The following is a 56,952-nucleotide window of genomic DNA, read 5'->3' as shown; positions in this document are numbered from 1 at the left end:
GTGCGGCGCTCACGCGGATGGTCGGCATTGAGTAGGATGCAGGCACCTGCACGTTCGTCGAAGGCGTAAAGGCCGGAAATCTTCGGATCGAGCTTGCGGATATAGACACGCGCGCCCAGCTGCAGTTCAAGCAGGCTCACTATATCATGGACCGGCGCCAGTCCTAAGCCCAGCCATAGCCGGAGTTCAGCTGCGTCCTGCTCAGCCTGAGATCCGACATTGCCCGGCAGCAGCGGACGCTCCGGCGGATCGAGTCGCGTGCGCTGGATGCCCAACACATCCTCTAACTCCACCTCGGCCTGAACGAGATGGTTGAGCAGATCGACCGCAGCTTGCAGCCTGTCGTTCTGCTCGCCGGTTTGACGGAAACGCGGCCGCAAATCGACGCGGACGCTATCCTGGCGGAGCAACTCATTGAGCGACAGGCCATAGAACACCGCGAGTTTTTGCAGCTCGTCGACCCTCGGCCGACGCTGCCCCTGTTCCATCGCGACCACAGTGGTGCGCGCGACATCAAGCAGGGCTGCCGCAGCAGCCTGAGTGATCCTCGCGTTCTCGCGAGCCTGACGGAGCAAGTCTCCCAAATTCTTCGGCGATAGGCTGTCCGGAATCAGTGCCATGGTGACACCATGGCCACTCGGGCGACGAACGAACGACTGCCTAGGCTGGCTAGGAAGCCAAGCCACTCCAATCGGTGTCGTGCAAGCAAGCTCTTTAGGGCTCGTTCGCCTTCGGACATCTCGATCCCAAGCGCATCGGCGGTTTCACGCGCGACCCGGCGGACAACTCGCTCATGCAGAGCAGAGCCGCTGAGCGCCGCGAGATGATCGAGATGCAGGATGCCGGCGAGCCCATATTCGCGAAAAGCGGGTGACATGCCGGAGAAACCTGCCACGATGCCGTCTTCCATCTCGGCCGCGCCGAGGTTTTCCCAGATATACCGCGAGTTTGGCTCGTCGATCCCAGCGCTGTGGATGCTCATACGTCGCAACATGCAAGCTGCACAGATACCGCACTGACGGCGCTCGCCTTCAAAGCTGACGCGACGAGAATCCTGCCAGCACGAACGCGTATCGTGCCAGGTTGGTGGGTTGGCAAGCGCGCTCGCCGCGGCGAGAGTTTCGCCCTTGGTGTGCCAGATACGAGGATATTCATAGGTTGGGGCCTTGTCGGTGAGGGCTAGGAACAGCCTCTCGATACGTCGGGTAAATGCGGGATGGACGCGATAGTCGGGATAGCCCTGTCCGGACGAGGCAAGGATGGGTCCAAGCGCACCCTGCCCGCTCTCTGTAACCACGATACGGCTGACGGGCGCCAGTTGCGCGGCGATGCCTGTGATGATCGCGAACTTGAAGCCACGTGAGCGAGCAGACGATTCGACGCGCTGCCGCTTGCCCAGCTTCACGTCGAACGGAACGATAGCGAAACGACGCTTTTTGCGCGGAACCTTCGCACTATCGACGCCCTTAGAGCCGAGGCGGACACGGACGAGGCCGCCTTTCTCCTGTTCCTCGACGATCGCGGCGACTGCCCGGGAATCGAGCCCGTCGCTATAAGGCATGATCACCTTGTCGGGGGTGTCGAGATCGAGGCGACGAGACTTGGTCTCCTCGACTGGATTGCGGCGTTTGGTAAAGCTCACACTCCACCGATCTCCGGTAAGAAAAGCGAGCGCTTCCTCGAGTGCGTTACGAACCGGCGGCGAGCCCCATTTCTCATCCTCATCCACCGCGACTAACAGGTCAAACGACCGTGCCCAGCCCCATGCCGGCCGCCGAACGCTAAGATCGCAATATTCGACGGCGGCTGCGATCACGAGCAGGTCGATCAGATCAGGACGCCAACTGGCAAAGAAGAAGTCCTTCAGCCCTTCGATCGACAAAGTTATGGTCTCACCAAGCGTAGCCACGCGCGCGCCGTCGCGTGCCAATTCTCCTGGCTCGATAGCATCAACACGGTGAGGCACCGCGTTTGCGACATGATATGTCTTGGCAGTCACAATGCAGGTCCATCATCGAGACCGGAATAGACAACGGTGCGGGTTCGCGCTGGCGCGTTAGGAGCACGCAACATCATCCGCGCGACGCCAGACACTTCTACACCGCCATGCGCCTCTTCGAGCCGCGAGCGAGTGGATCGAGCCCGGTAATCGGTAGCTTCGCGTTGCACATGTTCCTCAATTTGGCGACTGCCGGCAAGCAGGCGATCCGACACGCTGGCCTCGGCCGCCCACTGGAGTGCTGCCTGACCGCGCTCGCCGTTCTGCAGCGCCTCGATCGCGTTGCTCACGAACCCATGCTCCATGGTCGAAGCGCATTCGCGGTGTAGCGCATTTAGGTCGGTGATCCGTAAATCGAAGAAGAGCCCCGGCTCGTCCGGCCCGATAAGCAACGTTGTTACCTTGCGCAAGAGGCCGGTCGACAGCTCCGCACGACAGTCACGCTCCGCCGCCTGCTGAAGGGCTTCAGAGATTTCAGAAGGCGAGAACGATGACAGATAGGCTCGCTTAGCGGCCTGCTTCCACTTCGGCGACATCGGCAACGAACGGTACGGACCATCACTCATACGAAGCCCTCCTGTCAGCTTGAGTGAAGGAAAAGCCTGACAATGTCAACATCTTTATGGGTAGTACCTGACACGGCCCTGCCGATCGCTCTTGAGCAAACTCACAGCATTACGATTAAATTGTGGATTGACCCGAGCATCGCATCAACCAGCAGCGCCGTCTGGACGCACACAATCCATTCAACGTATAAACTTATCCGCCAACACGCCCGACATTCCCTCCTCCTAATGCGATCGTGGGGGTCATAGATTAAGCCGGTCAGCATGGGCACCGAACGCGAAGTTTTATGGCCTCGCGCTGTCAGGTTCGTAGGAAGAAAAATTATCTGATGCGTGACTTGGGTGAGAGAGGATGTACACAGACTTACGGACTAGTGCCCCAAAATTGAACAAAGGCAATTTCGGGCGATAAAATCCCTTAAAATACAACAGAACATTCTATATCCTCCCTCGATATGAGATTGGGGAGGCCAATGCTGATGATTGCGAAACGCACCAAAGCGCCAGCCGATTCTACATCCACGATTTCAATTCGCCTGCTGCGCAAGGATTATACTGTCGATGAAGCCGTCCGCGATAACAAGAAGCTAGCGGAACAGGCGGCAACCACCGGCAGGCTGTTCCACGAACAGACCGGCGGGTCTGCCCCTGGCTGGCTTGGTTTCGTCAACGCCTTCGTTGTAGGCGACCCGCTCAAACTCCAGAACCAGAGTTGTTCGGCGGTACTGTTTCTCGACGTCACCACGGGGAAGAAAAGTAAGCGGACTTTCGCGTTCGCCTTTGGCGCTGCCCACCTCTCACTCCAGGCGAATGCGTTCGAACGCAACTTCGGCCTCAAGGTCGCGCTCAATTCGGTGGCAAGGGCCAGCCTTAAAAACGTCGATGTTGCAACACTCGATGCAACGTCGTTCCAGAAGCGCATGCAGGCAAGTCGTAAGTCCGACCTGGGTGGGTTCGGGATCGATGTCGAACGAGACCTTTTCCGTCTAGCGGGCGGAGTGCCAACCGATACCGATTTCGCCAATTCTCTCGCCGGTCGCGACGCTCTGACGCTAAACACCCGTATCATTCCTACCACCATTGCCAACAAGTGCCGGAAAGCGCTCAAGCTGTTCGAGGCACAGGATTACAAGAAGGACTATGCCTTCATCGATCAGGTCACGCCTGTGCGGGAGGCCGATATTGCCGAAACCCTCGACGATCTCATCTACAACGAGGTTCAGCTCTTGCTGGCAGACCAGCCCTCCGACCTCCACCTCACGATCCCTGAGGTCATCGATCCGGAACAGTCCCACGAGATCGGTTTTTTCGGCGTTGGCTTCCGCAGCGGCAGTAAAAGGGCCTACGGCGAACTGACGATCGAGGATTACATTCAGGAATTGAAGAGCGGCAGGCCAGCGGAGCTCACCTGCATACAGGATATCAAGGCTAGCCATGAGGTCCGGGTCGTCATCGATGGCCAAGGTCAGCGACCAAACAGGCGCAAGGTCTACGACTGCATGGTGTTCGAGACCATGCACAAGGGCAGCACTTATGTTCTGTTTGCGGGAGACTGGTACTGCATCGACAACAATTTTTACCAAAGTGTCGAAGCCGATTTCCAGAAGTTTCTCAGCAAGAAGCCCTTGGTTGCGAAGACCAAGGCGCTCAACGAGCGAGAGTTGATAAACGAACTCAATGCCGATCCGGACTTACTGATGCTAGACCAGGTCAAGGTCTCGCCTGCCAGCGCCACCGGTGCTAATATCGAGCCATGCGATTTCTTGTCACGGGATAAGGCCTTTATTCATCTGAAGGATGGGCATGGATCGGATCCGATCAGCCACTTATGGAATCAAGGCGTAGTCTCGGCGGAATCGTTCGTGCGCGATGCCACCTTCCGCATTGAGATGCGCACCAAAGCGCTGAAGCGGCAAAAGGAAACTAAGAAGAAGGGGTTCGAGAGCATCCTGCCTGACGGTCGGCAGAAGAAGCCAACCACGTCCGAGTACCGAATTGTGTATGGCATCATGCGCCATGCTTACAAGCGCTCGAAGAATCTTGGCCTGCCCTTCTTCAGTAAAGTCAGCTTGAGATCGGCCGCGCAAAGGCTTGAACTCATGGGGTTCACGGTCGAGGTTCACCTCATTGAAAAGCAGCATGCATAAACGTTCGCCAAGCTTCCTGCTCCATCGCCCACGGAGTGTTGTCGGAACCACGCCGACAGAGTTGTTGTTGAGCACCTCGGATTAGTTCTAAGACAGTAGCCGGTCGTTCATACTGCAACCGCCAGGCTGACAACTAAATGGTGGGATCGTTGTCGATCAACAGGTAGCATAGCCAGCGGACATCTGTCGAAAGAAGCGGTAAATCGGCTTGCTATTCATCGAGACGACCATTTCAAAACGCTCGGGATAACTATCATGGACAAGCCAAGCCGATCCGAGAAAACCCAACCGGGCAACCCGCACGAATTGACGATCAGGCAGCATGTCTACCCGGCCAAGAGCATCGGGCGGTTCGTCGGAGCCGGCGGCGTCGATCTGCTCGATTGGAAAAACGGTAAACGTCGAAAGGCACGGCCGAACGATTCTATGTTCTGCGCCGATCGCGCGTGGAGTCATGGGGCTGAGCAGGGTTTCATGAAGCAGATCGAGGACTGTTTCCAGCAGCTCACGGATGATGTGCTGGCCGAAGGTCAATTCCGCACCAGTCCTGCCCGGCAGCATACCATCACCGAATTTTTTGCCCTGTGGGGCACACGTGCCCACCGCCGTCAGCTTGCCAGTCAGACGCTAGAGACGTCAGGAACGCCTCGTGTTGCTTATACGCGGGACGAACTCGAAAACCTGGAAAAGAATAACATAATCGGCTTTAGAGCGGACGGAAGCATCGCTGCGCGCGACATTGCCGCTCCCGTCATCAGGCTCAACATCGACCGAGTAGTGGCCGATATGGCGGGACATTCCTGGGGCCTTCTGACAGCCAGCGAGGGTGAGTTTTGCGTGCCCGACGCGCCGCACCGACCCATCGTCCCGATCACACCGACCCTGGCCTTCATGCTGAATGGGCTTAGCGGACCCGTTACAGGCAGATTCGTTTCCCTGCTCAACGCTGCCCAACGGCAATGGGCCAAAGATTACGTCTTTGCCCGCGACCTTAGTGCCTGCCCCGGCATCGACTTGGCTGTTCACGGCGATTAAGCAAAAGGGAGGGGGGGGCTTATCCTCCCCCGCTTTAGCTCACTTACGCATTGAAACGATAAGCAGCACCGCTACGATCAATAGATTAGAATCTATCATCAACTTTTCTCCCCGTTTTAGCAGGGAAGACCGACCCCACAAACGGGCAGCGCGTTGAAAGCGTTGCCTTCTATTTAGCAAAATGCGCCGCCCAAAACGGGCGGTTTTGGCCCTTAGGCAAAAATAAATTTCGCCGGGGAAGCAGAGCCGCTTTCCGGCGCGCCGAAGTGGGCTCGACAACCCTTCCGCGTGATCAATGCGCTGGTCAGAGCCTTTGCCGAACTGAGGTGCAATCATAGGTGACGGGAGCTTTTCCCGGCACCGTGGCCACGCCCTTGCCGGTGATCCGCGACAAGTGGAAATCCCACTGCCGCGTCAGCTTCCCAAAGCCAACGAACATGCCGGAAAAATCATAGCTGCTTTCGTCCATCCGAAAGCCCATGACCGGCCCCATATGGTTCATGTAGCCCTGCCATTGGTGCGTGATACCCACTAATGGAGCTGTCCCCGTACCTGCCGACATGCCAAAGCCGTTCGCGGGCGCGCAGGGCGTCATATCGACCGCAAACGGGGCCTTAATGCAGCCTAGGGCTGCACCAAACCCTGTTCGGATTCCCAGCGATATTGAGATGTCCGCCACGTCGGCGTGAGAGCATTGCACCAGCTCGCCTGCATGGGCGGAGGTGGCCAGACTGGCGCTGGCGATCATACCGATAGCGATGCGGCGTCCGCGCTTCAAAATGTCCAAGATTCTTCCCTTGCCGCATCGCTTACAGCGCGAATTGCGGCTGATTGAATGCTGCGACCTTCGAGGACAGCCCCATCTTCTTTTCAGCCTTCGCCTTCGCCACGTCTGACATATTGGCCAGCAGCGTTTCGAGGGCATGGCCATCTTTGACGTTGACGAACGTTTTGGCTTTGTTGACGAACACCACAGACGCTTTCTTGGCCTTCAGCAGCTCGATCACGTTGCTCAAGGTGCCGGTGCTTTTCGCGTCCCAGATCATCAGGCCGTAATTGGCTACCTCTGCCATCTTCACGTCTTTTGCCGTGAAATAGGCGCGTGTACCCGGCTCAGCATCCGGATAGACATGCTCGACCGTCCAGTCGCCGACATTGTTGCGCGGTCGATCGCCGCTGCAATAGACCGTCACATGCTCTGCTTTGATACTGGCCAAGTGTTGTTGAATCGAGGTGTCCGCGCCGTCGGCATCCCCGACCGCCACGGACAGCCCCGAACTTACCGCTTTCGAGATCCGATCCTTAACCCGCTGATCGAGCCGACTGATCGCGATCGAACCTGCAATGAAGACCGTTTCCATATCTGTCACCATGAGCAAGTTGCTACAAAAATTTGGCTGATCTTCGCATATCCGCGTAGAATCGCGCAAGCCGCTTCCAGCGTCGCGCCGGAATCATATAGATCATCGACCAGCAAAGCGCCCCATTTCCCGTCGTTCGTAATGATCGCGGGATTCAGCACGAAGCTGTGGGCCAGGGCGGCGGCCTTTTCCGCCTTGGTCGCCAGATCCTTGATCGCTGGCGTGCCGGGGGGCGGTGGCATTTTGGTCAGCAGCCCATTCGCGTAAAACAAACCGAGTTTCACGGCCAGCTTTTCAGCGATTTCGTCGACCGGCTGACGCGGGCGTGGCGTTGTCGCCGGCATCGGTATGACCATCGCGAAATCACTCAGAGCAGGCACGATATGTTCGCGCATCGCTTGTGCCAACGGCTCGGCCTGGTTGTAGTCACCGCGATATTTAAGACGAAATAGCGCCTCCCCCGGCTCCGAACGCTCGGTATCGAATTTTGGACGCCCATTATCGTAATGGCCAATGCAAACGCTTTTCAAAACTTGCTTGTGAAGGGCGAAGCCCTTGTCCCAATTGCCGTGCAATTCCCGCAGATTGACTTCCATAGCCACGCCCCCGTATGGGTATGGAAGATGGCGGCAGGCTTGCAGTATGGCAAGGGGGTAGCTCCTCCATGGCTTTTGAAGCTGACCTTCCAGAGACCACAGCATGCTGAAGGATAATCGTTCAATCTATCGGCATGAACGAAAGGCAGCTTGGCCCCATCTGCGTCCTGAAGGCGACATTCCGGTCAGTCCACAATCCCGGGCAATTCATCCCGCGACCAACCCCATAGTCACAACCCCAAATCGAGCTTCTTCTCCGGAACCCTGATCGGCTTACCCAACTCGCCGGGTGTTGGCGAAAGCGTCCGTTCGGAACGCAAGGAATCAAGGTCGATCGCAAACGGATCACGCGGTTTGGGCGAACCGGGCTTCGCCGCCCTATCGCCCAAAGCCATGCCCCCTTTCGCGACTTCCAACGCTGATGCCTTGTCACCCGGATTGACAGAAATGCTGCGCAACAATCCATCTCGATCATTTGTGTAGATGGTCAGGTCATCCCGAACTCGTGTCGCCATGACGTGTGTCAGCCGCTGGTTCGACAAATGCCGCTCAGCGGAATGCATCACGCCGATGCCGAGATCCGTGGTCATGCCCTGTGCCTGGTGCATATTGATCGCATAGGCGAGGCCAAGCCGCGACAACATCCGGTCGCCGGGTTCGAGAACCAGGCGCGCGCCTTCGGCGGTTTTGATTTCGATCCCCACATCGCTCATCGCCAATATCTCCGCTTCGGCCGAATTCAACAGCCCCCGCGCCTTGTCGTTGGCAGTCCAGCGAATGCGGTCGCCCTCGTGCAGACGAACCGACTCACGCTCAGACAGCATGAAGGGGTCGCGCGCATCGGTCGGATCAAGTTTGCCCGGCTTGAATCGATGCTCTTTTCCAGCCTCATCGCGCAAGGTCACCACGCCCTTGGAATTGACGCGAACAACGTCGTAGGCCCCGCGCGCCAGGCCGCCTGGTCGATCGCGAGAGGCAACCTCAAGCAATTGCCCGGGATGGTAATTGCGAGCGTAGCGCAATTCCTCCCGCGTCAGATTTACGGCCTCGACACGGGTGACATCAACCCCAAACCCGCGCAGCGTACCTTCGGCCAAAAGCCCTTGCTGAACATAGGCATTGAGAAACGCGCGGGTGTCGCGCCCCGAGGCATAGAGCGCGGTCCGCTCGCGGTCCTCGGCGGACAGTTCGAGCCACTTTTTTGCAGCCGCCTCGCGAAAATCGGCACCAGCGCTGACCACCCGGTCGCCCAGCACCCGAAATGCGCCTGCAAATTCACCCATGCGCGTGAGTGTGGCCACGGCCTTCATGTCGTCGGTGCGCTGGCGATGGCTGGTATCCATGCGGGCCATGGCCGGCCCATGCGACTGGACCAGCGCGAACGCCTTGCCCGCATCGATCGGCTGAAGCTGAGCCCGGTCACCGATCATGAGCAGACGATCAAGACCAAGCCGATTGGCGATGGTCACGAGGTCATTCATCGGCTTGTTCGCTACGAGCGATGCTTCGTCGAGCACCACAATCGTATCCTTCAACGCGTCGCGTGCGGCATCGAGCGCCTCGCCCTTTCCCGCCTGAGCAGCGCGAAGATGCGCATGGACGAACGATGACACCGTCTGCGCCTCGATACCGGCATCGTCCTTGAGCATGGCCACCATGGTGTTGGCCTGCGCGAGGCCCAGCACCTGCTTACCCTCTGCCTGCGCAACGTCGGCAATCGTCGCGATCAGGCTGGTCTTGCCGGCACCTGCAACACCCTGGATCACCACCACCCGGTCCGAGCTGGACAAAGCGAGGATACCTGCCCCCAATTGCTCCTCGCCCAAGGGCCGCTCGCCAGCCCGATCCTGCAAGGCAATGGCGGCACGATCGGCAGGCAGGATCACACTGCCCTGCCCCCGCCCGGCATCGATGCCATCCAGCAATCGCTTTTCCTCGGCGATGTGTTCCGGCGTTGTCACATGCGTAATGGTGCCATCCGGCCGGGTCGGCACGCCGAACACCAGTCGCCCCTTGTCCGCCAGCGCTCGGATGCGCGCTTCCACGCCATCGATGGTCACCCCCTTGATGCCCAGATCGAGCGCCGTGCGCGAAACCTCGTGGATCGCGAACGCCGCCTCGCGCTGGCCCAGAATGCGGATCGCCGACGCCACCGCCATCTCGGCACCGATTTCGGGCGCGGTCATGGAAAGCCGCGCTATCCCATTGGTCAGCAAGGGATCGCCCGGCCTCAGCCATTCGCGCATAGTCCCGGCCCAGTTGCCGAGGATTTCGCCAACCTGCCGCACGGCACCAAGCCCACCAACGATCCGGCCCACCTCGGCCGCGCGCGCCCTGGCCCCTGCGACCAGCGCCTGACCATCAAACCCCAACCCAGCCGCCCGCTCCCGCCACTCCGCGCGCAAACCATCGCGGTCGTCGAGATTGATCTTTGCATCGCGTGTCCTGACGACAACCGCGTCACGCCCTCGTGGGGTAGCAACACCGAGTGCTGCCGCCTTGGCCAGAACCTCTTCACGTCGCTGACTGAAGGCCGTCACCACATGCTCGGGCACACCATCGATTTCAAACTGCCCATGCTTGCCGGTCAGGCGGGTGTCGTAGCCCAATTCCTCGACCACTGCCCTGAGCGCCGCGTGATAGACGCTGCCGATGATCGAATTGTTCTTCCACAACGCGTCATTGTGCAGCGCCTGCCACTTGCCGGCAACCTTGGTCAGGTTGGCCACCACGACATGGAGATGGGCCTGTGGGTCCAGCTTGCGGCTCGTATCGTGCTGGAACATTGCATAAGTCAGATGCCCGGTGCGGATCGGGTCGCCCTTGCGATTGCTGTCGTAAGTACGGCCTTCGGCAAAGGACCGTTCCACCCAGCCCATGGTCTGGCGCACCGCCTGCAAGTGAGCGTCGAGCAGCCGCTCATCGCCCGCAACATAGGCAAGGACACTGGCCGATTTCGGCATGGAAAAGGTGAGGTCGATCCCGGCGCGCCGCCGCTCGGGATCGCCCACCTGTTCGCCGTCGGGCAGGCGACCGTTGAGCAGGTCCTCGAAAACCTGCTTTTCCACTTCGCCGTCAAGCCCGAGCTCGGCAGCCCCTCGCCCACCCCATGCACTGACTTCGCTGGCATGCTCGCCAGTGTAGTAGTCGTCCTTCGCAAAGTAGTCTGCTGCCCCGCCGGCGGAACCAACCGGGGCGATCGAGAGCATCGATCAAAGATCCAGGCTCATGCCGTCATCGTCACGGCCGTGATCGTCGCGATGGCTTTCAGGACCACGGCGCTCAGTGCCCTTCTTTTCGGAACTATCGCCGTAAGCCTGTCCGGTCAGTTCCTCGATGGATATCTGCTGAACCTGGCGAGATGCACCCGGTGTGCCACGTGGCGACGCCCTGTCCATCGGGTCGGTCGATGTCGGGCCCGAGCGGGCTCCGCCAAGATTCGGCCCTTCCCGCGCGATGTCGCCGCGGTGCGACCGAAAGCTGTCGAGCACGCGGCGCGCTTCCTTTGACGGCACGACGGCCCCCTCGACGATTGGCAACTTCGCATCGCCCTCACCCTTCGGCGGCACGCGGTTGGCAAACGATGGTGTGATGGGCACATTCATCGCCGCGAACAGATCGGGCGACGGCCCCGGCCTCACGGACCGTTCCGGCTGTGTCGGCGCTTCAACCGCGCGTTCGTTGTCGACGCGCATTTGCGGCCCGCTGTCCGCGCTTTCCGAATTGTCGTCTGTGGCGCGCGGCTGCAGCAGACCTGCAACCGGCATGGACTTGTTGCGCATAAACCGTGGGGCAATCACGGGATAGTCGACCCATTGGACCTTGATGTAACCAGCCGGAAACCCCTCAGGAAACTTCACGATACCGGTCAGCGATTGCAGATTGACCAGGTCGGCAGGCAGCATCAGCGGCTTGAGGCTGGTGCGCGGGGTGATGGTCGCCGCATCGCGCGATCGGGTGGCCCCGATCGAGTAGGCCTCATCGATCTCGCGCACTTCGTGTTCGCCAATGATGTCCGAAGAGAATGTGGCCGTGTGCTTGTCTCCGGTGGAGAGCAAAACCTTGGTGCGGGCAAGCGATGCGAGATTGTGCGCGCCCTTCTCGCCATAAGTCTCGGCCAGCTTGTCGAAGCTGTGCATCCCGAGAACAAAGGCACCTCCGAAACCGCGCGCGGTCTGCAAGCCGTGCTCGACCGCGTGCAGGCGATGGAGCGCATGGACTTCATCGAACAGGAACCACATCCGCAAGTCGCGGTGGTCGTTTTCCATGGTCATCAGCGAATTGACCGCGAGGTCCACCCACAAAGTCAGCAGCGTCCGGCTGAGCACGAGATCCCGAAAGATCGAGGTGATGAACAGGATCGATCCCGGTTCGGCATCGCCTTCGACCCATCTGCGGATCGAGAACGGTTTGCGGCCGCCCGGCACCGGATCGGGCAGAAACCGCATGGCGAGCGCGTTGGTGTTGAACACCGCGCGCACCGATTCCGCGAGGCGTGGTGCCTTGGGGTTGACCAGGGGCGCGGCGATCGACCCGAGGAGCGCTTCGCACAGCGCCTCGAGGTCGGACGTCATCAATTCCTGAACGATGGCCGCGTTGGTGGTGTGCCCTTTGGCCACCAGCTTCGCGCACATCTCCACGAACAGCGTGCGCGCCGCCGAAACCCAGAACGGATCTTCCGCAGACCCGTCGCCACCCGGGATCAGCGCGGCGGCGGCCGACATGAAGTCGGCGTAGTTGTCGCATTCATCGAACAGCGTCCAGGGCGGGCAGCGTTCATCCATCGTGTTGAGGATGATATCGGTCTCTTCGCGGTAGAACGTTTGGACAAATGTCCCGGTCAGATCGAAGATCACGCAGCGGTGGCCACGCTCGCGCGCCTGCGTCACCAGGCTCTTGAGGATCGTGGTCTTGCCGGTGCCGGTGGATCCCACCAGCATTGCGTGGGTCTGCTCGAACCGCCAGGGATAGGGGATGCCGGCAATGGTGTAGGGCACGTGCAGCCCGAGCCCGATGCGCTCCGCGATCGGCCGCGCAGCAACCTCTTTGGGGTCAAGGTCGGGATAGCGAACAGCCAATTCGGCGGCGAACTCGGCGGCATTGTGCGCCTCGATTTCGCTGGCGAGGACCTCCTTTTCGACCAGCGTGGAGCCGCGCTCGTGCCGATCCTCCATGGTATCGTCGCTGGTCTTCTGGGACAGCTTGACGAACCAGGCGGCGAGCGGGGCCGTCAGCGTCGCGCTACCCGCGAAGGCCACGATGATACAGCGAATGAACTTGGTAACCGCGCGCGCGACTTCGGGATAGTCCGGCACGTCGCCGATCTGCATGGGTTCGATCGTATCATCGGGCAGCGTCAGGTTGATCATGTGGCTGGGGTCTAGCCCGACCAGATGCCAGAAACCGGCAAAGAGCCGCATCTCGACAAGCTGGATCTCGTGCTCCTGCATCAGCAGGGTCAGCAGCAGAATCAGCAGCACCGCAAAGCTGCCGAGCGCAGCGATCAGTGGCCACTGGAAGCCATCGAACATCACCGTGTAGCGCATGCGCACGAGTTGCGAGCCACGGGTGAAGGCGCCGAAATTGCGGAACACGGTGCCGCGCGCCGACTTGTGATCGACTTTCACTGGCCGCCGGTCGAAGCGGATGTCATCCTTGCGGGGCATGGTACGTCCTCGCATTGGCAATGGCACGTTCGAGCAGCGGTTCGGCGTCCGCTGGCGACAGGCGATGCACCAAGGTGTCGAGCGCCAGACTGGCGTACTCGATCAGCGTGACCAGCCGGGCATGGTCGATCGCCTGCCCGCTTTCGGCAAAGGGCAAGGCAGCGTCGATCAGCTGGCGGACCACGGCTGCCTCACTGATCTGATGGCGCTCAGACAGCGCCTTGATGCGTTGATTTTGTTCGGGGCTGACGGACAGCCCCCGTTGGACACGGCGTTTCATAACAGCTCCCAAGACGGGAGCCTGATCCGGTTATCGCAACTTCATCTTACCCGGATCGGAGTCCACCAGCAAGCGGCGGAATCGCTACCGGATTGGAATTTGGCGGTTCCAAATCGTACCGAAATACAGGTCTAACAATCAGTATGTTAGGCAAAGCACACCCGTTTCGGTATGCGATTTTGGCCGAAGATGCGGGTGCATACCAATTCGGGTATGCAGCTCAAATGCCGTACTCAGATTGGAGCACAAAGACTAACATTCTGGAATAAAATGATTTTCTCACCAAAAATCTGGCGCAACTTCATCCGGCATGCCGCGTAGGGTGTGCCTTGAAATACAGGAACTCCGCAAGTTACCACCTCGCCACTGGGGTTTTAGAAAAATCGGAAGAAATCGCTGGTTTCCCGGTGGCTTGGTAGCGTTTACGGCAAGACGGAATTAGCCCTATTTGGACGGAATTGTCCAGCCCCACGCATGATTTGTTCCCCGATCGCGCCATTTTTCCAGCAAATAGCCACGGAATGGGTTCGATCTGCCCTAGCCAAATTTCCTATCGACAGACCTATGTGGCATTGGGCAAAGTCGCCGATCGCGGGGTATGCATAAACCTGAGCGCACCGTCCGTCGCATGTATGTAGATGATATCATTCCCCCTATTCCAGTGTCATGGTGCATAGCGCTCGCCAGAATGGCTAGGCCGTCAATCCTCGCATTTGCAAGCTGCCCAGCTGTCACCTGGGCGGTAATGGCCGGCTTTATTACGCTCCCCAACGTGAAGCCTTTCGCAGCCTTGGCGCTCTGATTCTCATCTGCTATCATTACGACGCGTTGCGCAAAGGGCAGCGCCGGGACTGGTAATCCTGTCGAGAAGTCAATTCCTGGGCAACCCCTGTTGTCCGGGGTGCCGCTGTGTATGTCCAAGTGCCTCGGCACTAAAGACGGCGGCGCATGTCTCGACGTGTTACCAGCCCCGGCTCCTCCCGCGCCCAGCGCGCGGGAGTTTGGGGCCGTGCCGCACCGGCCCTTACTTCCGACAACCCGCAATGATGCGGAACGGAGGTGCATTTGGTTGAGCTTGCCCCCACGACATCTCGCCGCGCGTTGCTCGGCGCTTTGGCCAAGGCGCCGGTAGCAGTTGTTCTGGTCCCACGCATCCCTTCACCATCGGAGCGGATGCTGTCCGCCCTGAGTGACGACTATGGCGATGATCCGGTCAAACTGGTGCGCTCCAAAGCAGGACGCAGCCTCAGCCGGGAGAGGTATCGGCGTGCCGAAGAATTCTTTCCACGTGAGGGGCCAATTGCTCCGGCTGGCTGGTCGGATTTCCTCTACACCGTAGGCATCAGCGTGCAGCTTGGCCTCTCTGCACACCTGCTTGACGTCGGTTTTCCCGACGCCTGGTGCGCTCGACACATCGGCCTGCGCATCGCCAAGTCGCTTGCCTACGCCAACGCCACCGGCTTTAATCACGAATGCCCGCACATGGCGCGCTTGGCTCTTGTGCTCACGCCCTATTGGAAATGGAACCGTCCGCGCCTGTTCGGTGAAGCCCAACCGGATGATGGTGGATTCGCGCCCGACGAGGTACGCGTGCTTTTGCGGGCACTGCTTGATCACGTGCAACGGGTGACAGGTCACAAGTCATCTCGTTCACCGAATCGTCGTCCGGTCAATTCAGGCCTCTCGGCATGAAAACTGACAATTTGCGCTTAGCGGATTGCTACGAAGCAGCCCTGCAGACGATATCGCCGCTGCCGCGCGTCGTATTCCTGCTCTGCCGTGTGGATGATTGCTCATACCGGGAAATTGCCACGCGCTTGGCGATCGAGCCTGCTGTCGTGGAAGATTGTATTGCCTTTGCACTGGTGACTTTCACCCTGCTATTGCGCGGTCAACTACCTGATCGTCCGACGCCCCTGAAGATCGCCGAAGCCGAGGCTGTCCTGTTCCAACAATATCGCCGCCACTGCGCGAGTCTGATTGTAGCAAAGAGACCCGTGGAACATTTTCCGTCAAGTGGCTGCCCGAGCGGCCAGCGAGACCGCGGCGGCACCCAACCAACCGGTCGATTGCTACAACACATCTGGGAATGGCCGGCGCGCAGCCTCTTGAAATTTCCGAAATTGCCCAAATTTTCCAAGGTATTGACCTTCGAGGAATGGCTAAGGGGACCCACGGCAAACATTGGTCGGGCTATGCGCCAGACTCCTTTTCGGCAACCGACCAATGAACGCGGATTTCGTAGTTGCAGTCGGCAAAACCTGCCACTGGCGAGGCATCTACGGCTACTCTTCGAGCGATTTCGGTGATCTGGGCATGTCCATATCACCGAGATTTTGACGTGACGTTAGGTTATGCTAACGGAGCTTCGACGGAGTAAAGCAGGACCAATGGGATTTACCAAACCTCGGCCACGGCCAGCCAAAGGCCAACCCGCAGCGGAGACATTGTCGGCCATCGAACGCGAGGCGCTTGCGAAGGATGCTCGTTATGTAGGTAGCCCTCACCACACAAACGTTCCAAAGTTTGGCATCAAGAAGGCAGCCCCGAGATCTGGTGCTATGGGCATCGAGCAAGCAGAGGCGGAAAAGATCAAGAACCCGGATTGCCTCATCTGCCCTAGCAAATGGATCCATCGGCACAAGGATGTTACAAAGTTGCTGCAGAATGCACTCACTGCCGGAACATATGTGACCGACGGACCGGGAATTATGCCGGTCCGTTTGTGGGTGCGAGATCCTGAAGAAGATATTGTCTACGAGGCGAAACTTTGTGAGCCCCCCAAGGGTTATAAAGCATATCCACTAACCTCATACCAGGTGGCTTATAATTTGCCTTTCGTATTGCCATGAACAACGAATTCCAACTGACCCGCGATGGTTGGCTAGATGCTGATGCCGGTGATGCAGAGGCGCGCACGGTTACGCGGCTAAGAATTTCAATCCTAAATAACTTGATCACGCGCAACATCAGTAAGCGCGGCGGTGGTGAAAGCGAGGCGATCAATACATCGCTGCTACCACTTGCCGAGTTTCTCGCAAATGGCTGGTGGCCGTTGCTTTATGAACCGGTACGACCCAATATCAGCGATGCTTTTCGCGTACGGCATCGCCTTGACTCCGGAATGCGAGGTTATGCATTTCCTGCGTTGGCTCTTTGGTCGGGCGGTGAAGAGTCAATTGTAGCGGACTGGGCCGTTTTCAGCAATCCTTTCGCGACTATCTCCTTTATGACGACCCGTCCCGATGATCCGGTCCAACTTGGTCGTAACGGGGTCGAGCTCTGCCTAATGGAATTCGTCGAGACTGTGATAGAACGCTCAGACGGCGCCTGCGGCGATCTGACAATCGCTTGGAATCGGATACGCGATTCAATAGCTAATACTGATGAGTTGTCATATTGCATTGCTGCAGGTCGCCTCGGACTGGATCCATATGATCCCGATGCGCCGGACTTATCGGCTTGGGCGGCGGGGGTATCCGAAACGCTTTTCAATGACGTATCGGAGATCGTCGAAGTTTCTGAACTTGCAAAGACTTCAGAATGGCTCCGAGACGTGGACGCTCGCCTCAAGGTTCTTCCCGAAACAGATTTAAGCGGTTTTGGGAATCCAGCCTTCGACGATCTTACTGAGCCAGCTTGGGTGGCTGGACAAGTTTCCGCAGACCTTCTGCGCAATAATACCGGTCTACCCGTCGAAAATCCGCGCGGCGCCGTAAGCGACCTTCTCGGGAGCGTCATTGCAGAGGGTGGAGAATTAGCCTGGTCGGGGCCTGAAGGAATCTCCGCAGTCACTCATCGTCTTGGCTCAAAAGCCCGGATCGGGACTGTAGCCCGCAGCGCTCGCCAACGACGATTTCGAGCGTGTGCAGCTGCTTACATGGCATGGACTTCAGAGCAAGGCCAAGAGCACGCCGCAACCGACGCATCGACGCGTAAGCAGCAGGCGAGCCGAGCATTCGCAGCTGAAATGCTTGCACCAAGGCAAGCACTGCTCGCGCGAGCGTCCAGTAGCGGGTTTGACGATGAAGACCTTCTCGAACTCGCTAGCGAATTTATATGCCCATACGAAACCGTCAAATGGCAATCGATTCGAGCAGGCATTCGGCTTCGTGGCATTGTACTTCCCCCGCCGCAGCGAGGATTCGTAGTTACACCTAACGTCTAAAGCCTTCGGTCAATGATATTAGTCAAACAAACGCATGTACAAGAATATCTGCGACACTGATGGTACTCAATTGCGAGCGGACGTGCTGGAGTTCGCGTGATCTCCGCGAATCCCGCCGGCTGCGCAGTTGCCGAATTCGTTACAAAGGTAACCCTACGCATTTCCGTCGCGCTAGACTACTGTGTCGAGCGAACCCACTTAAAACGTATAGAGAACTTATTTTCAACGCCGGCGAGATTCGTTATCTCCTGCCAATCGATTTATCGAAGCCCAAACTTGCATGGACAGTGCTGTTTGTGGGCTCAAGAAGTGATGTTTGCGAAGGCACCCCGTAAACCGAGTTCGTTTGACAGGTGAGTTAGCCATTCGATGATGGGCTAAGCGGGGGTAAAAAGGGTGGCTTCTTCGGCCCCCGGGCCGCATCGGTTGCAAATCTGACGCCGCCGCCACCGTCGTCGTCTGAGGCCTCTATCCGCCTCCAGGCCGAGGTTGTCCCTCTAATTGCACCAAATCTCGCCTCAAACTGCAGTCGTCCGGCAGGTGTCAATACGACACGCTGGCCCTCGGCCCACGTGGCATCTTCGTCGATTGACTGCGGCAGGCCGCTTCTCCACCAGATGGTCTCAGCCATGACTGAGTTGCTCGAATCCCGATAGAGGTGGCAGGATCTGCTATCCCTCGACCAGCCGAGTTCGATAGCCGCGCACGGGCAGAAGACGAGAACGCGAGGCGGCTCACCTTGGGCAAGATGAGGATCGAGACAGACGACGAATCCCGCGGTCACACTGCCCTCCAGACTGATGATTTGAGAGCCAAAAGGAAACGCGCCCGGCAATCCGCCGAGTACGTCCTTTAGCATCGGCAATTCATCGTACGGCCCCATCGCGCGCCAAAATTCGGCTATTTGAGTCACGCGGATTTTGCGATCGGTCAGTCGGCGCCATTCGGCCAACACGGTCATATCCACGGACGCGCTACGGCCATCGAGATCTTCAGCAACCGCGTCGAGCCAAGCTTGCCGCTCTCTAAGCCAAAGATCGCCCGGAATTACCGGAAGCCGGATAGCTTGCGGCATCGCCATCGGATTCGGCAGCTGCATTCGGTCAGGATAAGCGTGAGTCCGAATGAGCATCATGCGCCAATCGTCGGTATCGAGCCGTCCCGCAGCGGCAAGTTCGCCTATTATATGGCGAAAAGCACGCAACACGGCTTCGACTTGCGGCCGCCGGTAGTTCATTTTCATCTGCACCTGGTCTAGCCTGGATTCCAGTTTTTGCGAGGCGGGATGGCCGAACCGTGCGATGCCGCCCCAGGATTGGATAAGTTGCCCCACCCGCCAGCGTATCTGCAGAGGCTGGACGCCGGCATCTCTCGCGATACGCTCAACCAAACCGATCCAGGGCTCTGTCCAGCCGAGTGGATCTTCGAGCCGCATGCCGCACGTCTTTCGATCTGTCGCAATGGCCTCAGTGATTTGTGCGGGTTCGGGCAAATAAATGCGATAAAAGTTGGGTAAATCTGACCGAACTGCGATTAACGGCCTTGCCCACCGCTCCGACAGAAATGATGCCGCCGCAGCCACGCCTCCATCTGGATCAGCGGCTAACGCATCAATCCGATCAATCCAAGCTTCCCGCACAGCCTGTCGATTGACCGCCGTTGTTAACAGATCCATCCCGATCATGCGTTGCTCGCCACCCGCTGTGATCAGGCGATCGGCAACATGATCAAAAATCTTATTGGCGCCAAGGTCCAGTAGGTCGTCAGCCGCCCGCATAGCTTCGGCGTTGACGATCGGGATGCCAAGCGTCAGCGCTTGCAACATCAGCCATGCAATCAAGCCATGATCATCGTCCGATTCCGTGGGCTTGGGCAAGTCAGCGCCCAACCGATATTCGCGCATCATCAATATTTGTTGCCCGAGGACAGTCCAAAGGTCTGGCCACGGCACTGGATCGAAAAGTAACGGGAATATTTCCTCAATCTCCCAGAGTGCGGAAGCGACACCGTGCTGCGACTGATACAAATCAGTCACGAACTCACCTCGCGCCGCCTCACGCACGTCGGCTTCGCCAAGCAATTGCCGCGCTTTGTAGACACCGCGTCGCCCGCTACTGCTCGCCCAATTGTAACTTTCCACCTTAGGTTCAAGAAATGGTGAGAGAAGCATTCGGGCAGCGGCCTCGTCTTTCGCCTCTAACGCTCGCTTAGCTAACGCCATCCCGATGATTCGGTCTGCAACAAGTAATGGATGCGCTAACCCAAATGCGTGCGCCTCCTGCCAATCGGCCTTGCCGATCACACGTACTGCCGCCTCTCGCAAGCCATAAGTTGGGAGCCGGTCATAGTCGGAAAGTGGATGGCCGCCAGAATGGGATTCTCGCCAAACCTGCTCGCTTGCTATGGCATCCACAATGCCGCGGAAATCAACAATATGTCGATATGACCTGTTTTCTGGGTTTCCAGATGTACTAGCGGCTCCAGCGCCCAAACGGGCAGCAACTTTTCGAGTTGCATCACCGTGGCCTCGAGCTTGTGCAGCTTCTTCGAGTACCCCCAGAAGTGACGCGCGAATGCCAGGTCGCGCCTGAATTTCGATTGCGGCTGCTGCGCGGGCTTCCAGATCTCCAACCTCGCTCATGTCCGCAGAAGCGATCAAATCGGTCAGAAACTGTCCGGTGGGCGTCGTGCTTGCGTGTGGTTCATTGTACCATGGCAGAGCAATCCGCTGCCAGACTGCGAGTGCAACAGCGCTCATTGCCGGATTGCGTCTCAAGATGCCTCGCAGCACCGCATCGACAATGCCATCCCAGCCCATCATACCGTTTTCGAGGGCGATCTCAGCTGCGCGCCTCGCGGTCTCAGTATCTGCCGATGCCGCCTCGGCAAGAAACTGACGTCCGATGCGCCATCTCATGCCCGAGCCTTCTGTCTGTCGCAGGCCATCAAGGAGCCGCATCGTGACCATTGCTCGTGATGCACGACGCTCCGGATCCGCCCGATTTGCACCGGCCAGCACCTCCACCCAGAGACTGTAAATGGGGTCTTTCTTGGCCTGAAGATAGATGCCAAGCGAACGTTGCCGGAGCTCGGCCAAAACCTGTTCGGCCCGCGTCGTCATCCCAATAGTTGCGAAGGACTTGGCCCAAGCGCATTGCTCTTCAACTTCTGCACGCGGATCACTCTCCTCAAGATCCGCCAGCCCTTGTTCAGCGCGTCTTTCTGCTGCTGTGACATCCTGATCGAGCGAAAATCCTCTGGTCACAACTAACCGTCGAAATCCGGGCCAGAAGCGGAAAAGTGCCTGATTGCCTGCTATCAACTGGTCGATAAGGGCAAGCGTAGGCGCAACCTGCTGACGCGAGTAATGAATCAAATCGAAGACGGCTCCCGCAACAACCTCGGCTGCCTGAGGCACAAAATAGCCAGATGACCAGTCTTCATCCGAAGTGGCACTCGCTGCTGCCACAAACTTGATCGCGCTGGCGGCAAGTCGATCGACCTCACCTTGACTGGCAATATCGCCGCCGATGACGCTCCCGGTCAAACTACCAAGCGCCAACAAATGATGCTGTAGACCACGAATCAGCCGTTCTTCCGGTAGGTCTAAAGCAGGCAATTTCTCGCCGGCTGCGACGTATAGGACAGTTCCCCTAAGAAGTGCTTTACATGCATCGGTGAGGGCCGCTGTCTGATCGAACTTCGCCACGCGATTGAGGCTCAGGACTGGCACATGGACCAGGAAGGCTCGCGCAAGATCAGCATCCCCACACCGTATCGCGAGCCGGGCGCCTAGTTGCGCCCAAGAGGGGCCAAGTTCAGGGAATCCGGACTCTACCAGAGCATCGCTGAGCAATTGACTGGTGAGCGCCGCGTCGCCTCCGCCAAAAGCTCTATCGGCGGCTTCAAGCAGTAACAACGGTCTTGCATCCGTTGGTACGGACCAGTGTTGCGCCAACAGATCGATATCCGTCTCACCCCCGCGAGACATTGCTCTTGCGACCTGGAACTTTAGGGCTTCGGACAGAGAGTCGAGATCGTCGTGAGTTACGCCCTCTATATCGCCGTCGCTATAGGCGCGCGTCAGGATCCGATTGATCTGCTCGCGATCAAGAAACAGAACGGCACGTTCCGCCCATGGCAATGCAGCTGTTGTATTACGCCAAGAATAAGGCCTCGCAGAATCTGCTAGCAGACGAAACGGATTTTCCTCCTCAAAAAGTTGCCGCGCTTGTTCGGGTTCACCGGCTTGAATTAGGGCATCAATGACATCCCATTGGCCGTCCGAGTCGCTCCCTTCGCGAAGTGCCCCAATGGCTGAGCTCAGATTACCAGCTGCCAAGTAAGAACTAACCAGAGGTGCGTTTTCCATCACGTCGGTGCGGCGCCTGATCTCATCTGCGGCAAGCATCAAATCGAACAGTCTTACGGGATCATCGGCCGCACCGAGCAGTCGGAATGCATCGTCAATATCGCCCAGCACGTCGCGCGCGGCACGGCCGGCGCAATATTGGCTATTGAACATCTCGCGGTTCGCAATCTTGAGCGCGTCATCACGGATTCCGGCAAGATAGAGGTAGCGAAACTTGAGCCACCGTTGTGGACTCTTTGGTGCAGCATTAGCAGCCAACGCCGCCAGCTTGCGGTACAATTCGGGCGGCGAAAACTCCGGGTCGTGACCGCCGAAGCGCAGGACCGGCTTTGTGTGCAGGTAAAGCCTGAAGCTGTTGTGAAACACGCTCCAGCCAATGTCGCGGCGGTCAAGCAAATATCCCGCCTGCGTCAAGGTCGCTTCAACTGCCGCATCCGTGGTCGCGCGGGCCAGAAGTTCAGGTTCGATAGAACCTTGGACGCGGGCCAACAAGGCAAGCACTCGTTTTATGTCCTGAGGTGGCGTCACCTGCTCAATCCCGCGCCAAGCGGCGTCATATATTGCCTCGAGATCGCCGCCAAATGCTTGCTCACCGGCAAGCAAGGCCTCGCATTCATCCGGACCGGCCATGATCAACCGCTGGATCAAATAGCGCGTCGCTAGCGGATGCCCTGCACCGAGCCGAAAGACATCATCGCGCGAGATGTCAGATGGAAGGCCAAGCCGATCTGACATGGAGGCGACCGCCAGCCTTGGGAGCGGCGCAATATCCACCCGACGGTCTTCATTTGCGGCCTGGTCAGACACGGCACGCGGCAGGCAAGCCAGATCGAGGCGCTGTGTGCCCAGCACGAACAGTACCCCAGCGGGGACCGCCTGAGGAAGTGGTAAGGCGGCAAGAAGCGAACGGTTGGGATGTTCCTCGCGCGGAATGTGATCGAGCCCGTCAACGACTATCAGGTAGCGCGCGCCATGCTCAGCATAATCCTGCCCTGCCTGCTCGACCATTGCGGCAAAGCTGTCCTGCCGCCCCTTGGTTGAATCCTCCTTCAGACGCGGCAGCTTTAGCCCGAAGCTGGCGAGCTGAGCGCATACATCGTCGTAGAAGGAATCGGCCTCGCCCCGCCCTTGCCCCAACGCACCGCCCGGCACAAAGGCGAGATAGCGGACGACATGGAGCTGCGGCTGATCTCGAAGCTCCCGCTGCAACAAGGTGGACTTGCCGGTCCCTGGCGGACCGAGCAGACTCACATAGCCGCCCAGATGATCACCGATGACGCTCGACAGCCTTTGTTCGCTAAGCTCATTGCGCTGGACATATGCGCCCATTGGAAAGTCATGAATATAGCGAAGCTGAAAGCGATCGCGCCAGCCAACCGCATCGAGAAGCTCCGCGCGCGTCCAACGGTCCTTGACTTCATCAACTACGAGCACTGAAAGCGCCCGAGCCAGATCTTCGATCTGTTGTGATCGCTCGGAATCCTCGGTCGGGTCCAGCGCTGGCGCAGCTGCAGGCCCCATGACCAACTCTAGATCGCGCCAAAAATGTTCGAAATCGGTGTCCGCCAGCCCTGATGCTTTGACCAGAGCATTGATGAGCGGTTCCCAGTTCGTGGCTCGCCATTCCAAAAGCGTTCGCCCTGGATGCGCCGATTGTTCGGCGAGAAAGTCGGCAGTCGTGCAGTCAGCCTTGCCCTTGACCAATTTGTCATTTCTTGTGGGATAATTGTTGGTCAGATAGCGCAACCGAATTTGGCGGTTAGGGAATTGCGCGCGCAGCAATTGATAGGACCGGGCGAGATCGGCAATCCCCTCGCTTTTACCGAGCCACAATGCCGTCAAACCAAGCGCGGAGGGCTTTTGGGACCGTTTGAATTGATGGCCAACGACCAATCCTGTACCAAGCCCAAGAACGAGGTCATCTGCCATCCCCGCCCCGCGGTCCGCGAGTCCGATCCATGCAAGACGACGATCAATAATCGCCTCGTAGATTAGTCGCGCTGACACACGATCCTGATGGACGTAGCCACGGCGAGCAGCACGCTCGCCCTCACCAGATGCCCGTGCGGCTGTACTTGCAGGTCGCTCCATAATCTAGATCTACGGTGATGACCGTCATGTCGCAAGCCAAAGCCAGTCCGGACCAGACCCGATATCGACCGCTGGCGAAGCGTCCAGAGTGGCTTGAAAAATGTTGCTCAACCTCCTTAGAAAGGTGCTTTACGCGCCTGAATTGGCACGCAAAGCCAGATATTCGGCCTGGAACACCTTCAAAAAGCTTCCGCACCAACAATGTGGCGTCAAACGCTACCTTGGAAGCGACCTACAATCTGTTCAGTGCAGCAATCGTCGACTTCGCGCACACGTTTTCGGACTACATCTGCGCCGATAGTGTCGGCACGGCCAGCTTTCTGAACGAACGAGTTTCGAACTCAGCGAATGCCCATCGGGAATTCCGCCCAGCTCAGTCGCGTTGGCCGCAAGGCCAACGCTGCCCACCATTCATCCGAGATGTCGATTGGCATCCGTGTCTCTCCGCGAAAACTGGGAGTAAGCCTGCAAGAACTGAAGCATGAAGACTCAGACGACGTACTGCGGAAATATGTAGTGGGGCCCAACGGCCGGTGACTGGCATCATGAAACATCTGGAACGATAAATCTCGACCGAAGTGCCGTGGTTAATGCCTAGTCGCCTTCGCCAAGGGCCTCCCAATTCTCAGCCAGATGTCGTCTTGCCGACCGATTGCTGCCTGATCTGGTCTGCAAAGGGATGAAGAGTCGATGCGGAAGCGGCTCCGACGAGGCTGTAACCGATCCCACCGTCCGCCCATGTAAAACCGCTCAAATCACCAAAACTTTGTTCGGCCATCCTGGTGGTGCGATCAATTTTCATCGGTCGCACCAGCACACCCAGCCGTGCGCCTTGTTTACTCTCATATATGTATAGCCCGGCCGGACCGTGCGGCGTCGCCACCACTCGCCCACCCAGCAAGCGGAACCCCGCGCCGGTCAGGTCCGGCACGCCCACTGGGCGATGGAGCCGGCTGGTGACCCAATGGCTGAGCGTCGCCGGTTCGGACACCTCGACCGGGCGAAGCGTGTCGGTCGCGAATACGGTATAGCTGTCGGCGGCCTCTTTAGCGAGCGCGCCGATGCCGTTTTCCTGCGGATTGATGCCTCCGCGCACCTGCCAGCCCGCCAGCCCACCTATGCACAGCAGCGCCAGCGAAGCAGCAAGCGCCGGCAGCGGGCGCAGCCATCCGTTCCAGCGCGGGCGGTGCGGCGCGAAGTGCCAGACATCCAGCCGGCTAGGGATGGGCTCTGCAACGATCGGCGCAAGGGCCGCGCGCAATGCATTGCGCTGGGCGACGAGTGCGGCGATCCGTGCCTGCATCTCGGCGTTTCCGGCCAGATATGCCTCAACACTGCGCTGGCGCGGCGGTTCGAGCCGCTCATCGACATAGGCTTGCAGGTCGTCCTCGGTAATCGGCCGCTCGTTCACTTCACTCTCCTGAGTGTGGGGCGCGTGGACTTGCTATCCAGCAAGGCGCGAAGCTGATCCCGGCCGCGTGACAGCCGTGACATGACGGTGCCGATCGGCACGCCCGCCACTTCGGCAGCCTCGGCATAACTCAAGTCCTCAACGCCGACCAGCAACAGCACCGCGCGCTGATCTCCAGGCAACAGGTCGATGGCGGCCAGTACGTCGCCAGTGTGCAGCCCGCATTCCTGCGTGGGCGGCGCTGCCAGATCGGCCTGATCGGTATCCTCAATCGCCACGTGGCGGCCCTGACGGGCCATGCGGCGGCCCCGATCGATCGCTGCATTGTGCAGGATGGCATAGAGCCAGGCCCGAGCGCTACGCTCGGGTCTGCGCTGGTGCCAGCGGACGATGGCGCGTTCCAGACAATCTTGAACGAGATCATCGGCTATTGCGGCATCTCGCACCAGTGCGCGCGCATATCGGCGCAGGCCCGGGATCAGGGGCTCGAGGATCAACATCATGTCGTGCATCGTGGGGCAGACGTTGTGGTCGCAAAATTTATTCCGGCACCCGGGGAATAATCTGCCCGCAGCTTGCGTCCCTGCCTCAAACCTCTGCAGGAGACCGCCATGCCACCTGATCCCCATCCCCGGATGTTGCCGCGCCTAGCCCTTACCGGAGCAATACTTGGCGCTATAGCACTGCTTTTCGCATGGGTTGCCGGCTGGCTCACGCCAGGCCGCGTCAGTGGCGGCTCGATCGTCGATGCCATGCAGTACAACAGCGGCAAAGTCTTCCTCGGAGCCCGGCGCGCGCACGCCAAGGGCTTGTGCGTTTCGGGTCGCTTTGCGAGCAACGGTGCAGGCGCGACCCTCTCACGCACGCTGCTGTTCCAGGCGGGAGCCATGACGCCGGTGTCGGGCCGCTTTTCGCTCGCCGGGGGCAATCCTGACGCCCCCGACGGGCGCAATGTGTTCCACGCGCTGGCTTTGCGCTTTGTGCTGCCGGGGGGCGAAGAATGGCGCATGGCACTGGATCATACGCCGATCTTCATTGTGTCGACACCTACTGATTTTCAGGCGTTCCAGATCGCCAGCAAGCCAGACTCTGTCACCAAGATGCCAGACCCTGTGCGGATGGCGGCCTTTCTGGCCAGCCATCCTGAAACGCGGCGTTTCATGGCCTATATGAAGTCGGCGCCGCTGCCGTCGAGTTTTGCCAACGGCACCTATTACAGCATCAATGCGTTCCGCTTCACGAACAATACGGGCGAGACGCACGCCGTGCGCTGGCAGTTCGAACCCGAAGACAACTTCTCCGCGCTGGACAAGGCGAGCCTTGACCGCCTGCCGACCGATGCGCTGTTCGACAAATATTTGGCGCGCGCCAGCCAAGGACCAGTGCGTTGGCATCTGGTTATTATCCCTTCTAATCATGGTGATGCGACCAATAATGCCGCGGTCCAATGGGGCCCCGGGCATGGGCGGATCGACGTCGGCACATTGACACTGACGCACGCAGTGCCTGAGGTGTCGGGCGATTGTCGCGATGTGGTGTTCGATCCGCTGATCCTGCCCGACGGCGTGTCGGGGTCGGACGATCCGCTGCTGGCCGGGCGTTCGGCCGCCTATTCTGCATCGTTCCGTCGTCGCGCCAAGGAAGGGCCGCGCCGCGTTTCCGTCCCGGTCAATCAAGGAATTGCGAAATGATCCCGCCAGATCGTTATGCGCTGCCCGCGCGTGTCTTGCATTGGGCCATGGCGATGATGATACTGGCCATGCTGTTCGTCGGCGCGGGTATGGTGTCGACCGCGAGCTGGGCCTATCCCGCATTGCTGACTTGGCACCGACCACTGGGCGTCACGATATTGGTGGTGGCCATGCTGCGGCTGTTAGTGCGGCTCACCCATCGCGCACCACCATTGCCAGCCGCCTTGCCACGTCTACAAACTGTCGTAGCCCGGGGTTCGCACTATTTCCTGTATGCGCTGATGTTCGCCATGCCGTTGATTGGCTGGGCGATGCTGTCAGCCGCAGGAACGCCCGTGCAATTGTGGCCAGGAACCATATTGCCGCCGATCCTCTCGCACAGCCTGCGCCTTTTCGGCTGGCTGAGTTGGGTTCATGGGCTTTTGGGCTATGGCTTTTTCCTGCTGATTCTGGGGCACCTGGGGGCGGCACTGTTTCACGGTCTGATCCGGCGCGATGGCGTGCTGCGAAGTATGGCATCGTTCGGCACGAGGTCGGACCGAGCCAGGAAATGACCGAAATGACCGGCACTCAACCCTTGGCACTAGTCAGCTTTCCCATGCCAGATGGCGTGTACTGACTGGCGGCCCAACTTACGCCAATGCAATCGCAGTTGGGATCCGCGTGCTGGAAACCGATCAAGTGGCTGCCCGCACAGCCACCTGACCGGCTCGATATCATGATTGAGGTTGAAGGCGCTAAAAGCTCTGCCGAAGATCCCGATAAGCTTTCGTAGGCACTAGAACCTGAAGAAGTCGTCGAGGAAGCTTCTGATCGACGCGGGTATTAACCACTGACGGTTCAGGTGCGGTGCCGAACGCAATCGAAAATGCGCAGATGCATCGCCGCTGATACCTGAACGCATAAGAATCAGGTTTGGGCTGCAAACCAATCGCCGAGCGACGGCGACTTTGGCACCCAGCCAAGCCGCCGGGCATTGGCCGCGATCACCCGGCTATTTGAAGCCAGTCCATATCGTGCGGCCAGACCATAGCCGGCAGTCACCTGCTCGACGTCGAGGCTGTGCGTACGTCCTTCGGCGCCGATGACACGGGCGATATGTTGCGCAATTTCCAGAAACGACATTTCGCCATTCGCTGCGAAGAAGAACGAGGCGGCCGGTGCCCTTTCCATAGCCAACAGATAGAGGTCGACCAGATCGTCGATGTGGACATTCGCGTAGCGATTCAGTCCCTCACCGAGATATAAGCCAGCTCCCATTTGCCGCGAAAGGCCGATGAGCTTGGGTAACTGGTCGCTATGGGGCTGCAATCCCCGTCCTTCGCCATAGATCATGGCCGGACAGACGACTACCGCTCGGACAGAGCGATCGATCCCGGCCATACGCACGCGGCGATTCATAACGACACGCGGTAGCCGGAAAGGCAACGGGGTGAATGGGGTGTCTTCGCAGAACTCTTGGCCAGAATGTGTGCCGGCGGCATCGTCGGCTATGATACTTGACCCGCTGGTGTGAATGAAGAGCTTGCCACTTCCTGCCAGTGCATCGAGAAGGGCATCGACGGACGCCTCATGGTCAGCATCAGCTGCGTGGATAACTGCATCGGAGGCCTGGGCCACGCGCGCCAATGTTTCGACATCGTCGAGCGAACCGATGACCGGCTCGATTCCCCGCGCCTCCAGCGCTGCAGCCTTGCCGTCATCACGGGTCAAACCCGTGACCTGGAAGCCATCAGCCACCAGCCGGTTTGCGACGGAACCACCGATATAGCCGCTGGCACCAGTAACGAATATCTTCATGTGGAATAATCCCTTGGAAATCAAGCGCGGTTCGGACGCCATGTGGATCGCGGCCGAGCCAGCTATCCAATTCAAGATATCAAATGGTATCCAAATTTCAACCGGTACGATTTGTCCGCGCGCAGCCTTGCAGAAGTTGGCATAGCCGAGGCATCCAACGCGGGTCGCCTCACAGGCATCAAGTGCGAAAGCTTGGATCGATCCGGTCGAGCTTTCTCAACAGCGCGGGCCAGGCCAGCCGCTCGGCCGCCTGCCCCATCGCCTGGGGTGCTGATTGAAGGGCGACCTTGTGCTCGACACCCCGGACCGGTTTGTTGAGCCCGTTCCAGCCCGCCGCCAGCATGTGCACTTGCGCCTCACAAGCGCGTTCGAGAAAATAAATGCGCAGGAAGCAGACCGCCACGCTGGCCCCAACCGCGAGCGTGCCATGGTTTCTCAGGAGCATCGAGTGTTTTTCACCGATGTCATGAACGAGCCGCGCCCGCTCGTCGAGATCGGTGGCGATGCCCTCATAGTCGTGATAGGCGATGTCGTGCCCGGCGATCATTGCGGTTTGGGTAAATGGCAACAATCCGCACTGCATCGCAGAAACGGCCTGACCATACGGTGTGTGCAAGTGCATCACCGCTTGGGCATCCTCGCGAGCCATGTGGATCGCCGAGTGGATCGTGAAGCCAGCCGGGTTGACCGGATGCCGGGACGCCCCCACCGGATTGCCCTCCACGTCGATCTTGACAAGGCTCGATGCCGTGATCTCGTCAAACATCATGTCGTAAGGATTGATCAGGAAGTGGTGTTCGGGCCCGGGCACACGCACCGAAAGATGCGTAAAAATGAGGTCGTCCCAGCCAAATAGCGCCACCAATCGGTAAGCCGCCGCCAGATCCACGCGACGTTCCCATTCGCCGCAAGCCATCATGGTATGATCTTGCAAGCTCATGCTGCCATCCCCAGTTGTGTCGCCAGTGCGAGCCGGTCGAAGCAAATCTCCTGGAAGGTGATCTTGTCACCGGAGAAACGGTACAAGACGACATAGCGCATCTCAACTTTGCTGCCCGACAGCGGGCCGATCTTCGCCACCCCCCGCAAATGACTGAATTCGACGGCCTCATTGCCCTGGACAACTGTTGAAGTGACTTCAATGCTGCAATCGTCGAACATCTCGAAGACCCGTAGTTCGTCAGAAATCTTTGCTGCCCTTCCCTGCATCACACCATCCGGTGTCACGATTTGGGCATGCTCATCGAAATATCGGCCGATGGTGTCCATGTCCCGCCCGTGAAAGGCGTCATGCAACGTATTCAAAATAGTGGGAATGTCGGTGTTGGGTGTCACGTGAAGATCTCCTGATTGGATCATTGGGATGGCTGCCGCAATTCCCTCAGCAATCGCGCGAAGTCCGGCTGACCAGCGCCCGCCGTCATGCCCCCGTCGATGGGGATCGCCGCGCCGACTATGAAACTGGCATCGTCCGACACCAGGAACGCCACCAGGCCAGCGATCTCCTCGGGCTCAGCCAAGCGTCCAAGCGGAATGGCTTCGAGCCATGCGTCGACCACCGAGGGGATTGCCAGTGGGCGGGCGTTGATCTCGGTGCGAACGGGACCGGGACAGATTGCGTTGATGCGGATCCCGGCCCTGGCGTAATCCATTGCCAGCGAGCGCGTAAAGTTAATCACGCCGGCCTTAGCTGCGTTATATGCGCTGTTCATATGGTCGCCGCCAAGTCCGGAAATAGAGCCGAGATTGACGATCGCACCAGCACCCTGCCGCAGCATGTGGGGTATCGCGGCCTTGCATCCGAAGAACACCGAATCCAGGTTGACCCGCAAGACGCGGTCCCAAAATTCAAGTGTCACCTCGTCAAACAACGCGCCTCCCGGGATCCCGGCATTGTTGACGAGGATGTCGATGCGTCCCGTCCGGCCGACAAGATCTTCAATGGAGGCGGAAACCGAGGCAGCGTCTGCGGCGTCGACTTGAGCGAACGATGCGCCCTTGCCGATCGCCGCCGCGGTCAGCTGGCCTTGCCTGATGTCGATATCGGTCAACAACACTTCCGCGCCTTCCGACACCAGCCGCTTTGCTACCGCGGCGCCGATGCCGCGGGCAGCTCCGGTCACAACAGCGCATTTCCCTTCAAGCCCGCCCTGCATGGAGCACCTCATTTGAACCGGAACGAAAACGACAGGCCATAGGTCGCGGGTCGTCCGGCCTGGCGGTAGATGTCATCGGACGCTTCCACGACCCCGATCCAATAGTAGGCATTGGTGATGTTGCGCGCCCATGCGCTTGCTCGCCAAGCCCCGTCCTTGCCCTCGATGCCGGCGCGCAGATCAAGCAGGGCATAGGGCCTCATACGGAACAACGGATCGGAACCGAAAGTCGCGCCTTGAACGCTGGTGTAGGTGAGGCCGCCGCCGACAAATCCCGACAACCGATCGGATATGATCGGAAAGTTGTATTGCACATCGCTTACGATCTGAACTTTAGGCGTGTTGGGAAAGACCGATCCGCGATAGTCGGCAAGAACACCAGCGGCGTTATATCCGGTGTATGCAAGCACCTTGCTATCGCCATATGTACCGGCAATGCTAATGTTCAGCCCTGTGATCGGTCGCGCCTCAACCGAAACCTCTGCGCCGATCACCCGCGAGCGCGGAACAGACACCAGCTTCTCGATCAGCCCGAAGAACGGATCAACGGTGCGACCATGCAACTGCTTGTTCGCATAGTCGTAGTAAAAGCCAGCTGCGTTCAACTGAAGATGATGATCCAGCAGCGGAAGCTTGACACCTGCTTCATAAGCGACAAGCCGCTCTTGCGGGACCGACGCGAACGAATCCGTGCTGAGAGTCAGTAGAACCGGATAGCCACCCGACTTGTAACCGCGGTTGATGCTGGCATAAACAAGGCCGCCGGAGTCGAATTTATAGTTGATCCCAGCCCGGAACGACAAGTTGTGCTCGCGCATTCGGCCAGTCGCCGGATTGGGATTGTGGTTTGTATCAAGCGAGCCACAGTCGCCGATCCCCACCGGAACAACCGATCCCTTGAGCAAAAACTGCAACGTGTCGATCAAAGTGGCCGCATTGGGGTCGACGATGACTGTGCACCCGTTGAAATCACGATTGGCCTGGGTGTAGCGAAAACCGCCGATCAACGTGACTCGCGCCACTGCCTCGTAATCGATATTGCCAAAACCAGCGTAGCTGTTGAGTATCTGATGTGTCGCGGCGGCCGTGGCGTCAAACGGCGGCACTAATGGTCCTAGCGGGTCATTGAGGCTGATCTGCGAAAGCTTATCATAGAGATTGTCGTGAATATTGGCATAGGCGTAGTTTCCGCCCGCAATCCAGCGCAGTCTGGGTAATTCACCAGCAAGACGAATTTCTTGCGAAAAGGACTCTATAGATCCAGTGTCGTGGAATTCACCAACCTGGGCCGGCGTCGCGCCAAAGTCGATGTACTTGTCCTGTTTGAAATTCTGATAAGCCGAGATCGTCGTCACCTTGGTCGTCGACCCCAGTTCGTAATCGGCGCGCACCGAAGTCTCCAGAAAGGTGTCGTTGGCGCGCATTGGATTGTCCGCAGTCCAGTCGGCATAACGCGCCGTCAGCGGCGACTGGACCTGCAACTCAGGGGAAACGCGGGCTGGATCGGTCGGGACGACGGCGATCACCTGACCAGCCAGTGTGTCCGACCCGTCGTGCCAGGCGTTAACGTTGACTGCGACGTGCAGGCGGCTTGTCGGGGTCCAGTCCAGCAATACTCGCCCCATCACCTGGCGCGCATCGCCCAGTTGCGCACCAGGACGGGAAGCGCTCTTCTGCCAAGCTCCGCCCTCAACTGCTTTAACCGCTATGCGCGCGCGCAGCGTGTCGCTCAGCGGGCCACTAACGAACCCGCCAGCATCAACTTGGCCAAAATTCGACAAACTGGCATCGCTGCCTGACTCCAGCGATTTCGTGGGCTTGGCAGCGATGTAATTGATCGCGCCACCCGTCGAGTTCTGGCCATATAACGTCCCTTGCGGTCCCTTGAGAACCTCGACCCGGCTAAGATCGAGCCCGGCGGCCTCGGTCATCGCAGGGAAAGCCAGCGGCACTTCATCAACATAAACGCTGACCGCCGGAGAACCCGCGAGTGAATTGTCAAAATAACCCACACCCCGCAATGTGTATACCGGTGTATTATATGGCGTCGGAGTAAATACAAATCCCGGAACTGCCTTCGCGAGATCCGAGGCACTAAAAATACCTCGTTGAACAAGACTGTCTCCCGGCACTGCCGTGATCGAGAGTCCCAACTTGTTGGCTGACTGGCTACGACGCTCGGCAGTGACGACGATCTCCGCGACCCGTCCAGACGCTTCGTTGTCGGATGTAGTCGAAGCGGGGGTTGCACCCCCTGGCGAGGCAGCTTGTCCAAACGCTACGCCTGGGAGCGACAGTACGTAAAGTGAAATTAATGTCGTTACTTTTAAAACCTGCATGACATCCTCCATGATTGCTTGTTCTTTTCGATTATTTATCCAGGCACGGCTTGGCGTCCGGCTTTCGTCGGTTCGGTGTTGTTTTTGGTTGTCCTGCATCCGCGCGCTGGAGTACGAGACATCTATCGATGTCGGAATACCGATTGAATTTCGAACTGGAGTGTGCAGCTTGACCAAGCGGATACGCAAAACCCGGGCGGAGCAGCAGGCGGAAACCCGCACCCGCCTGCTGGAAGCTGCACAAACGGTCGTTGCCCGAATGGGGTACCACGGGTCGTCGATCGAACTCGTTGCTGCCGAGGCCGGCTATTCGAAGGGTGCGGTCTATTCCAACTTCACGAGCAAGGAGGATATGTTCCTCGAACTGCTCCGAATGCACATGGACCGCGATCTTCGTGACCTGGAACAGATCGTCGGGATGGCGCCCGATGAACTGTTTCCAGCCAACACTCGCTGGCTTGAGAATATGCATGCCATCTTGCCGGACATGCCGACGATGATGATCGAGCTGCAACTGCACGCGCGCCGCAATCCGGAGTTCGCCCGCGCATTTTATCCGCTGCAGGCGCGCAAGATGGAGGGTGTGGCGGCCATTATCAGCAAGTATTTCGCAGCGAGCGGCCAGACCTTGCCGATGGACGAACTTGAACTTGCCCAGATCGTCGAGGCTCTGGTCCACGGGCTGAGCTTGCAGCGCCCCCGACGAGATGCCGGCGCCACCAACGAAGCCGGCGCGATCATCGACAGGCTCATGAAGGTGCTCTCGCACCGTACTGCAAGCGATAGCTGACCCTCTTTGGCCGCGCAGTCGATGCCTCGACGCACCTTGTTCTTCTGCATTGAGCATGACCATCTCCCTGCGCGCGCCGATCCACCGCTCGACCGAGCATCGGTCAGCGGGCAGCGCATCATTCATTGCTTCGAAACAACTGAGGAACCTGGATGATCATGTCTTCACGATCATCCAGCTCAGAATAGTATTGATCTAATTCATAGTGTTAGACCAGCATCCGCAATGATCTCGGCTCCGACAATGTAGGACGATTCGTCGGACGCCAAAAACGCGGCGATCTGGGCGATCTCGCGCGGTTGCCCGGCACGGCCAAGCGGTATCATCTGCTCGAAGCGGTCGTTGTCTTCGGGATCGTGCTTAAGGATCATGTCGGTCCGGATCATGCCGGGCATGATGGCGTTGACACGGATTCCCGCCCGCCCGAATTCTGCGGCGGCAGTGCCCGTCATCCCCCGGAGCGCCCATTTTGTGGTGGCATAGGCGAATTGTCCGGGAATCTTGCGCGTTCCAGAAATCGATGAAATGTTGATGATCGAGCCGGCTCCGGCAGCACGCATAGGCTCGAACACGGCCTTCATGCCCAACATGGGGCCCGTCACGTTCACCGCCAGATGGCGGTCGAACATGGCGAGATCTGTCTCCATCAGAGGCTTTGGATCGTAATACGCTGCGTTGTTGACGAGGACATCCAGCCGGCCAAAGCGATGAAGCGCCTCGGTAACGACCTCCTGCCATTGTGCTTGGCTCGACACGTCCTGCTCGATGAATATGGCTGCCGGCCCGATATCTGCAGCAACGGCCGCGCCCTTTTTCTGGATATCGGTCAAAACGACTTTCGCCCCCTCTGCAGCGAACAGCCGTGCTTCAGCCTCTCCCTGACCACCGGCTGCGCCGGTTATAATTGCCACCTTGCCAGTCAACTTGCCCATGCGTTCTACTCCAGCAGGTGAATTCAGGCGACGCCAAGTGCGGCGCGAGCGCCCAGCAGCGTCTCGAGATTGGCCGATTCCAGCGCCACGAAACACGCGGCGGCATCTGCCCCGTCCATCGTAGGGTCTGGTTCCAGTCCGTCGCCCATCCGCTCGATCTGCATATTGAGCCAAGGCATGTGATGAAACATTTCGAGATGAGCCTCCGGCTTTGGCGCCTCTTGCATTTCACCGGAAAGCAGCTTGCGCGGCACATCTGGGTCGACCAGCATCGGTCGGCCGATGCCGACAAGGTCGAGTTGCCCACCATGCAACGCGTCCTCCATGCCACGAAGCGTGCGAAACCCGCCCGTTACCATGATCGGCATGGTCGCCACTTTGCGAATGTCGGCGGCAAACCCGAGAAAATAAGCCTCACTCCGGCAAGAGGATGCCATTAAGCCATCTTCGCCTTCATCTTTGAGCGCCACCCCCATCATCTTGGGCTGCTCGAGCGAACCGCCCGACAGTTCCAGCAGGTCGAGGCTGGTGCTATTCAGCCGGCGCACCACCTCAATACATTCTGCGTTGGTAAAGCCGCCCTTCTGGAAATCGGTCGCGTTGAGCTTGAGGCCAACCGGAAATTCCGGGCCAACTGCCGCGCGTACCGCAGCGAGCACCTCCACGAGAAAGCGCGCCCGGTTCCCAATGTTGCCGCCCCATTCATCCTTGCGCAAGTTGGTGCGGGGGCTGAGGAACTGCGAGATGAGATAGCCGTGTGCACCATGGAGTTCGACGCCATCGAATCCTGCCCGCTTCGCAAGTTCTGCTGTTTGTGCAAACTGGCCTATTGCGTGATGGATCTGCGCCGTTGTCATCGCCCGTGGCGGCGAAAAGGTGTAGCCGATGCCACGCATCACCTCGACATCGACCATCGAGGGGGCCAGCGGCGCGGGATTGATTTCACTTACGACCTGACGTCCGGTGTGAGAGATCTCCGCCCAAAATCGGGCCCCGCCCGACTTTCCCGCAGCCACCATCCGCTTTAGCGCCTCGAGACCACTTTCATTGTCAAGCACGACATTGAGCGGCCGCTCTAGATGCTCGCGATCAACCTGAATATTACCCGAGAGCAACAGGCCTGCACCGCTGCCGCTCCATCGCCGGTACAGCGCCTCCAGACGCTGCGTGGCGCGATTACACTTGTCAGCCATACCCTCACTCATCGCCGCCTTGACGATGCGATTTGGCAAAATGGCCCCACAGGGAAGTTCCAGCGGGTCGGAAAGCGATATGACCATGTTGTCTTGTCCAATTTGCGGGATTCTTGGAAACGCATGCCGGCCTCGCCGGTCAGCGAAAAATGAACTCGAGCTTCATGCCTCCCGGGCCAGTCACGAAAATCTGATGTTCGCCCGATTCAGGAACGAAGCGCTCAAAATGAGGCAGGCCAGACTCGGCCAGGCGGCTGAGAAACGCGGCAAGATCATCACCAACGAAGGCAATATGATCGACATAACTCGCCGCGACACCCTGCGCCCGACCGACATAGGCATCTGCGCCTTCGGTCTGCGCCTGGGCCAAATGCACCACAGGGCGACCTTCGCTGTAAAGCCAGGCTCCCGGAAACGAAAACGGCGGTCGCGGCCCAAGCTCGAGCTTCGCGAGATCGCGGAAAAACGCCCCAGTCTGCTGGAGATCGTCCGTCATTACGAGAATGTGGTCAAACTTCAGGCCCGAGAGCATTTCTCACTCCATGATGCCACCCAATCGTGACGCAACGCCCAGGCTCTGCGTACCGATTCGTTTTCAAATATCGTTCGGTATCTAGATTGAGAACGGATCGACGTCAACGCGCTATCGCCAGGTTGAGGAACTCCGAATACCGATTGACTTTTGCATTCCGATCGGCATTATAATTCCGGTATAGCGTCCAGAATGAACCCCGCCCTCAAGGTGATCGATCAAGGTTCGCCATCATTTTCAATACAAGGGTTTCAAAATGCGTCAAAATACCAAGTTCTATATCGATGGAACATGGGTTGATCCGGTCATTCCCGCCCAACATGAAATATTTAACCCTACAGATGGAAAGACATCTGGCAGTATATCGCGCGGATCATCGGCAGACGTTGACCGGGCCGTTGTTGCGGCAAGGCGCGCTTTTGAAATATATTCCCAGACATCGCGTGATGATCGCCTATCGCTTCTGACAAGTATTTCAGAGGTGTATAAACGGCGCTACGAGGATGTGGTTTCAGCTCTTTGCGACGAACTGGGGGCTCCGCTTTGGCTTGCGCGGGATTATCAGGCTGGTCTACCGCTGGCGCATCTCGAGGCTGCGATGACTGCGCTCAAAGAATATCCCTTCGAGGAGGCGCGCGGGACTACGCTGATCCGCCGTGAAGCCATCGGTGTGTGCGGCATGATAACGCCTTGGAACTGGCCACTTCATCAAATCGCCACCAAGGTCGTGCCAGCCCTCGCAATGGGCTGCACCATGGTGCTCAAGCCCGCTGAACTGGCACCCTATTCAGCGTACCTTTTCGCCGAAATCCTGCACGATGCAGGTGTTCCTGCGGGTGTATTCAATCTCGTCAATGGCACCGGTGCGGTTGTCGGCGCCGCCATGAGCGCTCATCCCGACATTGATATGATGTCGTTCACCGGATCGACCGGCGCCGGGATCGAGGTCGCGCGCGCTGGCGCGAAGACCGTAAAGCGCGTTTGCCAGGAACTTGGCGGCAAATCAGCCAATATTGTGCTTGATGACGCCGATTTCGCGGTTGCGATCCCAGCCGCCGTCCAAGGCGCAATGATCAACTCCGGTCAGACCTGTTCTGCGCTCACCCGCCTCATCGTGCCGGCTTCGCGGCTTCTAGAAGTCAATGCCATTGCAGCCAAGGCAGCCGCCGCAATAACGGTTGGGCCTCCGGAAATAAATGCGACGATGGGCCCGATCGTGTCCAAAGCGCAGTTGGAAAGCATCCAATCCTATATCCAGATCGGTCTTGATGAAGGAGCGACACTGATTGCTGGCGGCCTCGGCAGGCCCGAAGGGCTTACACATGGTTTCTATGCACGCCCCACAATTTTTTCCAACGTGACGTCGCAAATGAGAATTGCACGAGAGGAAATCTTCGGGCCGGTCCTGGCAATCTTAACTTACAACACAATCGATGAGGCGGTGGCGATCGCAAACGACAGTCCATATGGACTATCTGGCGGCGTGCAGACCGCCGATCCGGCCAAGGCCCATGCAATTGCGGCCCGACTGCGCACCGGGCAGGTCTATCTCAATGGTGCCGAAGTTGATTTTGGCGCTCCGTTCGGCGGCTACAAACAATCGGGCAATGGACGGGAATGGGGCGATTTTGCATTCAACGAATACATCGAGATCAAGGCAATTCTGGGAGGAGCAGCATGAACAATTCGCCATCCATCGGCCCACCAATGATCAACAGACGGCGTTTTGCAGGCAGTCGAATCGGGCTCAGACTATCGCCTCCAGACCCTTCCTGCTTATGATCGACAGGAGGCGTAAGGCGGGTCCGCCAGGGCGTTTGACGCCACGTTCCCATTCGGAAACAAGGTTTTTGGATACGTTGAGATAGCGCGCAAAAACAGGCTGAGAGACACTCTCGCTTTCGCGGATCGCCCTAATCTCCTCGGGCTTTAGCACCGGCGCAGGCATCAAGCAGGATTCGTCGAATTCACGCATCGTCTTTTTGTCGATGGCGTGGATCTCGAACGCGCCCTCCATCATCTGATGAATGGATGCCATCGCCTCGCTCTTATAGATCTTCTTCGCCACGCTTCACCTCCATCAACCGCCCGATTTCCACCAGCGCATCCATTTGCTTCTGGGAAAACTGCAGCAGTTCCTTGGCTGCCTTCTTGAACTCAGTCAGCTCATCAGCATCCAAATTCGCTTTGTCGCTCTTGGCAAAACCGAACACAAAAATGGAACGCTCACCGGCCCGGAAGAATATGAGCGTCCTGTATCCGCCGGACTTGCCGGCGCCTTCTCGGGCCACCCGCTGCTTGATCAACCCACCACCCAAATCGGCATCGATCAAACCACGGGTCGCCCGGTCGATTGCATCGCACAAAGCGGAATCGCTAATCCGTTCCTTGCGAGCAAATTTTGCGAACCAAGAGTTCTTATACATCCTCAAGCTTGGAATCTCAGCCATTTCAGACCAGGCTTCTATCATACATAGTATGAGATGTCAAGATTTTCACCTCCCCCATCGCGTCGGCGATCAGCTCGCCAATCCGCTCCGCGACGTCAAGCAACTGCGAGTCATCGAGGTGGGCATAACGCGCTGTGGTATCAACACGGGCATGACCCAGAAGCTTGCCGATCATCGGCAGCGTCTCGCTGGCGGCAGCGGCGTGACTGGCAAAGCTGTGACGCAAATCATGAATCCGCACCGAGCCAAGACCCGCTTCCGCGAGGATGATACACCAGTAGTGATGCACCGAGGCAAACGTCCGACCCGTTACGGGATTGATGAACACATGTTCGCCGGGCTTGCCGCGTTGCAAGCCTCGCAGAATAGCCTGCGCCTCCTCCCCCAGCCAGACGGTGCGTGCGCCGGACTTGGCGTCGTCAAGCCGGATGCGGCCGCCCTTGATCTCGCCCCAGGTGAGTGAGGCGATCTCGCCATAACGGCATCCGGTCAACAACAGGAGCCGGATAATCGTGACCGGGCCAGGCCAGAACTGTTCGCGGTCGGCCAGCACTTGACCGAGCCTCTCGATCTCGGCCTCGGACAGGAACCGCTCGAATTTGCGCTGCCGGTTGCGCCTGATCCCTCGGCAAGGGTTGGAGCCTTCAGGCCGCAAGCCCCATTGCTCAGCCTTGTTGAACGCGGCGAGTAGAATGTCATAGGTTCGGTTCGCCGCGCCAGACCCAGCGCGGTCGGTGACGCCGACGAACCACTTCTGCACATCGGCATGGGTGATCTCGTCGAGATGTTGGCCGGCAAATGCCCCGTCAAGGTGAGCGCGCCGGTAGTACTCACTCGTGGAGCGGGTCTTGGTCTTCCACGCAGGTGCGATCCGTTCGAAATAGTCTGCCAGGAATCTAGCGAACGACGGGGTCGATCGCACCTCCTTGCGCGTATGGGCAGGGTTACTGCCTGTCAGAGCCCGCAACTTCACGCGCCGGGTGATGTCGCGCGCCTGACGACGGGTTATCGCTGCGGCGTTGCCGATTGTGACCGAAACCGTGCGCCCAGCCGCCTCCAACTGGGCGAAATAAATGACGCGCCCCGAGGCATAGCTCCGGACGCCCAGCCCCGGAACCACGCTATCCCAACAGGTATCGCGCGCTCTCCCGCCCGCGCTTTCTTTTCGCGCGCCTGACAGAGACAAGCTCGCTAGTTCCTCGGCGACATAGCCCCTCGCCTGCTCCGCGTTCATGCCGCCACCCCCAGGCACCGGGCAATCGAACCCGACACACGCGCCGCAGCTTCAGCCACCACATCGTCAGCAAGATGAGCATAGCGCGCCGTCGTCTCAGGCAGGGCGTGCCCGAGCAGTCCGCCAATGTGCATCAGCGATATGCCGTCAGCGATCGCAATCGAGGCAAAGCTGTGGCGCAAGTCATGAAGCCGCACATCGGGAAGCGCCGCACGGCGGCGAATCTGCCCCCAAAAGACGGAGAGGTTGATTGGCCGGGTTTCATCGCGCGGTGCGGGGAAGACCAGACCGGAACGATTATCCGGCTCAATCCCATCAAGAAGGGCACGAGCCTGGGTGTTGAGCAGAAGGACTTTCGGGCCCGTCTTGCTATCGGGCAGCATGAGCCTTGGCGGCTGTACCCATTCCCAGCGCATCGACGTGATCTCTCCACACCGTGCGCCAGTGTAGATCAGGAGCCGGATTGCCTGCACGGCCGCTGGCCACTCGGGTTCGGCCTCAGCCAATGCGCGAGCAAGACGGCGATACTCGCCCGCAGTTAGGAACCGGTCAGGCAATTCCCGCTTGAAACGCGGGGTTCCCCGGCAGGGATTGGAGCCCTTGGGGCGCAACCCCTTCTGCTCGGCATATTTCATCAGACCGGACAACACGGGGATCGACCTGTTGAACATGCCTTGGCGGGTCACATAACTATCGCGCCACCGCAGAACATCCTGCTTGCGCACCGCGCGCAGTTCCATATCGCCGAACGTCTTGTCGATCTCGCGGAAATTTTGGCGGCAGCCGGTGATCGTGCTTGGCTTCCAGTGACGGCAATACTCGTCCTGGAAAACCTGCATGAAGTCCCGCACCAGCATTGCGGCGGCGGGCACAACCTTGGGGGCAACGGGCAATCCGTCCAACGCCACGATGGCCAACTCGGCGCGGGCGAGCTTGCGGGCCGCCTCCGCGCTGATCTTGTCTGCGCGGCCGAGTTTCTTGCGCAGTATCTTGCCACGCCGCCGAAACGACACGAACCAGGTGCGAACGCCCGATGGCCGTGTGGCCAGACCGAAGCCCTTGAGTTCGGTATCCCAGTAGACAAAGGGAGTGGACGCCACGCGCCTTCGCGCTATATTTCCATTGAGGTAAACCCGCGCCGATAGAGCGAGCGATTGCTTATTCACAACCGCTTTAACACCACCCGGAATATCACCACTCTGCTCCAGCAAATATCCATCTGACATTGACAGTCTCCGCTCGAACAAATTATCGCCTTGTTATTGATTTTATGCGATTAATTTGCTCAAAAATGCGGCCACCCGCGTAGGGTGTGCTGACCTCCCCTTCAGGAACTGGTGATCGGACCTTGATCGGGAAGCTTGGCAATCGGCCATGGAGCAACGGGTCCTTGGTTGGAAATGCCCCTGCGGGGGCGAGATCGAAGCGGGCAGAGCGCAGACCCGGCCAGCCAGACGACCTGCGGCAAAGAGCTTGCAGGACATGGGCACAAAGCTTATCTTACCTTCGTCTTACGCGCGGAGATACTCATGGGATTGCAGGAACGGATCACGACCGTCGTGTCGACAAAGGGGCAAGTCATCTTGCCCAAGGCGATCCGTGACCAGCGGCACTGGGGCGCGGGCACCAGGCTGATTGTCGAAGAGACGGCTGACGGCGTGCTCCTGAAATCGATGCCTGTGTTTGCCCCCACCGATATCGATGCGGTGTTCGGCTCGCTTCGGCCTACCGGCCCGGCCCTGTCGATCGATGCCATGAACGCTGTGATCGCCGATGAAGCGAGACGCCGTGCGCGCGATTGATACCAACATCGTCGTGCGGTTGTTGACCGCCGACGATCCCGAACAAGCCATAGCGGCAAAACGGATCATCGAGGCCGGGGATATCTTCCTGGGGGTGACCGTGCTTCTCGAGGCCGAGTGGGTCTTGCGCGCAGGCTACGGTTTCGACGCCACCCAAATCGCTTCAGCGTTGCGGGGCCTGTCGGGGCTGCCCGGCTTGTCAGTCGAGGAACCGACGCTGTTGGCAACGGCGCTCGAATGGCTCGAAGGCGGAATGGATTTTGCCGATGCCCTGCATCTCGTACGGTCAGGTCATTGCAGCGCATTTGTGACCTTCGATCGCAAGTTGGCCAAACGAGCCCAAGCTTTGGCGGCCACGCCCGTCATCATTCCCTGAGACCCAAGTAGCAGGCGCGCGGCATGTGGTGGACTTGCCCCGCCACTACGCCGCGTGCCTTCAGCAACGGTGAAAAGAAGAAGGACGCCGCGCTGGGTGCGCGGCGCCCTCCGATGCGTCAGGCAGCGACGCGTTGGTCGCGGATGGCAAAGGCGTGGCAGGGCACGCTCACCTTCCCCACCCGGGTGAGCAGGTTCGACTGGATGCCTACTCCTTTCACATACCACCGCCGACATCAGTTCCTTGATGCCGGATAAACCCCGCGTTTGCCCGGTGCCCGTTTAAGGGGAAAGCGCGCCAGTCGGACTGCTGGATATTGAGCTTCTCGACGTGCCGCAAAGCGCGATTGTTGCGAGGCCCCGAGACAAATCCGCATCCTTTGACCCTTGGCCATGAGTCAAATCGTCGCCTGCGGCATGCCGACGACCATCAGCATCGGTGTCGCCACGGCCCCTGCCGACGGCGAACACCTGCTACAGATCCTCGAGTGCACGGATAGTCGCCTTTACGCTGCAAAGCGTGCCGGCCGGAACTCGGTCGCCAGTGGGTTGCGTGTTGAACTGACACCACAAGCCGCCTGACTGCACATTCCGACGCCCGAAGTGCGATTGAACTTTGCCATCCTCGATCATGCATTTGCCGACAGCGGATCTGTGCCTTCGCTCAAGATAGCAAGGTAGCTTCGACACCCGAAGGCGCGGCCTCGCTTGCGTCCGGTCGATTGGCTGCCTTCGATCTGCGAGGACAGCACGGCTTCCTTGCGCACATACATGTACAGGAACAGCTCCTGGCGCGAGAGCAGCATGGTGATGCCATCAAGGCGGCCCAGCGCACGTTCCGCATGGCTCAAGCGATCGAGCAGCCCAAGGATGTTGATCGGGGGTAATGGAGGCAAGGCCGGGGGTACGAAGGCCCGCACCATTTCGCCAGCGACGAGCGTTTCGACAAAGCGGCCAAGCCGCTGACCGGTTGCGGATTCGGACATGCCTGGTTGATGCCCGGGCACGCCTATTAAAGCAGCAAGGCGATTTTTTTAATAATGCCGGTTCGAATGTAAGCAGCCATAATTAGCGGCGGGAGCCGTGCAAAGACGCGATCACAATCCCCGCCCAGCAGGCCGCGCGGCATGTGGCGGGCCTGGCCCGCCACTACGCCGCGTGCCTCCAGCAACGGTGAAAAAAAGAAGGACGCCGCGCGGGGTGCGCGGCGCCCTTCGATGCGTCAGGCGGCGACGCGTTGGTGGCGGATGGCGAAAGCGTGGTAAGGCACGTTCGCCTCCCGCACCCGGGTGAGCAGGTTCGACTGGATGCCCGACCCTTCGCATACTAGGGCATGGACCGGCTTCAGGTTCAGCAACTGCTCGTTGCGGATGAACCCGGCGCGTTTGCCCAAGGCCCGGTTGAGTGTGAAGCGCACGGTCTTGACCCCGCGTGCGGCGGCCCAGGCATGGGCGATCTGGTCGCAACCCTTGTGCTGGGCGGTGGTGGCGAGGATCATGTTCGGGATCCTGCCGTGGGTTTCATCAAGGGCCTGCCAGAGCAGTTCGTGATCGTGCCAGTCGGTGCCGCCCGAGAAGATGACGACGGGGCCGGTCGGGGCGTGCTCTTCGCGTCGTTGTGCGGACCGCGCTGCGAGGAAGTCCCGGGCATCGATCTGGCTGGCGGTGAGGCCCGAGGAGACGCGCGAGCCCTTGATGGTCGAGAATGGCCGGCCGGTTTCGACGCGGTAGATTTCGCCTGCATAGTCGCGCATCGCTTCCATCGCTTCGCGGCAGTCCATCAGGGTCTGGCTGATGCGTTGGGTCTCTTCGAGCTCGACGGCATAGATTTCCGAAGGGTCGAAGGACCGTGCGAGATCCCCGAGCTTCTTGCCGGCGTCATCCTCGCGCTTTTCGATGCGCTGGGCGGTGACGTGGAAGCTGTTGACGATGCCCCAGACGATGTCACGCGCGAATTCCTCCATGCGGGTGGCGCGGAAGATATCGAAGACGGTGCCGATGATCATTTCCATCGCGGCGCGCGCGGATTGCGGATCGGGCATGTCGGTGGCCATGGGTTCGTCGTGGATGGAGAGCTGGGCCAGATTGCCCTGTTCAGCGAAGGCGGCGTCAAAGCCCGGTGCTTCGATCTGCTCACGGTAGAAGGCGCTGAGGGCTTCGAAGCTGGTGAACTGTGTCATGGGTATCTCCTGTTCGATCCGTCATCTTCGTGATGACTGAAAGTCAGGCGGCAAGCTGTGCGAAGCATGTCAGGGACGTTGACCGGGAAGCCGGGAGCGCCGGAGCATCGCGCCAAAAAGTGGGAACCGGTTTTTGGCAAACAGCCATGCGACCAAACAAACGCGGACGGACCCCGGTTGACGCCGCGCCAGCGGGGCGTGGGGGAGCCGATTTTGTGCCGACCCCGTCGGTGCAAAATTGGGGGAACCGCGCATCCTTGAGATGCGCTCGTCCGGCTTGTCATACTGGGTCTATCAGAGAGAGAGAGTTTTGTTTGGTGGGGCAGAGCAACGACAGCCCCAAGCGACCCGCGCCATGCGATCATTACCGCGTCAGCGGCCGAGACTTCAGGCTCGGTGGAGCCCGGTACGGGCGGAATAGAGCGCGGTGCCCGCGCTGGCGCGGCAGGCGCCCCTCCCCCATGAGGTCAAGAGATCACGCTCGATCGCGCTGACATCTGCTGTCAAATAATCGATTTTTATGGTATGTGTCGGAAATGATGACACTATCTTGCCATTGCGGTCAGGTCCGCCTCGAAGTCGCAAAGAGGCCCGACCACATCAACCAGTGCAATTGCACACTCTGCGCCAAATCAGGCGCCCGCTGGGCCTATTTCGACCCGGCAGACGTCAGCATTGACGGGACAACCGCCAAATATCAGCGGGTCGACAAGGTCGATCCCGCCGCCGAAGTCCATTTCTGCGCCAACTGCGGATCCACGACCCATTTTACCCTGACGCCAAGCGCTGTCGCAAAATTCGGCAACAGCCTGCTGGGCGTCAACATGGGACTGGCCAACGAACAGGACCTCGCGGGCATAGAACTGCGCTATCCCGACGGCAACGCATGGTCAGGTGAAGGTGATTTCAGCTATGTGCGCGAAGCGCGCCTGATCGGCAGCTGAGCCAAAGACCAACGACGCGAAAATCAGCACAGTTTCGGGGTCGGTGCCGCCAGGCACCGACCCCGAGGGGCTCGTGGTGTCAATGAACCGCCACCGCCTCGGTGAGCAATCCGTCGAGGCTGTCGATTTCCCGCTGCGTGGCAACCAGGCTCCAGGCGACGACCAGATCCTCGAAGTATTCGTGATCGACGAGCGTTTCGGCATGGGCCTCGCCGAACTGGCTTTCTTCCCAGGCGCGGGCATGCGCGGCGTCGGTTGCGCTGGCGATGGCATTGGCGAGATGGGCGGCGATTTCGTAGTCGGACATGCAGGCTGACTGGATCTGGATGCGGGCAACCATGGCCGGGTTGGTGACGGTGATGCCGGTGGTGACGCAGGCGATGTCGTCGAAGGCCGAGATGATCTGCATGGGGTGTGCTCCCGAATAAAAAGGGCGGCCCGTGCCATTTGTTGCGCGATTTCTGCGAAATCGCTGGGAGGCCGCCCGTCTGGGTCAGATGAACTCGATCTCGTCGGCGACGATTTCGGTGTTGTAGTAGGTGCGCCCGTCCTTCTCGTTGCGGGTGTAGCGGATCTCGCCGCTGACGATCAGCTTGTCGCCCTTCTTCTTGTGGTTGGCGATCGACTTGCTGAGGCCATTGAAAGCCTTGACGGTGTGGAACTGGTCATAGGTTTCGGTGTAGCCATCCTCGCCTTTGAGGACCTGGCCGTCCTTGATGACCGGGCGGCTGGTGACGAGGGTGAAGCTGACGCCGCCTTTGCTGTCGGTGCCGAAGCGGCTGATGTCGGAGGTGATGCGGCCGGACAGGAAAACGTGATTCATGGGGTAACTCCAGATCTTTCCGGCGGGCCGATCCCGCCGGGATGAACCAGAGCGCAGCCCGCGATGGAGGGGGTGCCGCACCGAAGGCGCAGCCGCAGGGGAACCTCCATTTTCCGGGTGGTGCGGGCGCCGACCGCAGGGAGGTAACTCGGTCGGACACATGGGGGTTGCAGCGCCCCCGCGCGGGCGTAGTGTTCATCCCACTTCAGGCGGGTTGGCCTGCCGGAAAGATTGACTTGGGGTTGCCCCTTGGACGATAGATGCCCGAAGCCAGTTTGAGCACCGCCTTCATGCGCGGCCTCGTGCCGTAATTGGTGGAACGTCCTTGCCCTCACCGGTTCCGATCAAGGTTCGCCGCCAGGCCTAAGTCCAGAGCAGAGGATGCCCTCCGCGAAGACCTGCCACCTCCGCACACCAAGGCCCTGGCCCCTGCAACGATCGCCGCCCCAGCTTGGCCGACAGCATCGTCATCTGATCAGCAAAGCCGACCGTGATGGACAGGTCACCCCAACGCCATCGCCAGCAGGCCTACAGGGTTCAATGCAGCCAGCGCGCGACCTGCCGGTCGATCGGATTATCGAGATCGAGACAATTCAGGGCATGAGCGATGTGCATCGCTGCCGGAGTTTCATGCGCACATGTACAAATGAAAATGGGCGACCCGACGCAAAGCCGGGCCGCCCAATGGATCGAACGGGAATCAGGGGGCGGATCAGGCCGCAGCAGCGGGCCCCGACTTGTCCGACGCGAACGCCACGCCGAAGCCACCCTCGTCAGTATCGAAAGTGTCGTTCGCCGCATCCTGTGCACCGAGTTCGCCAAAGCCGCGCCCCATCCGGCGGCGCGGACGCGACCAGGCGACATTGAGCGAGCCGTCGTTCTGCGCAAACAGGGCGATCGACAGCGGCGCTTCAAAGCTCGGATCATCGATCTGACCCTGAAGGAACGTGCCCGCGCCGTTGTTGGCGGTCTTCTCCCACAGGCCGCCAATGGACAGGAACTGACCACTGCGGCTGCGCACCATCACATCGAACTTGGGCACGGCGGGATTGCGCGATTCAACCGACCGAAGGCCAATGGTGAGATCGAGCGTTGCGGTCTGGATCTTGCCGAGGAAAACGCCGGCAGCATTGGGCTTCAATTGACCGATATTCATGGGACGTGTGCTCCTTGAAGGACAACACCCGCAATAGGCGGGATGCGCTGTGGTGCTGTCTCGGCCCCCGGCCTCGACACATCCCTCCCGCCACCTCGTCCTCTCGCCCGCGGCCGGAGCGCCGCGAGGTTTTCACGCGGCAACCGCTGACATCGACGGCAGGCACGAATTTGCCGACAATGTGACCGGTCGAAATGTGCGAAATGCAGACCGCCGTTTGTGCGGCGCCCTCCCGGGATTCAAACCCAGGGCGGCGTTATGCACTCTCTCCCACCAGCCCCACGCCCTCAGCATGAGCAGCGCGCAACAAGGCGTCGTCCAGCGTTGCCAACGGCACGCTTTCACGCAAGGCAAGCTCGAGATAGGCGGCATCATAGGCGGTCAGCTGATGCGCGCGCGCCAGCGCCATCAAGACTGTGTCGTCAGGTTGATGATCCAGACGAATGGGCAGGCCGTTGAGCAAAGCCAGGGCGCGGCTGCTTCTGGCGCCATCGATGCGTCCGCTCCGCTCGTTCGAGATGAAAATGTTGCGCATTTCAAACCACCACAGGCTCGGGGCTATCGCCGTGTCACCAGGAAACCGCGCAAAAGCGGCTTGGGCGCGGGCGTTGCCCTCATCGGGCAACAACCAACATGCCGCTACCGAGGCGTCAACAACGAACGGCATCAGTAGCGGTGCCCCTCGTGGCGCGCAGCCAGAATATCGCAAATCGATATGCTCGGCATGGTTTCACGAAACAAGGAAATCTGCGCCATCGTGCGCTGCACTTCGATTGCGCGCTGCTCAGCCTCGGGCACAAGACGTGCAATGGCGCGGCCATGGCGCGTAATGACAATGGTTTCGCCGCGTTCGACGTCGCTCAAGAGCTGAGGCAGGTGGGCTTTTGCGTCGGAGGATTGCACTTCACGCATCTTGAGACACTTTCGGTTGGTCAATTTGACTGGTCTAAAAATAGAGATCTCGGAACGAATTGGCAACGCTCGAATGGAGCCGATGCGCATGCGTTGTCACGGTCCCATGCCGGCACCGCTTGCCATTCGTCGCGAAGGCACCCATCCATCGGTGCGCCTCTGATGCCCATCGCGGCTACGGCCTGTAGCTATCGCAAAGCTCGGCATTCCGCACCGAGGCATGGTAAAATGGCGGATACAGCGCGCAGATATTCTCCGGCGACCAGCGCAAGTGGCCGCCCGAGAGGAACCGGCCGTCCTCTGGGCGAACCCTGACCGGCCCATTGGCCTCGGCATCCTGAAAGGTGCCGTTGACCGGATCGAGACTGGCGACCCAGCACTTGTCGAATGTCACCGGCTTGCCGAGATCGAGCGCGATCAGATCGGGGATCGGCACGATGGCGTTGAGGCAGAACAAAAACGAGGTCGAGCATGCGTTCTCGATCAACTCGTTCAGTTGGTCCCAGGTGACAATCGGCGCACGCCGCCGCCGCGCGCTGCGCTGCAGGTATTCGGCCGCAGGATGCCGGTTCTTCGATCGCTTGCGGAACTCGGTGATGGTGTAGCCGAGGTTCGATAGCGCCAATTGCAGGTTCCGCGTAACCGACAGGGCCGATGGCTCGGGCCAGGGCTTGTGCGAATGGATCAGGCTGTCAACCGGCCACTGCGCGGTGCTGAAGCGGAACAGCAACTCGCAGCGATCATGGCTGGCGAAAAGATCAGCGACCCGGCTGTCGTCGCGATCGGCAGCCGCATTGTCCCAGGCCGAACGGATGGCTGCGCGGATTTCGCCATCGGTGTCGCCGATGCCGACGGCATCGAGTTGATCGCGCAGATGAGGGGCGATTTCGTGGTGCCAGGTATCGCCGAATTCAGCGGGCGGGAATTCGGCTTCCATCGCGCATTCGACATCCTGCCCTTCGTAATGGGCGTCGATAATGCGCGCAGCCAGCGCATTGAGTTGCTTGAGTGGCCAGAAGTCGCTGCGGTCGCGCCAGTAGCGCGTGTGCGGCATGGCCCCGGCAAGCCGGGCAATCCACGCCGATCCGGTCTCGCTTGCGAGAAAGGCGTCGATATCGACGAGATCGGCGTGCTCGGGAAAGGCGGGGATCAAGGGCATGGCGAGAAGCTCCTGTTGTCTTGCCAGCCGTCTTCCCCCTTGCCTCTCAGCGTGCTGCGCTACGGTGTGCCCCTCCACGCGACGGCCCGATCCGGGCGCAGCAGATCAGCCCAGTCGCCGACCGTCACAGGGCATGGCTCGATGGACGTGTCGAGGCCCTGCAATCGCCGCACCACGACCGCATGTTCTGCCTGGGCACTCCCCTGGTCATCGTTGTCGGGCAGCAGCGTGATCGCGTCCTTGCCATCAGGCACTTCAAAGCCCGCAAAGTTCCGGGCACCGAAACAGGTGCCCGCCGGACGACCGGTCACCTGCCAGTAGGCGCAAGCGCTTTCAAAGCCCTCCGCAATCACCATGCGCGAACCGGTGAGCCTTGATGGCCAGGTGCCGCCGCGCGAGTTGCCCAGCATCATGCGCGCAGTGCGCCGGGCTGAGGCGCGATCGAGGAACAGACGCTGGATTGCAATCAGGCTGCCGCGCCGAAAGACCCCAACCAGCAGCGCCGGCAGGAACTGGAGCGCATGCCCCTTGCCCTTGGGGCAGCGCGCATGGAACCGGACATCGGGCGGCTGGAACCGAATGCCGCGCACGTCGGTGAGATACCGCTCGCCAAGTGTACCATCGATAGGACCGGCTTCTTCCCAGATCCGCCGAAACGGGGCGGCATAACCATCGGCCGGGACCGGCAGGTTCATTGGGACGGGCACCCGTCCGCCCAGCATCCGCGCGATGGCCTGCATGACGTGTGCGCCGTCACAACCGGCAAAGCAGTGGACCAGGATCGATCGTTGCCCTTGCCGGATCGACAGACTCGGGGTGCGATCGGCATGGGCCGGGCACCGAACCATGGCATAGCCACCCAGCCAGCGACCGCCGAGCCGCTCGACGATAGCCAGGGTTTCCGCCGTGGGCTGATAAGTCATGGCTGAGCGCCCTTTGCACAGTTGAGGATCAATATCCGCGACAGTGCCGACACCCCGACCCGTCGCAGCAATCGGCGCGCGCTGCGATGTGCAGCACCGAGCCGTCATTGAAGCGGGCGGTTGCGCCGATGGCGTATTCAGCCTCGCCATCATCACGATCGAGTTTGAAGGACCAGTCGCGCTCCAACACGTCCCAAACTTGGTAGATGGTGACTTCGTCGCCATCGTGGTCCGGGAGAGAAAAGAGCGCGAGGTCGGCGATGGTCACCGCCACGCCGAACAGTTCGGCACGGCGGTCGACCGCAAGGAGCGCGGCCACGGGCTAGTAATCTTCCGGGAGCAGGATGGTCAGGACACGTGTCGTGACTGACGCATCAGCAGGATCATCCGACCCGTAGCAAAGCTCGGAATCGTAGTAATCCACCTTGAGCCAGACTTTCCGTCCGCGGAATTCGATGGTTCCAAGGTCCCGTTCCGGGCTGTCCTCGGCAAACATGCAATTGCGAAACGCCGCCAGCAGTTGCGCCTGTATAACGACAACTTCGATGGTGTCGGGATCGCAAAACGCCGCAAGGCACGTGCGGGTAAAGGTGATCCGCGCCGTCGGGTCGAGGCCAAGCCGGGCACGGTCATTGAGGCGCGCGATCGTTTCGGTGCGATCAACCGTGGGGTTCGTTGCCATGGTGTCGCTCCTCAAAAGCCGCCAGCGGCGAGATCTTCGAGCGAAGTCACCAGCCCGTCGAAATCTTCCTCGGGCCCGAGGACATCGACCAGTGTCAGGACCACATCGAATTCGACGCCATGGTCAGCAGCCAGATTTTCAAGATAGCCAAACCGGTCGATCGCCCCGTCGTCCTGGTAGCGATCGAGCGGAATAGTGCGGTCACGATTCAGCCGCGCGATCGTGGCAAGCGGGACGCCACGGACTTCAAGACAGGACATGGGACAGGTCTCCGTAAGCTTTGGCGAGCCTCATCGCTCGCAAAGCCACCCGCTCCCCGCTTTGGCTCTATCCCTGTTCCCTGGGACGATTGACGTACGCGCAACCGATGCTTCGCCGTTCGCACTTGCAATGAACCCGATACAAACCCATTTGAGCCGTGCCTTTCAGGCATCCTCTCCCAAACTTTCCAATGGCTGGCGTCCGCGCCAGCCATTTTTTTGCGCTGCAAGGGCACGGGTCGGCGATGTGACGGGTTACCTGGCCAGCATTTCGCCAATTATCCTCGCATTGCCGTCAAAACAGGCTGCAAAACTCTCGCCAAAATGGAGGGGTCGCGGTAGAAGAAGAACTTCCACATGAAGCAAAGATACCAAACCTATGGCTGACGAAACATTGCTCGCACTCGTCGTTGATATCGTTTCGGCCCAGGTCAGCCATAATTCGGTATCGGCCAATGATCTCCCGGCGCTGATCCAGTCCGTATACGGTTCATTGGTCAAGCTGGGTGAAGCGCAAGCGCCGGTTGAAGAAAAACGCGAACCTGCTGCCTCGATCCGGACGTCAGTGAAGCCCGATGCGATCACTTGTCTGGAATGCGGCGCCAAGTTCAAGATGCTCAAGCGGCATCTGGCGACCGATCACAGTCTGACGCCAGAAACATACCGTACCCGCTGGAACTTGCCCGCAAGCTACCCGCTGGTCGCGCCCGACTATGCCGCCAAACGCAAGGAACTGGCGGTCAGGATCGGCTTGGGCCGCAAACCGGTGGCCGCTCCCGCCTCGGTTCCTGAGCCCGTGAAGGCGAAGGCACCTCGGCGCAAGAAGCTGGCCCCGGCATTTGAAGAAGTAACCCCGCCGGTCGAGGGTTGATCGTCGGAGACATTTCAGCCGACTACGATGCCGGACGCCCGATCCATTCGACGTGGAGTCGGTCCGGCCCGGACAAATGGCCCTCTACGATAACATTGGCACCGTCATGGGCCGCCAGATCATCTGCGGTGATCAACCGCACAATGCGATCATCGCCGGTTTCCAGCATGGGGCTGCGGCCAGCCATGCGAAGAACCCCTGTCAGGCGACGGTAGGTTCCCGTGCTGCCGTTGCTCGCCATGTCAGGCCGCCGTTCCGTGCCGCGACGCGGCAGGCGCCGTCAGGCAACGGTCGCGCGAGGCCGCGCAATGGGACTGATTTTTGGGCATGAGGCTCCTTTGGCGTTTGCCCGTTCGGTTGGCAATGGTCTCTGTGCTTTGCAAATCTCAGGCGAAGGCAAGCACGCTGCTCGTGAGCGGCCTCATTCCACCACTGCAATGGTATCAAAGCCCAAAGACAATTCGTGTGCCGTCGCAGCGAAAGTGAGCCGACGACCCGGCGGAATGCGCCAAATAAGGTGATCCTGAACCGTCTCGCGCAGCCCGACGATCAACGCTTGTTCCTCGCCGCACAGCAGCGTCGCGGCGATATTGCGGGCATCCCTCAAAAAAACCATTGCAGAGCCTCGTGACGCGGGTGATCAGCGATTGATCGACACGGGGCTGGATCGTGGCTGGCAAAGTCATGAAATGCGTACGCCATAAATGCAAAGACCGGCGCGGAGCCGGGCTGTCAGGAGGGCAAATCGTTTTCGAGCAGGTCTGGCCCGCGCTTCGAAGAGCGGCAAAAGTGGCGCCGCTGGCAGTCTTGCCTCAGGCCGCCAGCGCAAGATCGGGCAGCGTTTCGGCGACCAGTCCTGCATCAGTCTGCGCCGCCACAGGCTTGGCTGCTGCTGCGTGGATCCAGTCGGCGGCCGCTTGCGCTTGTCGAGCTGCGGTGAAGATCGCCTTGGGATCGTGTTTCAAGGCGGCCAGCCAGCTTGCCAGGTACGCCGCATGATCGGCGCGCGGCATATAGGCCAGCCCCAGATCCGCCATCAGATAAGATGCGCCCAGTTCGGCGACGAGCTCTTCGCGCGCACGGATGCTGCGTTCCTTGTGATAGTCGCGCAGGGTTTCCCGGGCTAACCTGTTCACATGTCCACTGGCGTGCGTGACCTCGTGTGCGAGTGTGGACACGAGATCAAGATCGCTGTCGAACGCCGATCGTTCGGGCATGAAGACCCGATCGATGTCGGGACGATAATGGGCATCGTGCAGCCCGTAATTCACCGGCACACCCAAGCATTCGAGAAAGGTCAGTGCCTCGGCCACGCTGGGGCTGACCGGCGTAATGTCTTGGTCCAAGCTGTCCTCAGCACTATCGACCTGATCACGATTGAAAACGACAAAGCTGCGCGCGAAGAACCGGGCGCGGCTTTCGCTGTCGCCGCTCGCTTCACCAGCACCATCGGCCCGCTCGACCTTTTTCCACAAGATGACATGCGTACCGGTCTCGCCCTTCCGGACTTGTGCACCGACAGTGCGCCATTGCTGATAAGTCGCCCACGTGCCTGACGTAAAACCGCAGGCATCGGCCGTGGCCCACAGAACGAGGCGATTGATACCCGAGTAGCGCCTGCCTGCCACGCTGGTCGGGCGCATGACCGGTGCACCTGAATGATGCCAGGGCATGCGCCAATCGCCAGCGCCTACCGCAATGGCGGCGACAAGCTGGTCGGTGACAGTGGCATAGATGTCGTGACGGGGTTTCATGAGGTATATCTCCGTTGAGCCGAGCGTCGGCGCTCGAAACCTCCCCCTCGCCTTTGCCGTCGGAGCGAGAGGCTCCGGACCGCATTGCGGGGGCCAGCGACGCCGCCCCCCGCTTCGGACGTGTCGGGAAAGGGTGCGTCAGGCCGCGTCGGAGACCGGCTTTGCCACCTCGTTCTGGTTCGCTGCGTCACCCGCAGGTTCGATGGCTTTGGCAGCGATTTCGTCTTGTTCGATGGCGTCGTCATTGCCAGCGCGGCCATCGTCATCCGCCTCACCGGCAATACCGAACCGCATCGGGTCCGGTACCCAGGCCAACGCGCGCGCCTTGATGTCAGGCTCCGTGATCGTGTCACCGGCGCACAGCCGTGCCGCAGCGGAGGCAAGTTCGCCCTTCTTGGCGGTCGCATAGCGCCCGGGAAGTTCGGGATCGAATTGCGAGAGAATACCAAGGATCTGCACCTTCTTGATGCGGTCGAAGAAGTTTTCGGCACCGGGGCGCCAGTGGTCGGCAATGGCGACGCCGATGTGCTCGCCAAGGCGCGTCTGGAACGGCGAGGCACGTGTGCCACTGGCAAGAGATGCTTTGAGGCTCTGACTGACGGCAAATGCGAGCCAGCATGCGCGGGTGTCATCGTCGAGCGCACGAAACGCGAGGAACGCGGCAAAACTGTCTTCTTCACGTGCCCAGTCGTCGGGCAGCGATGCGCGAATCGATTCCAGTTCGGTCACCGCCGGGCTCACCGGAATGCCGGTGAGGCCCACGGGCTCGTTGCGATCGGCAATGCGAATGGTGCAGCCGGTGTCGTTGGCCCCGAGATGCCCGGCCAGATCGCGCGCCAGCGAAAAGATCGCGAGATCGAGCGCAAGCGCATGATCGAACGCGAGATGCAGCGCCAGGACATCCCGGCGGTCCTTGGCCATCTGTTCCTCGAGTGACCTCGGCAGGTTCGCAACGGTTGCAGGTTCGTCATCGCCGGAATTGGGCGCAGCCGCTGCATCGTCACCGGCCTGGCCACGACGGTCGGGCTTGGCTGTGGTGTAGAAGGTTTCCAATAGTCGGGGACGACCATCCTTGCTGAGCACAAGGAACGTGCCGACATTGGGCCTGTCCTCGTCGGGAATCAGATATTCGGTATCCCCCATACGTTCATATTCGGCTTCAAGCGCGTCGTGCTCCGCTTCGAGCACAGCGACGACATCATCGTCCTGCGGATCGTCCAGCGCTTCGCCGATTGCCTCGATCCGCTGTGCAATCTCCAGCATGCGTGCAGCAGATTCTGCGCTTGGACCTTCCCGACGCGGCCAGTAGGCGTGCAGATCCTTGGTGTCCTCATACGTGACATGCGTGGCAAGGCACGGTTTGACCCAGCCAAGGCGACTGCTGAGTTCCGCGACTTCCGCTTCAAAAGCCAGCTTCTTCAAGGCCAGATCAAGGGCGAGGTCGCCATCAAGCCACAGCCCCTCGCCTTCACCGGCGAACAAGTCGCGCTCGATGCGCCCCCCGCAACCGGAATACTCCGCCTCGCCCAAAAAGCGCGCGACGGGATGATCAGCCGACAGTGCCTCCTCGGCAATGGCACGCCGGATTGCCTGCGCGTTGTCGCGCTGCCAACTGGTCGACAGGCGTTCCCACGCTGCCGCCTGCCGTTCACGGTCACCGGTCGCCCCGTAGGCCATAGCCACATCGAGCGTGATTTCGCCCAATGCCAGCGCTGCGAAGATCGGCTCCGCCAGATCCGCCAGACGCAGGCGGCCCTGCACATGGCGCACCGTGACGCCGAACCGCCGGGCGACCGCCTCGGCGTCGGCGCCGTCGACAATGATCTCCTGGTAGGCCCGCGCTTCATCAGCGGGCGTCATCGCCTCGCGGATGAGGTTTTCTGCAAGGCTGATTTCGCGGGCGGCGGCATCCTCGTTGTCGCACAGCCGGACATCGACAGCGTAATCCTTCGGCAGGACACCACGCTCGATCAGCAAGCCGATCGCGCGCCAGCGCCGCCCACCGGCATGGACATCGAATAGCGTCTTGCGGCCCTTCGCAGGACTGACGATCAGCGGCTGTAACAAGCCGTGTTCGGCAATGCTGGCGGCAAGTGCCTCAAGCCCTGATTCGACGTTGGCCTTACGGACATTGCTTTCGGACAAGCGCAACTTGACGTGCGGAATCGTGGTGGTCTGCATGAAGGGTCTCCCGGACCAGTTCCGAGGCCCGGATCACGCGAGACACTTTTTGTCTCCCAGGGGCCCCGCCCCCCATTCATCCGCTTATTCTCCAGAAATCCGCACAAACCGGCGCCTAATAC

Annotated in this window: 55 protein-coding genes (1 of these 55 only partly in view); 15 read left to right on the top strand and 40 right to left on the bottom strand. The window is 59.7% G+C overall.

Annotated features, from left to right (window positions below):
* The 3 genes in view from AQZ50_RS15860 to AQZ50_RS15850 are tightly spaced (each overlapping or abutting the next) and all read right to left on the bottom strand, a layout consistent with a single transcriptional unit that may run on beyond the window.
* Positions 1-620: the 5' portion of a helix-turn-helix domain-containing protein gene (locus AQZ50_RS15860; protein ID WP_067747678.1), read on the bottom strand. The gene continues 562 nt to the left of window position 1, outside the view; the window shows 620 of its 1,182 coding nt (coding positions 1-620); it begins with the start codon at positions 618-620; the stop codon falls past the left edge of the window.
* Positions 611-1,999 (bottom strand): 7-cyano-7-deazaguanine synthase, encoded by a 1,389-nt coding sequence (locus AQZ50_RS15855; protein WP_156427400.1) that lies wholly within the window; start codon positions 1,997-1,999, stop codon positions 611-613. Before AQZ50_RS15855 ends, AQZ50_RS15860 begins: the two co-directional genes overlap by 10 nt.
* Complete coding sequence (locus tag AQZ50_RS15850) at positions 1,996-2,565, bottom strand: hypothetical protein (protein ID WP_067747675.1); 570 nt, start codon at positions 2,563-2,565, stop codon at positions 1,996-1,998. Before AQZ50_RS15850 ends, AQZ50_RS15855 begins: the two co-directional genes overlap by 4 nt.
* 473 nt (positions 2,566-3,038) lie before the next feature.
* On the opposite strand from AQZ50_RS15850, the gene AQZ50_RS15845 reads away from it, so the two are divergent.
* On the top strand, positions 3,039-4,712 hold the full coding sequence (locus AQZ50_RS15845) for a DUF6119 family protein (protein WP_197412523.1): 1,674 nt from the start codon (positions 3,039-3,041) through the stop codon (positions 4,710-4,712).
* 255 nt (positions 4,713-4,967) lie between these two features.
* Positions 4,968-5,747 carry a hypothetical protein gene (locus AQZ50_RS15840; RefSeq protein WP_067747673.1) on the top strand — a complete coding sequence of 260 codons (780 nt, stop codon included), beginning with the start codon at positions 4,968-4,970 and terminating at the stop codon, positions 5,745-5,747.
* A 304-nt stretch (positions 5,748-6,051) separates the two neighbouring features.
* Here the strand turns inward: AQZ50_RS15840 and AQZ50_RS15835 are convergent, their stop codons facing one another.
* From AQZ50_RS15835 to AQZ50_RS15810, 6 genes are all read right to left on the bottom strand, one after another.
* The gene (locus AQZ50_RS15835; protein WP_156427399.1) at positions 6,052-6,534 is read right to left on the bottom strand and encodes a hypothetical protein; all 483 of its coding nucleotides are present in this window, start codon (positions 6,532-6,534) and stop codon (positions 6,052-6,054) included.
* A 22-nt stretch (positions 6,535-6,556) separates the two neighbouring features.
* Complete coding sequence (locus AQZ50_RS15830) at positions 6,557-7,108, bottom strand: hypothetical protein (RefSeq protein WP_067747671.1); 552 nt, start codon at positions 7,106-7,108, stop codon at positions 6,557-6,559.
* A gap of 5 nt (positions 7,109-7,113) precedes the next feature.
* Entirely contained in the window at positions 7,114-7,704 is a 591-nt protein-coding gene (locus AQZ50_RS15825) for a ComF family protein (RefSeq protein WP_067747669.1), read from the bottom strand.
* Positions 7,705-7,934: 230 nt separating this feature from the next.
* Positions 7,935-10,913: a MobF family relaxase gene (gene mobF / locus AQZ50_RS15820; RefSeq protein WP_067747667.1), complete on the bottom strand. Its 2,979-nt coding sequence runs from the start codon at positions 10,911-10,913 to the stop codon at positions 7,935-7,937.
* A gap of 3 nt (positions 10,914-10,916) precedes the next feature.
* Positions 10,917-13,370: a type IV secretion system DNA-binding domain-containing protein gene (locus AQZ50_RS15815; protein WP_067747665.1), complete on the bottom strand. Its 2,454-nt coding sequence runs from the start codon at positions 13,368-13,370 to the stop codon at positions 10,917-10,919.
* Positions 13,354-13,650 carry a hypothetical protein gene (locus tag AQZ50_RS15810; protein WP_067747663.1) on the bottom strand — a complete coding sequence of 99 codons (297 nt, stop codon included), beginning with the start codon at positions 13,648-13,650 and terminating at the stop codon, positions 13,354-13,356. Before AQZ50_RS15810 ends, AQZ50_RS15815 begins: the two co-directional genes overlap by 17 nt.
* Before the next feature lie 1,065 nt (positions 13,651-14,715).
* On the opposite strand from AQZ50_RS15810, the gene AQZ50_RS20160 reads away from it, so the two are divergent.
* From AQZ50_RS20160 to AQZ50_RS20555, 4 genes are all read left to right on the top strand, one after another.
* A complete protein-coding gene (locus AQZ50_RS20160; protein WP_231730345.1) occupies positions 14,716-15,342 on the top strand; it encodes a hypothetical protein in 627 nt (208 codons plus the stop codon).
* On the top strand, positions 15,339-15,959 hold the full coding sequence (locus AQZ50_RS20155) for a sigma factor-like helix-turn-helix DNA-binding protein (protein ID WP_082703712.1): 621 nt from the start codon (positions 15,339-15,341) through the stop codon (positions 15,957-15,959). The genes AQZ50_RS20160 and AQZ50_RS20155 overlap by 4 nt, the downstream gene beginning before the upstream one ends.
* Before the next feature lie 81 nt (positions 15,960-16,040).
* The gene (locus AQZ50_RS20560; protein ID WP_156427398.1) at positions 16,041-16,502 is read left to right on the top strand and encodes a hypothetical protein; all 462 of its coding nucleotides are present in this window, start codon (positions 16,041-16,043) and stop codon (positions 16,500-16,502) included.
* A complete protein-coding gene (locus tag AQZ50_RS20555) occupies positions 16,499-17,818 on the top strand; it encodes a hypothetical protein (RefSeq protein ID WP_156427397.1) in 1,320 nt (439 codons plus the stop codon). The genes AQZ50_RS20560 and AQZ50_RS20555 overlap by 4 nt, the downstream gene beginning before the upstream one ends.
* 358 nt (positions 17,819-18,176) lie before the next feature.
* Here the strand turns inward: AQZ50_RS20555 and AQZ50_RS15795 are convergent, their stop codons facing one another.
* The 3 genes from AQZ50_RS15795 to AQZ50_RS15785 all read right to left on the bottom strand — a co-directional run bounded on the left by AQZ50_RS15795 (position 18,177) and on the right by AQZ50_RS15785 (position 26,195).
* Positions 18,177-24,119, bottom strand: a complete 5,943-nt coding sequence (locus AQZ50_RS15795; RefSeq protein ID WP_067747657.1) for a hypothetical protein — start codon at positions 24,117-24,119, stop codon at positions 18,177-18,179.
* Positions 24,120-24,906: 787 nt separating this feature from the next.
* Entirely contained in the window at positions 24,907-25,692 is a 786-nt protein-coding gene (locus AQZ50_RS15790) for an anti-sigma factor family protein (protein WP_067747655.1), read from the bottom strand.
* Positions 25,689-26,195, bottom strand: coding sequence for a sigma-70 family RNA polymerase sigma factor (locus AQZ50_RS15785; RefSeq protein ID WP_231730344.1), 507 nt, complete (start codon positions 26,193-26,195; stop codon positions 25,689-25,691). The genes AQZ50_RS15790 and AQZ50_RS15785 overlap by 4 nt, the downstream gene beginning before the upstream one ends.
* 108 nt (positions 26,196-26,303) lie before the next feature.
* Between AQZ50_RS15785 and AQZ50_RS15780 the strand changes: the two genes are divergently transcribed.
* Together AQZ50_RS15780 and AQZ50_RS15775 are read left to right on the top strand one after the other, a co-directional pair.
* Positions 26,304-27,383, top strand: coding sequence for a catalase family peroxidase (locus tag AQZ50_RS15780; protein WP_067747651.1), 1,080 nt, complete (start codon positions 26,304-26,306; stop codon positions 27,381-27,383).
* Positions 27,380-27,937, top strand: coding sequence for a cytochrome b (locus tag AQZ50_RS15775; protein WP_067747649.1), 558 nt, complete (start codon positions 27,380-27,382; stop codon positions 27,935-27,937). The genes AQZ50_RS15780 and AQZ50_RS15775 overlap by 4 nt, the downstream gene beginning before the upstream one ends.
* A 355-nt stretch (positions 27,938-28,292) precedes the next feature.
* Here AQZ50_RS15775 and AQZ50_RS15770 read toward each other — a convergent pair whose 3' ends face one another.
* The 5 genes from AQZ50_RS15770 to AQZ50_RS15750 all read right to left on the bottom strand — a co-directional run bounded on the left by AQZ50_RS15770 (position 28,293) and on the right by AQZ50_RS15750 (position 33,855).
* Complete coding sequence (locus AQZ50_RS15770) at positions 28,293-29,225, bottom strand: NAD-dependent epimerase/dehydratase family protein (protein ID WP_231730343.1); 933 nt, start codon at positions 29,223-29,225, stop codon at positions 28,293-28,295.
* A 136-nt stretch (positions 29,226-29,361) separates the two neighbouring features.
* Positions 29,362-30,123 (bottom strand): class II aldolase/adducin family protein, encoded by a 762-nt coding sequence (locus AQZ50_RS15765; protein ID WP_067747645.1) that lies wholly within the window; start codon positions 30,121-30,123, stop codon positions 29,362-29,364.
* Positions 30,120-30,518, bottom strand: a complete 399-nt coding sequence (locus AQZ50_RS15760) for a nuclear transport factor 2 family protein (RefSeq protein WP_197412522.1) — start codon at positions 30,516-30,518, stop codon at positions 30,120-30,122. Before AQZ50_RS15760 ends, AQZ50_RS15765 begins: the two co-directional genes overlap by 4 nt.
* A 20-nt stretch (positions 30,519-30,538) precedes the next feature.
* Positions 30,539-31,339 (bottom strand): meso-2,3-butanediol dehydrogenase, encoded by an 801-nt coding sequence (locus AQZ50_RS15755; protein WP_067747758.1) that lies wholly within the window; start codon positions 31,337-31,339, stop codon positions 30,539-30,541.
* 8 nt (positions 31,340-31,347) lie between these two features.
* A complete protein-coding gene (locus tag AQZ50_RS15750) occupies positions 31,348-33,855 on the bottom strand; it encodes a TonB-dependent receptor (protein WP_197412521.1) in 2,508 nt (835 codons plus the stop codon).
* On the opposite strand from AQZ50_RS15750, the gene AQZ50_RS15745 reads away from it, so the two are divergent.
* Positions 33,848-34,468: a TetR/AcrR family transcriptional regulator gene (locus AQZ50_RS15745; RefSeq protein ID WP_067747639.1), complete on the top strand. Its 621-nt coding sequence runs from the start codon at positions 33,848-33,850 to the stop codon at positions 34,466-34,468. The two genes, AQZ50_RS15750 and AQZ50_RS15745, sit on opposite strands and share 8 nt — an antisense overlap.
* A gap of 200 nt (positions 34,469-34,668) precedes the next feature.
* Here AQZ50_RS15745 and AQZ50_RS15740 read toward each other — a convergent pair whose 3' ends face one another.
* From AQZ50_RS15740 to AQZ50_RS15730, 3 genes are read right to left on the bottom strand one after another with little or no spacing between them, the layout of a single operon-like run.
* Positions 34,669-35,400: an SDR family NAD(P)-dependent oxidoreductase gene (locus AQZ50_RS15740; RefSeq protein ID WP_067747637.1), complete on the bottom strand. Its 732-nt coding sequence runs from the start codon at positions 35,398-35,400 to the stop codon at positions 34,669-34,671.
* Positions 35,401-35,423: 23 nt separating this feature from the next.
* Positions 35,424-36,680, bottom strand: coding sequence for an NADH:flavin oxidoreductase/NADH oxidase family protein (locus AQZ50_RS15735; protein ID WP_082703710.1), 1,257 nt, complete (start codon positions 36,678-36,680; stop codon positions 35,424-35,426).
* A gap of 52 nt (positions 36,681-36,732) precedes the next feature.
* Positions 36,733-37,125, bottom strand: coding sequence for a VOC family protein (locus AQZ50_RS15730; RefSeq protein ID WP_082703709.1), 393 nt, complete (start codon positions 37,123-37,125; stop codon positions 36,733-36,735).
* A gap of 256 nt (positions 37,126-37,381) precedes the next feature.
* Here AQZ50_RS15730 and AQZ50_RS15725 point away from each other — a divergent pair, with 256 nt between their 5' ends.
* Positions 37,382-38,806 carry an aldehyde dehydrogenase family protein gene (locus tag AQZ50_RS15725; RefSeq protein WP_067747634.1) on the top strand — a complete coding sequence of 475 codons (1,425 nt, stop codon included), beginning with the start codon at positions 37,382-37,384 and terminating at the stop codon, positions 38,804-38,806.
* Positions 38,807-38,872: 66 nt separating this feature from the next.
* Here AQZ50_RS15725 and AQZ50_RS15720 read toward each other — a convergent pair whose 3' ends face one another.
* From AQZ50_RS15720 to AQZ50_RS15705, 4 genes are read right to left on the bottom strand one after another with little or no spacing between them, the layout of a single operon-like run.
* Positions 38,873-39,193 carry a helix-turn-helix domain-containing protein gene (locus AQZ50_RS15720; RefSeq protein ID WP_231730342.1) on the bottom strand — a complete coding sequence of 107 codons (321 nt, stop codon included), beginning with the start codon at positions 39,191-39,193 and terminating at the stop codon, positions 38,873-38,875.
* A complete protein-coding gene (locus AQZ50_RS15715) occupies positions 39,174-39,575 on the bottom strand; it encodes a type II toxin-antitoxin system RelE/ParE family toxin (protein WP_067747632.1) in 402 nt (133 codons plus the stop codon). Before AQZ50_RS15715 ends, AQZ50_RS15720 begins: the two co-directional genes overlap by 20 nt.
* Position 39,576: 1 nt before the next feature.
* Positions 39,577-40,809, bottom strand: a complete 1,233-nt coding sequence (locus tag AQZ50_RS15710; RefSeq protein WP_067747630.1) for a tyrosine-type recombinase/integrase — start codon at positions 40,807-40,809, stop codon at positions 39,577-39,579.
* Positions 40,806-42,035, bottom strand: coding sequence for a tyrosine-type recombinase/integrase (locus tag AQZ50_RS15705; protein ID WP_082703708.1), 1,230 nt, complete (start codon positions 42,033-42,035; stop codon positions 40,806-40,808). The genes AQZ50_RS15710 and AQZ50_RS15705 overlap by 4 nt, the downstream gene beginning before the upstream one ends.
* Before the next feature lie 174 nt (positions 42,036-42,209).
* Here AQZ50_RS15705 and AQZ50_RS15700 point away from each other — a divergent pair, with 174 nt between their 5' ends.
* The 3 genes from AQZ50_RS15700 (at position 42,210) to AQZ50_RS21260 (ending at position 43,568) form a co-directional block, all read left to right on the top strand.
* Positions 42,210-42,611 (top strand): AbrB/MazE/SpoVT family DNA-binding domain-containing protein, encoded by a 402-nt coding sequence (locus tag AQZ50_RS15700; RefSeq protein WP_231730351.1) that lies wholly within the window; start codon positions 42,210-42,212, stop codon positions 42,609-42,611.
* Positions 42,598-42,987: a type II toxin-antitoxin system VapC family toxin gene (locus tag AQZ50_RS15695; protein ID WP_067747626.1), complete on the top strand. Its 390-nt coding sequence runs from the start codon at positions 42,598-42,600 to the stop codon at positions 42,985-42,987. The genes AQZ50_RS15700 and AQZ50_RS15695 overlap by 14 nt, the downstream gene beginning before the upstream one ends.
* A 392-nt stretch (positions 42,988-43,379) precedes the next feature.
* Entirely contained in the window at positions 43,380-43,568 is a 189-nt protein-coding gene (locus AQZ50_RS21260; protein WP_067747624.1) for a diguanylate cyclase domain-containing protein, read from the top strand.
* A gap of 47 nt (positions 43,569-43,615) precedes the next feature.
* Here the strand turns inward: AQZ50_RS21260 and AQZ50_RS15685 are convergent, their stop codons facing one another.
* Positions 43,616-43,972: a Fic/DOC family N-terminal domain-containing protein gene (locus tag AQZ50_RS15685; RefSeq protein ID WP_067747623.1), complete on the bottom strand. Its 357-nt coding sequence runs from the start codon at positions 43,970-43,972 to the stop codon at positions 43,616-43,618.
* 236 nt (positions 43,973-44,208) lie between these two features.
* A complete protein-coding gene (locus AQZ50_RS15680; protein WP_067747621.1) occupies positions 44,209-45,165 on the bottom strand; it encodes a DUF2493 domain-containing protein in 957 nt (318 codons plus the stop codon).
* Between the two features lie 536 nt (positions 45,166-45,701).
* Here AQZ50_RS15680 and AQZ50_RS15675 point away from each other — a divergent pair.
* Positions 45,702-46,109 carry a GFA family protein gene (locus tag AQZ50_RS15675; protein ID WP_067747619.1) on the top strand — a complete coding sequence of 136 codons (408 nt, stop codon included), beginning with the start codon at positions 45,702-45,704 and terminating at the stop codon, positions 46,107-46,109.
* Between the two features lie 79 nt (positions 46,110-46,188).
* On the opposite strand, the gene AQZ50_RS15670 is transcribed toward AQZ50_RS15675, so the two are convergent.
* The 10 genes from AQZ50_RS15670 to AQZ50_RS15625 all read right to left on the bottom strand — a co-directional run bounded on the left by AQZ50_RS15670 (position 46,189) and on the right by AQZ50_RS15625 (position 52,024).
* Complete coding sequence (locus AQZ50_RS15670) at positions 46,189-46,518, bottom strand: hypothetical protein (RefSeq protein ID WP_067747617.1); 330 nt, start codon at positions 46,516-46,518, stop codon at positions 46,189-46,191.
* Between the two features lie 84 nt (positions 46,519-46,602).
* A complete protein-coding gene (locus tag AQZ50_RS15665; protein ID WP_067747615.1) occupies positions 46,603-46,932 on the bottom strand; it encodes a single-stranded DNA-binding protein in 330 nt (109 codons plus the stop codon).
* A 712-nt stretch (positions 46,933-47,644) separates the two neighbouring features.
* Positions 47,645-48,088, bottom strand: a complete 444-nt coding sequence (locus tag AQZ50_RS15660) for a DUF736 domain-containing protein (protein ID WP_067747612.1) — start codon at positions 48,086-48,088, stop codon at positions 47,645-47,647.
* 256 nt (positions 48,089-48,344) lie between these two features.
* Complete coding sequence (locus AQZ50_RS15655; protein WP_067747610.1) at positions 48,345-48,755, bottom strand: type II toxin-antitoxin system VapC family toxin; 411 nt, start codon at positions 48,753-48,755, stop codon at positions 48,345-48,347.
* A complete protein-coding gene (locus tag AQZ50_RS15650; RefSeq protein ID WP_231730341.1) occupies positions 48,755-49,090 on the bottom strand; it encodes a type II toxin-antitoxin system Phd/YefM family antitoxin in 336 nt (111 codons plus the stop codon). The genes AQZ50_RS15655 and AQZ50_RS15650 overlap by 1 nt, the downstream gene beginning before the upstream one ends.
* Before the next feature lie 85 nt (positions 49,091-49,175).
* The gene (locus AQZ50_RS15645) at positions 49,176-50,159 is read right to left on the bottom strand and encodes a hypothetical protein (RefSeq protein ID WP_067747606.1); all 984 of its coding nucleotides are present in this window, start codon (positions 50,157-50,159) and stop codon (positions 49,176-49,178) included.
* A gap of 59 nt (positions 50,160-50,218) precedes the next feature.
* Entirely contained in the window at positions 50,219-51,082 is an 864-nt protein-coding gene (locus AQZ50_RS15640; RefSeq protein WP_067747604.1) for a DUF7146 domain-containing protein, read from the bottom strand.
* 28 nt (positions 51,083-51,110) lie between these two features.
* Positions 51,111-51,401 carry a hypothetical protein gene (locus AQZ50_RS15635; protein ID WP_067747602.1) on the bottom strand — a complete coding sequence of 97 codons (291 nt, stop codon included), beginning with the start codon at positions 51,399-51,401 and terminating at the stop codon, positions 51,111-51,113.
* A 3-nt stretch (positions 51,402-51,404) separates the two neighbouring features.
* Complete coding sequence (locus AQZ50_RS15630) at positions 51,405-51,764, bottom strand: DUF3768 domain-containing protein (protein ID WP_067747600.1); 360 nt, start codon at positions 51,762-51,764, stop codon at positions 51,405-51,407.
* 11 nt (positions 51,765-51,775) lie between these two features.
* Positions 51,776-52,024 (bottom strand): hypothetical protein, encoded by a 249-nt coding sequence (locus AQZ50_RS15625; protein WP_067747598.1) that lies wholly within the window; start codon positions 52,022-52,024, stop codon positions 51,776-51,778.
* 379 nt (positions 52,025-52,403) lie between these two features.
* Here AQZ50_RS15625 and AQZ50_RS15620 point away from each other — a divergent pair, with 379 nt between their 5' ends.
* On the top strand, positions 52,404-52,895 hold the full coding sequence (locus tag AQZ50_RS15620) for a Ros/MucR family transcriptional regulator (RefSeq protein WP_067747596.1): 492 nt from the start codon (positions 52,404-52,406) through the stop codon (positions 52,893-52,895).
* Between the two features lie 22 nt (positions 52,896-52,917).
* Here AQZ50_RS15620 and AQZ50_RS15615 read toward each other — a convergent pair whose 3' ends face one another.
* From AQZ50_RS15615 to AQZ50_RS15600, 4 genes are all read right to left on the bottom strand, one after another.
* On the bottom strand, positions 52,918-53,136 hold the full coding sequence (locus AQZ50_RS15615; RefSeq protein ID WP_067747594.1) for a DUF5818 domain-containing protein: 219 nt from the start codon (positions 53,134-53,136) through the stop codon (positions 52,918-52,920).
* A 180-nt stretch (positions 53,137-53,316) separates the two neighbouring features.
* A complete protein-coding gene (locus tag AQZ50_RS15610) occupies positions 53,317-53,511 on the bottom strand; it encodes a hypothetical protein (RefSeq protein ID WP_067747593.1) in 195 nt (64 codons plus the stop codon).
* Between the two features lie 196 nt (positions 53,512-53,707).
* The gene (locus tag AQZ50_RS15605; protein WP_067747592.1) at positions 53,708-54,649 is read right to left on the bottom strand and encodes an ArdC family protein; all 942 of its coding nucleotides are present in this window, start codon (positions 54,647-54,649) and stop codon (positions 53,708-53,710) included.
* Between the two features lie 138 nt (positions 54,650-54,787).
* Entirely contained in the window at positions 54,788-56,830 is a 2,043-nt protein-coding gene (locus AQZ50_RS15600) for a ParB/RepB/Spo0J family partition protein (RefSeq protein WP_067747589.1), read from the bottom strand.
* Positions 56,831-56,952 lie beyond the last annotated feature (122 nt).

The organism is Novosphingobium sp. Fuku2-ISO-50 (assembly GCF_001519055.1).
Lineage (GTDB): Bacteria > Pseudomonadota > Alphaproteobacteria > Sphingomonadales > Sphingomonadaceae > Novosphingobium.
This window is presented reverse-complemented; position numbering and strand designations above follow the sequence as displayed.

Bases quoted from the DNA above. Each gene is read 5' to 3' on its own strand.
- AQZ50_RS15795 (WP_067747657.1), bottom strand. From the start codon at position 24,119: ATGGCAGATGACCTCGTTCTTGGGCTTGGTACAGGATTGGTCGTTGGC.
- AQZ50_RS20560 (WP_156427398.1), top strand. From the start codon at position 16,041: ATGGGATTTACCAAACCTCGGCCACGGCCAGCCAAAGGCCAACCCGCA.
- AQZ50_RS15680 (WP_067747621.1), bottom strand. From the start codon at position 45,165: ATGACACAGTTCACCAGCTTCGAAGCCCTCAGCGCCTTCTACCGTGAG.
- AQZ50_RS20555 (WP_156427397.1), top strand. From the start codon at position 16,499: ATGAACAACGAATTCCAACTGACCCGCGATGGTTGGCTAGATGCTGAT.
- AQZ50_RS15755 (WP_067747758.1), bottom strand. From the start codon at position 31,339: ATGCAGGGCGGGCTTGAAGGGAAATGCGCTGTTGTGACCGGAGCTGCC.
- AQZ50_RS15610 (WP_067747593.1), bottom strand. From the start codon at position 53,511: ATGGTTTTTTTGAGGGATGCCCGCAATATCGCCGCGACGCTGCTGTGC.
- AQZ50_RS15655 (WP_067747610.1), bottom strand. From the start codon at position 48,755: ATGCCGTTCGTTGTTGACGCCTCGGTAGCGGCATGTTGGTTGTTGCCC.
- AQZ50_RS15685 (WP_067747623.1), bottom strand. From the start codon at position 43,972: ATGTCCGAATCCGCAACCGGTCAGCGGCTTGGCCGCTTTGTCGAAACG.
- AQZ50_RS15825 (WP_067747669.1), bottom strand. From the start codon at position 7,704: ATGGAAGTCAATCTGCGGGAATTGCACGGCAATTGGGACAAGGGCTTC.
- AQZ50_RS15625 (WP_067747598.1), bottom strand. From the start codon at position 52,024: ATGTCCTGTCTTGAAGTCCGTGGCGTCCCGCTTGCCACGATCGCGCGG.
- AQZ50_RS15705 (WP_082703708.1), bottom strand. From the start codon at position 42,035: ATGTCAGATGGATATTTGCTGGAGCAGAGTGGTGATATTCCGGGTGGT.
- AQZ50_RS15840 (WP_067747673.1), top strand. From the start codon at position 4,968: ATGGACAAGCCAAGCCGATCCGAGAAAACCCAACCGGGCAACCCGCAC.
- AQZ50_RS15735 (WP_082703710.1), bottom strand. From the start codon at position 36,680: ATGGTCATATCGCTTTCCGACCCGCTGGAACTTCCCTGTGGGGCCATT.
- AQZ50_RS15665 (WP_067747615.1), bottom strand. From the start codon at position 46,932: ATGAATCACGTTTTCCTGTCCGGCCGCATCACCTCCGACATCAGCCGC.
- AQZ50_RS15640 (WP_067747604.1), bottom strand. From the start codon at position 51,082: ATGACTTATCAGCCCACGGCGGAAACCCTGGCTATCGTCGAGCGGCTC.
- AQZ50_RS15605 (WP_067747592.1), bottom strand. From the start codon at position 54,649: ATGAAACCCCGTCACGACATCTATGCCACTGTCACCGACCAGCTTGTC.
- AQZ50_RS15700 (WP_231730351.1), top strand. From the start codon at position 42,210: ATGCCCCTGCGGGGGCGAGATCGAAGCGGGCAGAGCGCAGACCCGGCC.
- AQZ50_RS15710 (WP_067747630.1), bottom strand. From the start codon at position 40,809: ATGAACGCGGAGCAGGCGAGGGGCTATGTCGCCGAGGAACTAGCGAGC.
- AQZ50_RS15675 (WP_067747619.1), top strand. From the start codon at position 45,702: ATGATGACACTATCTTGCCATTGCGGTCAGGTCCGCCTCGAAGTCGCA.
- AQZ50_RS15830 (WP_067747671.1), bottom strand. From the start codon at position 7,108: ATGGAAACGGTCTTCATTGCAGGTTCGATCGCGATCAGTCGGCTCGAT.
- AQZ50_RS15660 (WP_067747612.1), bottom strand. From the start codon at position 48,088: ATGAATATCGGTCAATTGAAGCCCAATGCTGCCGGCGTTTTCCTCGGC.
- AQZ50_RS15725 (WP_067747634.1), top strand. From the start codon at position 37,382: ATGCGTCAAAATACCAAGTTCTATATCGATGGAACATGGGTTGATCCG.
- AQZ50_RS15645 (WP_067747606.1), bottom strand. From the start codon at position 50,159: ATGCCCTTGATCCCCGCCTTTCCCGAGCACGCCGATCTCGTCGATATC.
- AQZ50_RS15815 (WP_067747665.1), bottom strand. From the start codon at position 13,370: ATGCCCCGCAAGGATGACATCCGCTTCGACCGGCGGCCAGTGAAAGTC.
- AQZ50_RS15730 (WP_082703709.1), bottom strand. From the start codon at position 37,125: ATGCTCTCGGGCCTGAAGTTTGACCACATTCTCGTAATGACGGACGAT.
- AQZ50_RS15780 (WP_067747651.1), top strand. From the start codon at position 26,304: ATGCCACCTGATCCCCATCCCCGGATGTTGCCGCGCCTAGCCCTTACC.
- AQZ50_RS15615 (WP_067747594.1), bottom strand. From the start codon at position 53,136: ATGGCGAGCAACGGCAGCACGGGAACCTACCGTCGCCTGACAGGGGTT.
- mobF (WP_067747667.1), bottom strand. From the start codon at position 10,913: ATGCTCTCGATCGCCCCGGTTGGTTCCGCCGGCGGGGCAGCAGACTAC.
- AQZ50_RS15740 (WP_067747637.1), bottom strand. From the start codon at position 35,400: ATGGGCAAGTTGACTGGCAAGGTGGCAATTATAACCGGCGCAGCCGGT.
- AQZ50_RS15850 (WP_067747675.1), bottom strand. From the start codon at position 2,565: ATGAGTGATGGTCCGTACCGTTCGTTGCCGATGTCGCCGAAGTGGAAG.
- AQZ50_RS15600 (WP_067747589.1), bottom strand. From the start codon at position 56,830: ATGCAGACCACCACGATTCCGCACGTCAAGTTGCGCTTGTCCGAAAGC.
- AQZ50_RS15810 (WP_067747663.1), bottom strand. From the start codon at position 13,650: ATGAAACGCCGTGTCCAACGGGGGCTGTCCGTCAGCCCCGAACAAAAT.
- AQZ50_RS20155 (WP_082703712.1), top strand. From the start codon at position 15,339: ATGAAAACTGACAATTTGCGCTTAGCGGATTGCTACGAAGCAGCCCTG.
- AQZ50_RS15770 (WP_231730343.1), bottom strand. From the start codon at position 29,225: ATGGCGTCCGAACCGCGCTTGATTTCCAAGGGATTATTCCACATGAAG.
- AQZ50_RS21260 (WP_067747624.1), top strand. From the start codon at position 43,380: ATGAGTCAAATCGTCGCCTGCGGCATGCCGACGACCATCAGCATCGGT.
- AQZ50_RS15620 (WP_067747596.1), top strand. From the start codon at position 52,404: ATGGCTGACGAAACATTGCTCGCACTCGTCGTTGATATCGTTTCGGCC.
- AQZ50_RS15715 (WP_067747632.1), bottom strand. From the start codon at position 39,575: ATGGCTGAGATTCCAAGCTTGAGGATGTATAAGAACTCTTGGTTCGCA.
- AQZ50_RS15775 (WP_067747649.1), top strand. From the start codon at position 27,380: ATGATCCCGCCAGATCGTTATGCGCTGCCCGCGCGTGTCTTGCATTGG.
- AQZ50_RS15630 (WP_067747600.1), bottom strand. From the start codon at position 51,764: ATGGCAACGAACCCCACGGTTGATCGCACCGAAACGATCGCGCGCCTC.
- AQZ50_RS15765 (WP_067747645.1), bottom strand. From the start codon at position 30,123: ATGAGCTTGCAAGATCATACCATGATGGCTTGCGGCGAATGGGAACGT.
- AQZ50_RS15785 (WP_231730344.1), bottom strand. From the start codon at position 26,195: ATGATGTTGATCCTCGAGCCCCTGATCCCGGGCCTGCGCCGATATGCG.
- AQZ50_RS15845 (WP_197412523.1), top strand. From the start codon at position 3,039: ATGCTGATGATTGCGAAACGCACCAAAGCGCCAGCCGATTCTACATCC.
- AQZ50_RS15670 (WP_067747617.1), bottom strand. From the start codon at position 46,518: ATGCAGATCATCTCGGCCTTCGACGACATCGCCTGCGTCACCACCGGC.
- AQZ50_RS15650 (WP_231730341.1), bottom strand. From the start codon at position 49,090: ATGCGCATCGGCTCCATTCGAGCGTTGCCAATTCGTTCCGAGATCTCT.